The 54,282-nt window shown below is 56.5% G+C and carries 67 protein-coding genes, 1 tRNA gene and 1 rRNA gene (2 of these 69 only partly in view); 32 read left to right on the plus strand and 37 right to left on the minus strand.

Going from position 1 to position 54,282, the window contains the following annotated elements:
- The 4 genes from HXY31_RS01865 to HXY31_RS01880 form a co-directional block, all read right to left on the minus strand.
- Positions 1–488, minus strand: partial view of a ferritin-like domain-containing protein gene (locus tag HXY31_RS01865; RefSeq protein WP_292638985.1) — the 5' portion only. Its footprint begins 4 nt before the window's first position; the window shows 488 of its 492 coding nt (coding positions 1–488); the start codon lies at positions 486–488; its stop codon lies off the left edge, out of view.
- A gap of 24 nt (positions 489–512) precedes the next feature.
- Positions 513–1,415: a PfkB family carbohydrate kinase gene (locus HXY31_RS01870; protein ID WP_292638987.1), complete on the minus strand. Its 903-nt coding sequence runs from the start codon at positions 1,413–1,415 to the stop codon at positions 513–515.
- Between the two features lie 88 nt (positions 1,416–1,503).
- On the minus strand, positions 1,504–1,683 hold the full coding sequence (locus HXY31_RS01875) for a hypothetical protein (protein ID WP_292638988.1): 180 nt from the start codon (positions 1,681–1,683) through the stop codon (positions 1,504–1,506).
- A 62-nt stretch (positions 1,684–1,745) separates the two neighbouring features.
- On the minus strand, positions 1,746–2,930 hold the full coding sequence (locus HXY31_RS01880) for an SIMPL domain-containing protein (protein ID WP_292638990.1): 1,185 nt from the start codon (positions 2,928–2,930) through the stop codon (positions 1,746–1,748).
- A 164-nt stretch (positions 2,931–3,094) separates the two neighbouring features.
- On the opposite strand from HXY31_RS01880, the gene HXY31_RS01885 reads away from it, so the two are divergent.
- Both HXY31_RS01885 and HXY31_RS01890 read left to right on the plus strand, forming a co-directional pair.
- The gene (locus HXY31_RS01885) at positions 3,095–3,670 is read left to right on the plus strand and encodes a UbiX family flavin prenyltransferase (protein ID WP_292638993.1); all 576 of its coding nucleotides are present in this window, start codon (positions 3,095–3,097) and stop codon (positions 3,668–3,670) included.
- A gap of 127 nt (positions 3,671–3,797) precedes the next feature.
- Positions 3,798–4,190: an Hsp20/alpha crystallin family protein gene (locus tag HXY31_RS01890; protein ID WP_292638996.1), complete on the plus strand. Its 393-nt coding sequence runs from the start codon at positions 3,798–3,800 to the stop codon at positions 4,188–4,190.
- Here the strand turns inward: HXY31_RS01890 and HXY31_RS01895 are convergent.
- Genes HXY31_RS01895 through HXY31_RS01910 form a run of 4 tightly spaced genes read right to left on the minus strand, consistent with a single transcriptional unit; the run spans position 4,187 to position 6,709 of the window.
- Positions 4,187–4,756: a pre-rRNA-processing protein PNO1 gene (locus tag HXY31_RS01895; protein WP_292638998.1), complete on the minus strand. Its 570-nt coding sequence runs from the start codon at positions 4,754–4,756 to the stop codon at positions 4,187–4,189. The two genes, HXY31_RS01890 and HXY31_RS01895, sit on opposite strands and share 4 nt — an antisense overlap.
- Positions 4,753–5,544 carry a serine protein kinase RIO gene (locus HXY31_RS01900; protein WP_292639000.1) on the minus strand — a complete coding sequence of 264 codons (792 nt, stop codon included), beginning with the start codon at positions 5,542–5,544 and terminating at the stop codon, positions 4,753–4,755. Before HXY31_RS01900 ends, HXY31_RS01895 begins: the two co-directional genes overlap by 4 nt.
- Positions 5,545–5,549: 5 nt before the next feature.
- Complete coding sequence (locus HXY31_RS01905) at positions 5,550–5,852, minus strand: DUF424 family protein (protein ID WP_292639002.1); 303 nt, start codon at positions 5,850–5,852, stop codon at positions 5,550–5,552.
- 35 nt (positions 5,853–5,887) lie between these two features.
- Positions 5,888–6,709, minus strand: coding sequence for a ferredoxin--NADP reductase (locus HXY31_RS01910; RefSeq protein ID WP_292639004.1), 822 nt, complete (start codon positions 6,707–6,709; stop codon positions 5,888–5,890).
- Positions 6,710–6,769: 60 nt separating this feature from the next.
- On the opposite strand from HXY31_RS01910, the gene HXY31_RS01915 reads away from it, so the two are divergent.
- Positions 6,770–7,300, plus strand: coding sequence for a hypothetical protein (locus HXY31_RS01915; protein ID WP_292639006.1), 531 nt, complete (start codon positions 6,770–6,772; stop codon positions 7,298–7,300).
- Here the strand turns inward: HXY31_RS01915 and HXY31_RS01920 are convergent.
- On the minus strand, positions 7,293–8,420 hold the full coding sequence (locus HXY31_RS01920; RefSeq protein WP_292639008.1) for a hypothetical protein: 1,128 nt from the start codon (positions 8,418–8,420) through the stop codon (positions 7,293–7,295). The two genes, HXY31_RS01915 and HXY31_RS01920, sit on opposite strands and share 8 nt — an antisense overlap.
- A gap of 323 nt (positions 8,421–8,743) precedes the next feature.
- Here HXY31_RS01920 and rnhB point away from each other — a divergent pair, with 323 nt between their 5' ends.
- Positions 8,744–9,388, plus strand: a complete 645-nt coding sequence (rnhB, locus tag HXY31_RS01925) for a ribonuclease HII (RefSeq protein ID WP_292639011.1) — start codon at positions 8,744–8,746, stop codon at positions 9,386–9,388.
- On the opposite strand, the gene HXY31_RS01930 is transcribed toward rnhB, so the two are convergent.
- Positions 9,385–11,364 carry a fibrillarin-like rRNA/tRNA 2'-O-methyltransferase gene (locus HXY31_RS01930; protein ID WP_292639014.1) on the minus strand — a complete coding sequence of 660 codons (1,980 nt, stop codon included), beginning with the start codon at positions 11,362–11,364 and terminating at the stop codon, positions 9,385–9,387. The two genes, rnhB and HXY31_RS01930, sit on opposite strands and share 4 nt — an antisense overlap.
- Positions 11,365–11,515: 151 nt before the next feature.
- On the opposite strand from HXY31_RS01930, the gene HXY31_RS01935 reads away from it, so the two are divergent.
- From HXY31_RS01935 to HXY31_RS01960, 6 genes are all read left to right on the plus strand, one after another.
- Positions 11,516–11,809, plus strand: a complete 294-nt coding sequence (locus tag HXY31_RS01935) for a hypothetical protein (protein ID WP_292639016.1) — start codon at positions 11,516–11,518, stop codon at positions 11,807–11,809.
- 77 nt (positions 11,810–11,886) lie between these two features.
- Positions 11,887–12,435 carry a signal peptidase I gene (locus tag HXY31_RS01940; protein ID WP_292639018.1) on the plus strand — a complete coding sequence of 183 codons (549 nt, stop codon included), beginning with the start codon at positions 11,887–11,889 and terminating at the stop codon, positions 12,433–12,435.
- Positions 12,432–12,848, plus strand: coding sequence for a secondary thiamine-phosphate synthase enzyme YjbQ (locus HXY31_RS01945; RefSeq protein ID WP_292639020.1), 417 nt, complete (start codon positions 12,432–12,434; stop codon positions 12,846–12,848). The genes HXY31_RS01940 and HXY31_RS01945 overlap by 4 nt, the downstream gene beginning before the upstream one ends.
- A 113-nt stretch (positions 12,849–12,961) precedes the next feature.
- A complete protein-coding gene (locus HXY31_RS01950; protein WP_292639023.1) occupies positions 12,962–13,525 on the plus strand; it encodes a TATA-box-binding protein in 564 nt (187 codons plus the stop codon).
- 33 nt (positions 13,526–13,558) lie between these two features.
- Positions 13,559–14,368, plus strand: coding sequence for a YgcG family protein (locus HXY31_RS01955; protein WP_292639026.1), 810 nt, complete (start codon positions 13,559–13,561; stop codon positions 14,366–14,368).
- A 38-nt stretch (positions 14,369–14,406) separates the two neighbouring features.
- On the plus strand, positions 14,407–15,015 hold the full coding sequence (locus tag HXY31_RS01960; protein WP_292639028.1) for a LemA family protein: 609 nt from the start codon (positions 14,407–14,409) through the stop codon (positions 15,013–15,015).
- On the opposite strand, the gene pyrE is transcribed toward HXY31_RS01960, so the two are convergent.
- Positions 15,012–15,638: an orotate phosphoribosyltransferase gene (pyrE, locus tag HXY31_RS01965; RefSeq protein ID WP_292639030.1), complete on the minus strand. Its 627-nt coding sequence runs from the start codon at positions 15,636–15,638 to the stop codon at positions 15,012–15,014. The two genes, HXY31_RS01960 and pyrE, sit on opposite strands and share 4 nt — an antisense overlap.
- A 50-nt stretch (positions 15,639–15,688) precedes the next feature.
- On the opposite strand from pyrE, the gene HXY31_RS01970 reads away from it, so the two are divergent.
- Entirely contained in the window at positions 15,689–16,822 is a 1,134-nt protein-coding gene (locus HXY31_RS01970) for a hypothetical protein (RefSeq protein ID WP_292639032.1), read from the plus strand.
- Here the strand turns inward: HXY31_RS01970 and HXY31_RS01975 are convergent.
- On the minus strand, positions 16,806–17,969 hold the full coding sequence (locus HXY31_RS01975; RefSeq protein WP_292639034.1) for a site-2 protease family protein: 1,164 nt from the start codon (positions 17,967–17,969) through the stop codon (positions 16,806–16,808). The genes HXY31_RS01970 and HXY31_RS01975 overlap by 17 nt on opposite strands.
- A gap of 120 nt (positions 17,970–18,089) precedes the next feature.
- On the opposite strand from HXY31_RS01975, the gene rimI reads away from it, so the two are divergent.
- A complete protein-coding gene (rimI, locus tag HXY31_RS01980; protein WP_292639036.1) occupies positions 18,090–18,587 on the plus strand; it encodes a ribosomal protein S18-alanine N-acetyltransferase in 498 nt (165 codons plus the stop codon).
- On the opposite strand, the gene HXY31_RS01985 is transcribed toward rimI, so the two are convergent.
- Positions 18,584–20,029 carry a hypothetical protein gene (locus HXY31_RS01985; protein ID WP_292639038.1) on the minus strand — a complete coding sequence of 482 codons (1,446 nt, stop codon included), beginning with the start codon at positions 20,027–20,029 and terminating at the stop codon, positions 18,584–18,586. The genes rimI and HXY31_RS01985 overlap by 4 nt on opposite strands.
- Positions 20,030–20,138: 109 nt before the next feature.
- On the opposite strand from HXY31_RS01985, the gene HXY31_RS01990 reads away from it, so the two are divergent.
- Positions 20,139–20,348, plus strand: a complete 210-nt coding sequence (locus tag HXY31_RS01990) for a dodecin family protein (RefSeq protein WP_292639041.1) — start codon at positions 20,139–20,141, stop codon at positions 20,346–20,348.
- 34 nt (positions 20,349–20,382) lie between these two features.
- On the plus strand, positions 20,383–20,601 hold the full coding sequence (locus HXY31_RS01995) for a hypothetical protein (RefSeq protein WP_292639043.1): 219 nt from the start codon (positions 20,383–20,385) through the stop codon (positions 20,599–20,601).
- Here HXY31_RS01995 and HXY31_RS02000 read toward each other — a convergent pair.
- From HXY31_RS02000 to HXY31_RS02010, 3 genes are all read right to left on the minus strand, one after another.
- Positions 20,588–21,424: a class I SAM-dependent methyltransferase family protein gene (locus HXY31_RS02000; protein ID WP_292639046.1), complete on the minus strand. Its 837-nt coding sequence runs from the start codon at positions 21,422–21,424 to the stop codon at positions 20,588–20,590. The two genes, HXY31_RS01995 and HXY31_RS02000, sit on opposite strands and share 14 nt — an antisense overlap.
- A 10-nt stretch (positions 21,425–21,434) precedes the next feature.
- Positions 21,435–23,240 (minus strand): ribosome biogenesis/translation initiation ATPase RLI, encoded by a 1,806-nt coding sequence (locus tag HXY31_RS02005; RefSeq protein ID WP_292639048.1) that lies wholly within the window; start codon positions 23,238–23,240, stop codon positions 21,435–21,437.
- A gap of 74 nt (positions 23,241–23,314) precedes the next feature.
- Positions 23,315–24,739, minus strand: a complete 1,425-nt coding sequence (locus HXY31_RS02010) for a hypothetical protein (RefSeq protein ID WP_292639049.1) — start codon at positions 24,737–24,739, stop codon at positions 23,315–23,317.
- A 119-nt stretch (positions 24,740–24,858) separates the two neighbouring features.
- On the opposite strand from HXY31_RS02010, the gene rrf reads away from it, so the two are divergent.
- Positions 24,859–24,978: ribosomal RNA gene (rrf, locus tag HXY31_RS02015) — 5S ribosomal RNA — on the plus strand.
- Here the strand turns inward: rrf and HXY31_RS02020 are convergent.
- The 3 genes from HXY31_RS02020 to HXY31_RS02030 are packed head-to-tail and all read right to left on the minus strand — an operon-like array spanning position 24,976 to position 27,480.
- Entirely contained in the window at positions 24,976–25,542 is a 567-nt protein-coding gene (locus tag HXY31_RS02020) for a hypothetical protein (protein ID WP_292639051.1), read from the minus strand. The genes rrf and HXY31_RS02020 overlap by 3 nt on opposite strands.
- Positions 25,543–25,554: 12 nt before the next feature.
- Positions 25,555–27,051, minus strand: coding sequence for a leucyl aminopeptidase (locus tag HXY31_RS02025; protein WP_292639054.1), 1,497 nt, complete (start codon positions 27,049–27,051; stop codon positions 25,555–25,557).
- A 27-nt stretch (positions 27,052–27,078) separates the two neighbouring features.
- Positions 27,079–27,480 carry a hypothetical protein gene (locus tag HXY31_RS02030; protein ID WP_292639056.1) on the minus strand — a complete coding sequence of 134 codons (402 nt, stop codon included), beginning with the start codon at positions 27,478–27,480 and terminating at the stop codon, positions 27,079–27,081.
- Positions 27,481–27,589: 109 nt separating this feature from the next.
- Between HXY31_RS02030 and HXY31_RS02035 the strand changes: the two genes are divergently transcribed.
- Genes HXY31_RS02035 through fsa form a run of 3 tightly spaced genes read left to right on the plus strand, consistent with a single transcriptional unit; the run spans position 27,590 to position 30,856 of the window.
- Positions 27,590–29,230 carry a ribulose-phosphate 3-epimerase gene (locus HXY31_RS02035; RefSeq protein ID WP_292639946.1) on the plus strand — a complete coding sequence of 547 codons (1,641 nt, stop codon included), beginning with the start codon at positions 27,590–27,592 and terminating at the stop codon, positions 29,228–29,230.
- Complete coding sequence (locus HXY31_RS02040; RefSeq protein WP_292639059.1) at positions 29,217–30,194, plus strand: transketolase C-terminal domain-containing protein; 978 nt, start codon at positions 29,217–29,219, stop codon at positions 30,192–30,194. The genes HXY31_RS02035 and HXY31_RS02040 overlap by 14 nt, the downstream gene beginning before the upstream one ends.
- Positions 30,191–30,856: a fructose-6-phosphate aldolase gene (gene fsa, locus HXY31_RS02045; RefSeq protein ID WP_292639061.1), complete on the plus strand. Its 666-nt coding sequence runs from the start codon at positions 30,191–30,193 to the stop codon at positions 30,854–30,856. The genes HXY31_RS02040 and fsa overlap by 4 nt, the downstream gene beginning before the upstream one ends.
- Here the strand turns inward: fsa and HXY31_RS02050 are convergent.
- Entirely contained in the window at positions 30,853–32,409 is a 1,557-nt protein-coding gene (locus HXY31_RS02050) for a vWA domain-containing protein (protein WP_292639063.1), read from the minus strand. The two genes, fsa and HXY31_RS02050, sit on opposite strands and share 4 nt — an antisense overlap.
- 17 nt (positions 32,410–32,426) lie before the next feature.
- Positions 32,427–33,251, minus strand: a complete 825-nt coding sequence (locus HXY31_RS02055; protein ID WP_292639066.1) for an AAA family ATPase — start codon at positions 33,249–33,251, stop codon at positions 32,427–32,429.
- A 78-nt stretch (positions 33,252–33,329) separates the two neighbouring features.
- On the opposite strand from HXY31_RS02055, the gene HXY31_RS02060 reads away from it, so the two are divergent.
- The 5 genes from HXY31_RS02060 to HXY31_RS02080 are packed head-to-tail and all read left to right on the plus strand — an operon-like array spanning position 33,330 to position 35,707.
- A complete protein-coding gene (locus tag HXY31_RS02060) occupies positions 33,330–33,881 on the plus strand; it encodes a hemerythrin domain-containing protein (RefSeq protein WP_292639068.1) in 552 nt (183 codons plus the stop codon).
- Between the two features lie 45 nt (positions 33,882–33,926).
- Positions 33,927–34,241 carry an antibiotic biosynthesis monooxygenase gene (locus tag HXY31_RS02065; protein ID WP_292639071.1) on the plus strand — a complete coding sequence of 105 codons (315 nt, stop codon included), beginning with the start codon at positions 33,927–33,929 and terminating at the stop codon, positions 34,239–34,241.
- A complete protein-coding gene (locus HXY31_RS02070) occupies positions 34,238–34,516 on the plus strand; it encodes a hypothetical protein (RefSeq protein WP_292639073.1) in 279 nt (92 codons plus the stop codon). The genes HXY31_RS02065 and HXY31_RS02070 overlap by 4 nt, the downstream gene beginning before the upstream one ends.
- Before the next feature lie 31 nt (positions 34,517–34,547).
- A complete protein-coding gene (locus HXY31_RS02075) occupies positions 34,548–34,814 on the plus strand; it encodes a hypothetical protein (RefSeq protein ID WP_292639076.1) in 267 nt (88 codons plus the stop codon).
- 41 nt (positions 34,815–34,855) lie between these two features.
- Positions 34,856–35,707 (plus strand): class I SAM-dependent methyltransferase, encoded by an 852-nt coding sequence (locus HXY31_RS02080; protein ID WP_292639079.1) that lies wholly within the window; start codon positions 34,856–34,858, stop codon positions 35,705–35,707.
- On the opposite strand, the gene HXY31_RS02085 is transcribed toward HXY31_RS02080, so the two are convergent.
- The 7 genes from HXY31_RS02085 to HXY31_RS02115 all read right to left on the minus strand — a co-directional run bounded on the left by HXY31_RS02085 (position 35,687) and on the right by HXY31_RS02115 (position 40,172).
- A complete protein-coding gene (locus tag HXY31_RS02085) occupies positions 35,687–37,033 on the minus strand; it encodes a hypothetical protein (RefSeq protein WP_292639082.1) in 1,347 nt (448 codons plus the stop codon). The two genes, HXY31_RS02080 and HXY31_RS02085, sit on opposite strands and share 21 nt — an antisense overlap.
- A 133-nt stretch (positions 37,034–37,166) precedes the next feature.
- Positions 37,167–37,244 (minus strand) — tRNA-Gly (locus HXY31_RS02090).
- 82 nt (positions 37,245–37,326) lie between these two features.
- Positions 37,327–38,136 carry a hypothetical protein gene (locus HXY31_RS02095; RefSeq protein ID WP_292639085.1) on the minus strand — a complete coding sequence of 270 codons (810 nt, stop codon included), beginning with the start codon at positions 38,134–38,136 and terminating at the stop codon, positions 37,327–37,329.
- Positions 38,137–38,207: 71 nt separating this feature from the next.
- The gene (locus HXY31_RS02100) at positions 38,208–38,825 is read right to left on the minus strand and encodes a hypothetical protein (protein ID WP_292639087.1); all 618 of its coding nucleotides are present in this window, start codon (positions 38,823–38,825) and stop codon (positions 38,208–38,210) included.
- A gap of 75 nt (positions 38,826–38,900) precedes the next feature.
- Positions 38,901–39,305: a hypothetical protein gene (locus HXY31_RS02105; RefSeq protein ID WP_292639090.1), complete on the minus strand. Its 405-nt coding sequence runs from the start codon at positions 39,303–39,305 to the stop codon at positions 38,901–38,903.
- 43 nt (positions 39,306–39,348) lie between these two features.
- A complete protein-coding gene (locus tag HXY31_RS02110; RefSeq protein WP_292639092.1) occupies positions 39,349–39,684 on the minus strand; it encodes a nascent polypeptide-associated complex protein in 336 nt (111 codons plus the stop codon).
- An 8-nt stretch (positions 39,685–39,692) separates the two neighbouring features.
- Complete coding sequence (locus HXY31_RS02115; RefSeq protein WP_292639094.1) at positions 39,693–40,172, minus strand: PUA domain-containing protein; 480 nt, start codon at positions 40,170–40,172, stop codon at positions 39,693–39,695.
- A gap of 110 nt (positions 40,173–40,282) precedes the next feature.
- Here HXY31_RS02115 and HXY31_RS02120 point away from each other — a divergent pair, with 110 nt between their 5' ends.
- The 4 genes from HXY31_RS02120 to HXY31_RS02135 are packed head-to-tail and all read left to right on the plus strand — an operon-like array spanning position 40,283 to position 43,379.
- On the plus strand, positions 40,283–41,353 hold the full coding sequence (locus HXY31_RS02120) for a phosphate uptake regulator PhoU (RefSeq protein WP_292639095.1): 1,071 nt from the start codon (positions 40,283–40,285) through the stop codon (positions 41,351–41,353).
- A gap of 26 nt (positions 41,354–41,379) precedes the next feature.
- Entirely contained in the window at positions 41,380–41,772 is a 393-nt protein-coding gene (locus tag HXY31_RS02125; RefSeq protein WP_292639097.1) for a multiprotein-bridging factor 1 family protein, read from the plus strand.
- A gap of 1 nt (position 41,773) precedes the next feature.
- Positions 41,774–42,901, plus strand: a complete 1,128-nt coding sequence (gene hflX / locus HXY31_RS02130) for a GTPase HflX (protein WP_292639099.1) — start codon at positions 41,774–41,776, stop codon at positions 42,899–42,901.
- Positions 42,858–43,379, plus strand: a complete 522-nt coding sequence (locus HXY31_RS02135; RefSeq protein WP_292639102.1) for a tRNA (cytidine(56)-2'-O)-methyltransferase — start codon at positions 42,858–42,860, stop codon at positions 43,377–43,379. The genes hflX and HXY31_RS02135 overlap by 44 nt, the downstream gene beginning before the upstream one ends.
- Before the next feature lie 130 nt (positions 43,380–43,509).
- Here HXY31_RS02135 and HXY31_RS02140 read toward each other — a convergent pair whose 3' ends face one another.
- The 4 genes from HXY31_RS02140 to HXY31_RS02155 form a co-directional block, all read right to left on the minus strand.
- Complete coding sequence (locus HXY31_RS02140; RefSeq protein ID WP_292639104.1) at positions 43,510–44,037, minus strand: SRPBCC family protein; 528 nt, start codon at positions 44,035–44,037, stop codon at positions 43,510–43,512.
- Between the two features lie 18 nt (positions 44,038–44,055).
- Positions 44,056–44,574: an SRPBCC family protein gene (locus HXY31_RS02145; protein ID WP_292639106.1), complete on the minus strand. Its 519-nt coding sequence runs from the start codon at positions 44,572–44,574 to the stop codon at positions 44,056–44,058.
- The gene (locus HXY31_RS02150) at positions 44,571–44,888 is read right to left on the minus strand and encodes a metalloregulator ArsR/SmtB family transcription factor (RefSeq protein ID WP_292639108.1); all 318 of its coding nucleotides are present in this window, start codon (positions 44,886–44,888) and stop codon (positions 44,571–44,573) included. Before HXY31_RS02150 ends, HXY31_RS02145 begins: the two co-directional genes overlap by 4 nt.
- 69 nt (positions 44,889–44,957) lie before the next feature.
- A complete protein-coding gene (locus HXY31_RS02155) occupies positions 44,958–45,353 on the minus strand; it encodes a DUF1428 family protein (protein WP_292639111.1) in 396 nt (131 codons plus the stop codon).
- Positions 45,354–45,433: 80 nt separating this feature from the next.
- On the opposite strand from HXY31_RS02155, the gene HXY31_RS02160 reads away from it, so the two are divergent.
- Genes HXY31_RS02160 through HXY31_RS02170 form a run of 3 tightly spaced genes read left to right on the plus strand, consistent with a single transcriptional unit; the run spans position 45,434 to position 46,328 of the window.
- Positions 45,434–45,736: a winged helix-turn-helix domain-containing protein gene (locus HXY31_RS02160; RefSeq protein WP_292639113.1), complete on the plus strand. Its 303-nt coding sequence runs from the start codon at positions 45,434–45,436 to the stop codon at positions 45,734–45,736.
- Positions 45,726–45,995: an MEDS domain-containing protein gene (locus tag HXY31_RS02165; RefSeq protein WP_292639116.1), complete on the plus strand. Its 270-nt coding sequence runs from the start codon at positions 45,726–45,728 to the stop codon at positions 45,993–45,995. The genes HXY31_RS02160 and HXY31_RS02165 overlap by 11 nt, the downstream gene beginning before the upstream one ends.
- Before the next feature lie 12 nt (positions 45,996–46,007).
- Positions 46,008–46,328 carry a hypothetical protein gene (locus HXY31_RS02170; RefSeq protein WP_292639118.1) on the plus strand — a complete coding sequence of 107 codons (321 nt, stop codon included), beginning with the start codon at positions 46,008–46,010 and terminating at the stop codon, positions 46,326–46,328.
- Between the two features lies 1 nt (position 46,329).
- Here the strand turns inward: HXY31_RS02170 and HXY31_RS02175 are convergent, their stop codons facing one another.
- A complete protein-coding gene (locus HXY31_RS02175) occupies positions 46,330–46,977 on the minus strand; it encodes a hypothetical protein (RefSeq protein WP_292639120.1) in 648 nt (215 codons plus the stop codon).
- A 118-nt stretch (positions 46,978–47,095) separates the two neighbouring features.
- On the opposite strand from HXY31_RS02175, the gene HXY31_RS02180 reads away from it, so the two are divergent.
- Positions 47,096–48,967 (plus strand): AMP-binding protein, encoded by a 1,872-nt coding sequence (locus HXY31_RS02180; protein WP_292639122.1) that lies wholly within the window; start codon positions 47,096–47,098, stop codon positions 48,965–48,967.
- Between the two features lie 33 nt (positions 48,968–49,000).
- Positions 49,001–51,451, plus strand: a complete 2,451-nt coding sequence (locus HXY31_RS02185; RefSeq protein ID WP_292639124.1) for a M1 family aminopeptidase — start codon at positions 49,001–49,003, stop codon at positions 51,449–51,451.
- Here the strand turns inward: HXY31_RS02185 and HXY31_RS02190 are convergent.
- The 4 genes in view from HXY31_RS02190 to HXY31_RS02205 are tightly spaced (each overlapping or abutting the next) and all read right to left on the minus strand, a layout consistent with a single transcriptional unit that may run on beyond the window.
- Positions 51,448–52,236: an alpha/beta fold hydrolase gene (locus HXY31_RS02190; RefSeq protein WP_292639127.1), complete on the minus strand. Its 789-nt coding sequence runs from the start codon at positions 52,234–52,236 to the stop codon at positions 51,448–51,450. The two genes, HXY31_RS02185 and HXY31_RS02190, sit on opposite strands and share 4 nt — an antisense overlap.
- On the minus strand, positions 52,133–53,113 hold the full coding sequence (locus tag HXY31_RS02195; RefSeq protein ID WP_366933068.1) for a GNAT family N-acetyltransferase: 981 nt from the start codon (positions 53,111–53,113) through the stop codon (positions 52,133–52,135). The genes HXY31_RS02190 and HXY31_RS02195 overlap by 104 nt, the downstream gene beginning before the upstream one ends.
- A complete protein-coding gene (locus HXY31_RS02200) occupies positions 53,104–53,781 on the minus strand; it encodes a hypothetical protein (protein ID WP_292639129.1) in 678 nt (225 codons plus the stop codon). Before HXY31_RS02200 ends, HXY31_RS02195 begins: the two co-directional genes overlap by 10 nt.
- On the minus strand, positions 53,782–54,282 hold the 3' portion of the coding sequence (locus tag HXY31_RS02205; RefSeq protein WP_292639131.1) for a dCMP deaminase family protein. 30 nt of this gene lie beyond the right edge of the window; the window shows 501 of its 531 coding nt (coding positions 31–531); its start codon lies off the right edge, out of view; its stop codon occupies positions 53,782–53,784.

Genomic DNA, 54,282 nt, shown 5'->3' on the forward strand with positions numbered 1-54,282 from the left:
CTGACTTCCAGCGACATCAGTATGTCTTCGGTGTGCTGCTCGTCCTTGACCTCGTCCGCAAGGATCGTTGTCGCAAGGTTGTAAGTGACGTAATCGCCAAGCTCAAGCGCCTTTTTGGCAAGCGCGTTATAGTTTTCGACTGCTTTTCCCTCGAACTTTGTCGCCCGCTCCAATGCAGACCTGAGGGTGAGGTGCTTGACAGGGTCGAGCGGGCCAATGGTGCTGAGCCTCTCCCACTCTGACGGGTTGCTGGGCGCCTTGCCCCCGAGCTCGGAGATCCTGTTTGCCAAAAGCTCTGCGTGCATCAGCTCGCCGGTTGCCTGCGTCTTTAGCGCCTGCGCGTAGGTGACGAGCCCTATTCCTTCCATGTTTATGCCGACGTACCAGAAATAGTGGAATATCCGCATCTCGTCTGAATACGCCTTTTTCAGAGTCTCGATTATGACCTGCGCGTTCTTGCCAAGGATCTTTTTCTCGGTCTTGCCCATGCCTCAATGTACGCGCAGTGGTATTTAAAACTGGACGAGGTTGCGGTATTTTTCGTACCTTTCCTCGACGTCGCTCTGGGTTAGCGCAAGCAGGCGCTTGACGCCAAAGTCCTCCACGGCAAACGAGCCCATGACGTTGCCGTATATCACGGCCTCTTTCATGGTGCGGAAATCAATGCGCCCCTTGCGCGCAATGTGGCCCAGAAATCCGCCGGCAAACGAGTCGCCGGCGCCCGTCGGGTCCGTTATCTCGTCCAGGAAAAACGCGGCCGCTGGAAAAACCTGGCCCTCCCTGTCAAAGAGCACGGCGCCGTGCTCGCCTTTTTTTATTATCGCAAATTTCGGCCCCATTGCAAGGATCTTTTTCGCACACCTCGCAAGGTTGGCCTCGTCGCAGAGAAGCCTTGCCTCGCTGTCGTTTATCACCACGCCGTCGGTCCTGCCTATCATCTCTGCGACCTTTTTGGGCGCGGTCTGGATCCAGTACTCTATCGTGTCGCACACCACCAGCTTGGGATTGTCAAAGAGCTTCAAGATCTTGATGTTCTGCGCAGGATCGTTGTTGGCAAGATAGACGTACTCTGACTTGGCGTACTGTTCCGGTATGACCGGATCGAAATTTGCAATCACGTTGAGCTCTGTCTTTAGGGTCGTCCTGCTTGAAAGGTTGTAGTCAAAAGAAGAGTCGTAGTGGAAGCACTTGCCGCCCCTGACAGTCACTATGCCTTTTGTGTCGACGCCCTTTTTCTGGAGCGCCGAGATATTCTCGCCGGGCATGTCCTCGCCTATCGCCGCAACCATTGCCGTTTTCGTGAACGCGCTTGCCGCAAGCGAGGCAAATGTGGCGGCCCCTCCCAGGATCCGCTCCTCTGTGCGAAACGGCGTCCGGGTGGTGTCAAGGGCCATCGTGCCAAAGACGGTGAGCAACAGTTGCACTTTTTTCAGCGTGCAAATAAATGCTTAGCTTTCAGTCACGGCCAATGATTTTGGCAGGGAAGACGACTAGGATTTATCATCACCTAAAGCCGGCCCGAATTCCCTGCTTTCCCAGATAGTCGAGGTACGGGTCCCCGTATTCGTAATTCTTGAACTTTTTCCTTCGGTGCACTTTCATGTGGTTCTTCAGGCGCCACTCGTCTGCAAGCTCGGCGTCGCAAACCTTGCACTTGAATTTCTTTTTGTTGATATAGGTCATGGGACTTTATGAAATATAAAGTTCAGACGATTCTCGTCGTGCAAAAAAGAGTGGGGGTGAGATTAGAGCATCGATTCTCCGTCAAGGATTGCCACTGTCACCTCGCCGTCGACTATCTCTATGTGCCCGTCGTGCGACTGGCCTTCTGTGTCCATCACGCCGAACTCGAGGTGGTATTCATTTTCGCTTATCTGTGCCACCATGTCGGTATGCAGGTCAAGCTCGTCGTCTATCTCTATGCCGAGCCCTGACAGCTTGGAGAGTATGAACTCCCGTGCCGCCGCGACCGCAGCCATAGATCCGTCCTCGCCTTCGTCTGCGACACCGCCACTGATGAAGTAGGTGATGCTCACGGTGCTCGTTACCTCCTGTTCGCCCGGCAGGATCTGCGTGTCTGCCTTCAGTGCTTCTGGGGTGCTGTAGAAGATGGGGAAGTGTACGTCGTTCAGGGTCACAGAGTGTATGCCCGACACCTGCATGCCAAGCGCGTCGGCCGCTGCGTCGGCCCTTTGCCTTGCGTCGGCTATAGCGTCTGCGATGAGCCCGTCGCGGACATCTTGCTGTTTTTCAGAAGACAGGAAGAAGTACACGCCGCTGACGTTGTTTGCCCCTGCCTCAATTGCCGTGTCTATTACTTGGCCTGCGTCTACTTCACCGTCTGCGTCAAGGGTGACGCTGATGCTGCTTGAGGCCTTGTAGCCGGTTATCTCAGTCTGCTGGCACTCTGGAGGCGGCGGGTAGATCTCTATGCACACCCGGTCCGAGCTGTTACCGTACACCGGATAGACGCTGTACGAGCTAGTGCTCATCTGCTCTTCCGCGATGCCAAGCTCCTGAAGGGCCGCAATGACTGTGGCAGTCATGTTGGCGTTCTGCGAAGCCGCTTCCCGGGCGGTCTCGCCGCTGGTCTCGACTCCGACTGTCACGGTGAACCTGTCTGGCTGCGTCTTGGTCGTCGCAGAACCAGAAGTCGTCAGCGTGGCCTTGTCGCTGTCATCTATGGGCGCAGAGATGAGTTCTGCATCTTCAGCACAGTGCACCAGCGAAGGGTCGGTGGCGCAATCGACGTCGTCTGCGCTTGTAACCGGCGGCTGCGTGCTTGTCTGGTTGCCGTTGTCCTGAGCAGTCGCGCTCTGCGGGGCCATCAGCTGGCCCGTCGCAAAGACTGCCGCCAAAAGTCCCGCCGCAAGTATCCCTGCAAGCAGGATCCTCTGGTTTTTGGTTTGCGTTGTTTTGCCGTCTGACATTTTCGCAGGCGTTGTACAGGAGCACATCGTAGGAAAACCTAACATTTAGAACGCGTTCCACGCCCTGTTCTGCATTCCAGAACGCGATTTTTCACTCTAAAACCCCAAAATGGCTGTAAAATTTGCCACTATCATTAAATAACAAACAGGGCAACCGGCAAGCATTGAAGCTGGTAATCGCCATCACCGGCGCGTCGGGCGTCATATACGGCCTGAGGGCGCTTGAGGTGCTCAAGAGGCTTGGAATAGAGACGCACCTCATCCTGAGCGAGTGGGGCGAAAAGACGATCAAGATAGAGACCGACAGGGACGGCGACTATGCAAGGTCCCTTGCGACCCGGGTCTACGACGACTCGAATATGGCCGCTCCTGTTTCGTCAGGGTCGTTCAAGACAGACGGCATGGCAGTGATACCCTGCAGCATGAGGACCCTTGCCAGCATCGCAAACGGGCTTGACGACACGCTGGTGGCAAGGGCCGCCGGCGTCTGCATCAAAGAGTCCCGCAAAGTGGTGCTGGTGCCAAGGGAAGCCCCGCTATCAAGGATACACCTTGAAAACATGTACAAGCTTGCCGGCCTTCCAAACGCCGTAATCATGCCTGCGATGCCGGGGTTCTACCACCGCCCAAAGACAATGGAGGAGCTTGTAGACCACGTCGTCGGCAAAGTCTTGGACCAGTTTGGCATACAGCACGAGCTTTTCAAGAGATGGGGCGAAAAGGCCGGCACCAACTTTTGATTCTATAAGGTTTTATAATCTCGGATTTGTAATTAACTCGTGGCTGCCGAAGGGGTGAGGCGGGATAGCTAGGTACAAAAAGACCTACTCCAGCCGGTCGGTAAACTTTGTGATCCCTCTTTTAGCCATGATGCTGGTAGGCGGCATGTACGTCCTTGCTTCCCGGGGTGGCCAGGACGGCGCAAGCTTCATCATGATTACCATAGCCGCAGGGCTTGTCGTGTACTGGGTGTGGGAGCTGCGCAAGATATCAAGGCCTTCTGAGCAAAAGATGCCCCGCGAAGTAGAGCAGAAGGACTGGGTCTACGACCTGATAAAGAACAACGACGAGATGGTGTTCGTCGCAGAGGTGCCGGGCCCGGAGGACCAGATAAACGTGAGGCTTGCGGCGGGCATCCTGCGCATAAAGGGCGGCCAGAACTTTTCAAAGGACGTGCAGCTGGACCTGACGTCTGAGATGGGCATATCCGACTACAAGTACCGCAACGGCGTGCTCACGATAAAGATCCAGAAAGTCTAGAGTTCCGTGTTGTCTTCCCACAGGCGCATCTTGTCTTCCTTGTCGCGCCTGCGCGCTTCCTGCAGCATGTTGTAGACCGTCTTGTGCATGCTCCCCTTTGCAAGCTGGTCTATTGCTTCTGTCGCAAGCCTGATCTCGTGGTACGTCCCGATGAGCCCTACTGTGTGGCCGTACACAGAGATGTAGGCGCCTGTCAGCTCTTCGATGGTCCTTCGCGCTTTTCCGCCCTCGCCTATTATCCTGCCGCGTATGCGCGCAAGTGCGCTTGGCGACTTGCCGGCATAGTCGCGAAGGTCAAGTTGCTGGTAGACTTCTTCCTCCCCGAAAAGGCGCATGGCTCGCTCTGGCGAAAAACCGCGTGCGATTGCAGACACTATCTCGACAGCCTTGAACATCTCCATCTGCTCCACCGGCTTGTCGCCTTTTACCATCGCGTCGCCTGATTCGCTGTCAACCTCTATTGCGACGCCGCACTTTTTCTCGATGTCCTGCTTTACCTTGCCGCTCTTGCCTATCAGGGCGCCTATCCTCTCCCGGGGAATCTTGACGGTATGGGCAAAGCTCATGTCGATATCTTCTCTACAAGCCGGCCTGCATCGAGCACCTCGATGCCCCGCTTTGCAAAGAACCTGTTCACGTTTTGTATGTCGCGCACTAAAAACTGTTTTGAATTGGGATGGCGGACGTCAACTGCTGAGCCAAAGTCAAAAAGCATGACTTCCCCTGCCGGGCTCTTGAAGATGTTGTATTCTGACAGGTCGGCGTGAACAAGGTTGGCCTTTTGGTACAGCATCGTTACCTGCCTGACGACCTCGTCGTAGTCTGCCTGCGTCACCTCGCCGTCGCCAAGCGGGATTGCTACGTGCCCCTCCTCGTCGCCGATGTACTCCATCACAAGCACGTTCTTTTCAACCGCTATCGGGGCCGGCACCTTCACGCCGGCGTCGTGTGCCGTCTTTAAGTTCTTGAACTCTTTTTTGGCCCACGCCGCTATAAAGCTCCTCGTGTCCTTCTTTATGTCTGAAAAGCGCGGGTCGCCGGCGATGTACTGCATCCTCTTCTTGAACTCGGCGCTGACTGTCAGGTATATCTTGACCGCGACGTGCCTTCCTTCAGGCGTCTCGGCAATGTAGAGCTTTGATTCCTTGCCGGACGCAAAGTGGCTCCTGACTGATTTTAGTATGCCATCGTCTACCATCTTTGCAATCACTTTCAGGGTAGGCAGATCGAATACCCCCTCCATCACTTGGTAGTCTTCGGACCTTTTCTCCAAAAGCCGGCTTTCGCGCTCGCGCTTGTCGTAGCGCCTGTCGGCCCGCGCAGCTGCCTTGTTGTCGTCTGCCCGTTCCCTCATGAGCATCACGTTTGCTGGAACTTGAATATCATCAAAAACGGCACGCCGGATATCCGCTTTACAGAGGTCTCTTTTGCCATGCCCATCTCAAGCGCCTGTCCCACGATGCTGTTGCCCACCAGGTTTGCAATGGCGCACTTTTTGAGGAGCTCGCCGGCGTGGTCGCTCTCGATGACCTCCTGCTGGAAATATTCCTTCGTAATGTTTATCACAAGACCGTCCTGCTCAAGCCTGCTCCCCACAAGGGACAGGTCGCAGATGTCCACCATGAGCGACCCCTGGTAAGGCGTGGTCCTTGCCGCGTACAACAAGTGTCCTTGTGCGAAGAGCGTAATGAGGCTTTCTAACCGTAGGTCTCTATCTTGATGTCAAACGAGCCGTCCTTGCGCCTGTTGCGGTTGCTCACAAACCCCAGCGGCTGCAGGATTGCTATCACGCTGTCGATTGTGCCCTGGTAGCCGCAGATGTGGAAGAACGTGTTTTCAGGCGCGACCCTGTGCCCGAGCGCCTTTTCAAGCTCCGACCTGCCGCCGTTTGGCACGAGGAGCGACTCGACCCTGCCCGTGCGGCCCGTCCAGCCCTGCGACGCAGGGTCGTTTGGCCTGCTGACTGTTGGCAGGTAGACAAAATTGGGGTTTTCTTTAGCCATCTTTTCAAACATGTCACGGTAGCCAAGCTCCCGGGCGCTCCTTGCGCCGTGCAGGACTGCAACCTTTCTCTTCGAGCCGGCAGCCTTTAGGTGGAGCGCATAGCTGACAAAGGGCGCAAGCCCGGTGCCTGAAGCGACGAGCACGAGCGTCCTGTCGTCGGGCGTGCCGTCGGCCTTTTTGTCCTCCAGCGTAAAGGCGCCGGCTGGTTTTCGCCAGTACAGCCTGTCGCCGACTTTCATGTTGAAAAGCGCTGTCGTGAACTTGCCGGGCACAGGCTCCGTGGCCCACTTGATGTACAGTTCAAAGTAGCGCTTTTCCTCAGGTGGCGACGAGAGCGAGTAGGCGCGGTTTGTTACCCTGTCGTCGCCGTCAAGCTTTAGCCCGAGCGTTATGAACTGCCCGGGTTTGAAATCCGGGACCGGGCTCGAGTCGTCGGGCTGTATCCTCAATATTGCAAGGTCAGGGGTCAGGTCTTCCCTGTATGATATCCTGCCAAGCATGGGCTGCACGCTCATATACAATTGTGGCAGGGTCAGAGTATATTTTTATTTGGTGCCGTTTCACCCTACGGCGACTTGGCAAGCGCAAAAGGCATAGCCATAATGGCCGCAATCGTGGTTGGCGTGGTAGGGGCAAGCATGTTCATCTGGTTCGGGCCGCAGGGCCAGCCCAACGACGCCAGCTTTGGAGAGGACGTGACTGCAAACAACATCAACAGCTTTTTGCCCGAGTACGCGCTTGGCCTGATCTACACCAAGCACCACAACCTCGATGCGGAAGTGCAGCTTGACTATGACAAGTGGAAAGGCGGCGACCTGGACTCCTCGCGGATGCTCCGAACCATAGACGACGCAAAGGCCGATGTCGCACAGATGCGAGGGGCGTTTGACGCGGCTACGCCGCCGGAGGAGTGGAAGGAGAGCTTTGACCACTATGCTGCAGCGCTTGCGAGCTACTCGAGCTACCTTGGAGAAATGGAAGAGCTAGTCAGGGACGGAGACAAGAACGCCGACGAGACGGCGCTTGAGCAGTACCACCAAGAGTCAGATGACCATGTAGAGCTTGCCACATCGGCCTTCCCGGTCGATCCGCTCAACACTAGCTGAGCGCCTGCAGTACATGGTCTATCCTTGCGTCTGTCTTGAATCCGCCGGTATTCATGGAAGCCCTTGATGCTTTGTAGCCGGTTGCCTGCAGTTTTTCCACTATCTTGGCTACAGAGTGCGGGTTCGTGTGCATCTTTGACGAAATCTCGTCGCCCTTGAAGTAATACGGAACATCGATCTCGCCTGCCGCCGCGTCCAGTATTTTCCTGCATTTTTCGTCGCCGCCCTCGGCCATTTTTGTGACAAACGGTGCGTCCTGCAGTGGCGCAGTCCAGAGTAGCCCCGCGGTCTTCATGCTGTGCTGGCACAGCTCGCACTTGGCATTTTCGTATTCCTTTGCGGCAAGCCGGTGGCCGCAGTTGAAGCAGTGGCGTATGTAGCCGAGGTTTGAATAGACGTCGTTTGCCTCGCTCGAGCTGACGTTCACCTGCGCGTAGACGCGCAGATAGTGCATCGTGGCGTGCGCAAACACCGGCTTTATCGCAAGCTCGAGCCGGGACGCGGTGAGCGCCATGAGCGAGGTGAGGAGCCTGACTGCAGTCTCGTTGCCGTAGCCGTTGTTGAGCGGCCGGCCGTAGTAGCGCCGGAGGCAGACCTCCGGGTAGACGCCGCAAAGGACCGCGGTGTCAGTCGCGGTTATCGACACCAGCCCGCCGTCAAGGGCCGCGCGAAGCACGCAGTCGACGTGCCTTGCAGGCGTGCCAAAAGGGTCAAGGTCGACTATGCCAAAGCGCTCTTCCCTGTCGTTGCCATTTAGGAGGAACTTGCACACCTCGTTTACTGAAAACCTGCATTTTGCCGAAACGCCGTTCAGCTCGGCTGCTTTTTTGGCGGCTTTTATTGCAGACGGGTTGGCGTCGTTGCCGTACACCTGCTCTATCTCCGGCACCTCGACTGCCACGCGCAGCGCCCGGGCGCCGACGCCCGTAAAGCCGTCGGCAAGCGTCCGCTCTTTGAGCCGGGGCGCATAGGCCCGATATGCAAGCACCGAGAGATCGCGGTTGAGCTTTGCGGCAGGGTTGAAAAAGGCCGGCGTCTTTGGCGGCACCTTCTCTGTCAGCGACAAAGGAGGAACGAGCAGTTTCGTCCGCCCTTCCACTATCTCCGTGAACCCTTCCACGCAGAGGTCAGCGCGGGGGCGCTATTTATTGTCAAGCGGTTTTGTAAAAAAAAGTCCGCCTTAAAAGAACCAATTCTGCGCACGAGATTGTTTTTGCCTCTTGCCATCATGCAAAATTGTATCATTTTTTCGTGCTCAAAATGTTACATGATGTAACATTTTTTCTGCAGGTAGAAAAGGGGTCAGGACCTGTCCGGATTGGGTACAGAGTCCGACCCTGGCTTTGTAAATGTGCAGGCAGAGGCATCTAGAGGCGGCTTTTTTTACAAAGCCTTGTCAAGCGCAATCTTAATAGCTAACCGTCTTTTTCAAATACACGGCTTATGCTCATAGGCGGCGTCGACGAGGCAGGGAGGGGCTCCATTCTGGGGCCGCTTGTGGTCGCCGGCGTGTCTGTGCGCGAGTCCAAAGTCCTGAAGCTGAAGCGGATGGGCGTCAAGGACTCCAAGAAGCTGACGCCAAAGGCCCGCGAAAGGCTCTATGACGAAATAGTCAGCCTTGCAGACCATTACCACATACACACGATAAAATCCGCCGAGGTGGACAGCCACGTGCTTGAGCGAGGGCTGAACAGGCTCGAGGCGATGGCGATGGCGCACGTGATAGGCAGGATAAAGGTCGACGAGGTGTACGTCGACTGCTGCGATACAAACCCGGAGCGCTACAGGGAGCACATTGCCTGCCACCTAAAGAGCGCGCCGGCGATACACTCGCTGCACCACGCAGACAGGATAAACGTCGTCGTGTCGGCCGCGTCGATACTTGCCAAGGTCGAGCGCGACTTTGAGATCCAAAAGCTGCGCAAAAAGCACCGCAACATAGGCTCGGGCTACCCGTCTGACGAAAAGACAATGCTCTTTATCCGCAACTGGGTCGCCCGCAAAAAGAGCGCGCCTGCTTTTGCCAGAAAGTCCTGGAAGCCGATGCGGGTTTTGCTTGAGGGACTGGAGCAGAGGACGCTTGTCTAGGGCTTGAACACGCAGTATATCATGCCGTGGTCCTTGTCAAACGGCTCGAGGTTGATTATCTGCTCGACTGCAAAGCCGGCCTTTTCCAGCTTTTTCGCCTCCTGCACGACGACTGCCTTTGGGTCCATCGTCACGTCGATGCTGCGCGTCTTTACGACAAGGAGCATCACGCCGCCCGGCTTGAGGTAGGCCTGGCAGTTTGTGATTGCAATCTCTGTCTGGTCCGGCTGGGCAATATCGCAGTAGACGACGTCGACCTTGCCAAAGACCGAAAAATACGACTGCGGCCGCCTGGCGTCCTCTAGGACCGGCACGACGTTTTTGCGCTTTGATGCCACGTTCTCTATCAATTCGCGGGCGACGCGCGGCGCCGGCTCTACTGCAAATACTATCCCCGCGTTTCCAACGATGTCAGATACGTGGCTCACCGTGGTGCCTGTTGAGGCTCCGAGGTACAGCACCTTTGTGCCGTGCTTTATCGGCATGCCCTTCAACCCCTTGCGCATGGCGCCGGCAAGCTTGCTCCTGTAAGGGTCCCACAGCCGGTACTCGTCGCCGTCCTGCTTGACCAGCTTTTCGCCGTAGACGCTGTTTCCAGGCACCAGGTTCAAAGTCGCCGCGTGCTTTTCGCCTGCGACGTAGATCCACTTAATACCGTCGTTTTCCAAAGCGCTTTCGGTCCTTTCCCGGTCCGCCCCTGCTCGGGCCGCCAAATCCCCTGTCGCGGCCTCTATCGCGTCCTCCGCCGCCAAACCTGCGCCTGCCACCAAATCCGCGCCTTCCACCTTCGCGGCGCTCGTGCTCGACGTGCTTTCTCTCGCGCTCCTTTTCAGGAACGGGCTCCTTGTACTTTCGCGTATCTCCTCGAGCCGGGTGTTAAGTTTCTCGGTTATCGCGGCGTCCTTGCCCTCGTGGCGGTAATAGTCAATCCTCGCCGCTATTGCGACCTTTGAGGCTATTGCCCTTGCAATCTTGCCCCTCTGCCACTTTGGAGCAGAATGGATGAGCGGGTGCTGGAAAAGTATTCCGTGCTTTGGCGGCCGCGCGCCGGTCTTGAGCGCCCTGAAAAGCGCCTTTTCTGCGCCAAGGACCTGAATAGTGCTTGCAGGCAAAGTAGCAAGCCTAGCAAGGCTTCCTGCCTTGGCTATCAGCCTGGCGCCGACTGCAGCTGTCAAGAGCTCCTTGACGTTTGGAGCCACTGCCTCCATCGCGGCTTCGATGTGGTCTGAAAGGACGCGCCTTATGTCCGACTGCAGTATGACCTGATCTGCAAGTTTCTTCACAATCGCAAGGTTCTCCGGCGTCATGTCGCCTCCCTTGCTCCTGCCTGCCGCGTCGAGGATTATCTCCAGCTTGCGGTCCTGGAACCCGGCGCTCTCGAGGACCTCCTTGGTTATCTTGTCACGCGAGCCTGCCCTGCTTATTATCTCTGCGTGCGCCACCAGGCTCTGCACCATGTTGTCAAGCTCTGGGAAGTGCAGGCCGTACCACTCGCGCATCCTGGTGCCGACGGTGTTGATAATCTTGTCAAGCTCGTCCAGCGCGTTTATCGACTGGACAATGTGCAGGTCTAGCCGCTCTGACGCCTCTTTTACGCGCGACGACGACAGCTGGATTGCAAAGTCGCGCAGTGCCTGCATCGCGTCCTGGGCGCTTGCCGCAAACCCGGCCTTGACGATATAGTCGGGCTTGTTTGCCTGATACTCCTGCTGTTTTTCTTCGCCCATAAGGTGGGTGTTCAGGCCGGCCTGGCGCAGCATTATCTCCACGCTTGCGTCGTTTACCGCTATCGAGTCAAAAGAGCGCAGGCTGTCGACGAACGTCCTGACCTCGTCGGGCGCGCCCCCGCTTTTGAGGAGGCGGTACGAGCGCAGCGCGCTGTCAAACTTTTTTGAGGCGGCTACGTTTCCTGCGCCGTCAAAGGCTACTAGGCCCAGCTCCAGCAGGACCACGGAGCAACTGTTACTGGAAGACATTTGTCGTGTGTGCTACATTGACGCCATTAAAAAAGGTAGAGTCAAGTGAACTGCCAAGCCTTGCAAGTGTGTGGAGTTGCGTTTATTCAGGTCGGAAGGTCCGCTAGGACTTCTTGCTAGAATTTATACCCATCCCACCCAACATGCAGGCATGGGCCTGACTGCGGCTGACAGGCGCGCTCTTGAGGCGCTGATAAAGGCGGCTGCCAGGGACCCGAGGGTGCCAGTCGAGCTTGCAAGAAAGATGGTTCCGGGGCAGGGCGACATCGAAGAATTCGCGTACGGCCTCGTGTCGGGGATGGTGCTTGGCAACTTTATGGCTCTTTTCGAGTCGCGGAACGGCAGGCAGGCCGACAGGGACGAGACTGCCGACGTGCTTGCCACCGTGGGCGCCAGGATGCCTCTTTTGCGCAAGGCGATAATGAAGCACCTCGAGCTCCGCTAGCACGCAGCACGGGTCTATAAGGCAGCAGGAACTTGGTTAGAAAACGTTTATCTAACGAACTTGGGTCAGAACGTGCGTTGGAGCAAAAGAAGGCCAGGCTGCCAGTGGCAATGCGCGACGTCATAATCGTCGTGGCAGGCGTCGCCATCGTGTGGCTCGGCCTGCGCCTTGCGTTTGACACCAACAACCCCTTTTACGTCGTTTCGTCAAGCAGCATGGTCCCGACATTGCAGGTAAACGACGTGCTTGTAGTGCGCAACGGCGGCTCGTGGGACACACTGAAAGTGGGCGACATCATTGTCTTTGACAGGCCCGACGGCGAGGACAGGGTCATCGTGCACCGCGTGGTTGACATAGACGTCCAGCCGGACGGCGACAGGATAGTGAGGACCAAAGGCGACGCAAACCCGGCCTCGATACCGGGTACTGACTATCCCATCCAGGAGGACAACTACATCGGCATTGTAGTCTACGTGATGCCCGGGGCCGGCCTTGTAACCAAGGTGATAAGCCCGCCTGTCAACTATATCATAATCGCGGTAATCCTTGTTATCCTGTTCTTCAGCAAGTGGGGAAGGAAAAAGGACACCACGCCGGCGCCGCCTTCCACCGGCCCGCAGCCATGAAGTCCAGGACCGAGTACCTGACTTTTAACACGCCGGAGCGCAGGGCGTTTATCAACATCACGCCGCAGGTGCGAAAGGTGGTGGAGGCATCAGGCGTCAGGGAAGGCCTTGTGCTTGTAAACGCGATGCACATCTCTGCAAGCGTGTTCATAAACGACGACGAGAGCGGCCTGCACCAGGACTTTGACAGGTGGCTTGAAAAGCTGGCGCCCTATGCGCCTGAAAGCTATATGCACAACAGGACCGGCGAGGACAACGCCGACGCGCACCTGAAGAGGCAGGTTATGGGCCGCGAAGTTGTCGTCGCCATAACGGGCGGCAGGCTCGACTTTGGGCCCTGGGAGCAGATATTCTATGGCGAGTTTGACGGCCAGCGGCCAAAGCGCGTGCTCGTCAAGGTAATCGGCGAGTAGTGCAGTATTTGGAAAGCGGCGTTTTTGCCGGTTCAATTTTAATGCAAAAAACGCGAGGTTAATTCAAAATAATCGCAAGAGGGTATATATACGGCCCCTTTATAAAGGGGACTATGCCGCAGACCAAGCCCATAGTCAGCATCGAGAACGTGGTTGCTTCAGCCACCGTGAACCAGACGGTCAACCTCAACCTTATCACCCAGATATTCCCGGACGTCGAATATCACCCGGACCAGTTCCCGGGGCTCGTTTTCAGGCTCCGAAACCCCAAGACGGCGACTCTAATCTTCAGCTCGGGCAAGATGGTCTGCACCGGCGCCAAGTCGGAAAAGATGGCAGTGACTGCGGTCAAAAACGTGGTGACAAAGCTGAAGAAGGGCGGAATCCCGCTGCAGCACGAGCCGCAGATAGAGATACAGAACATCGTCGCTTCCGCAAGCCTCGGGGGCAAGATCCACCTAGAGCTTGCCGCAAGAGTGCTTCCAAGGAGCATGTACGAGCCCGAGCAGTTCCCGGGCCTCATCCACAGGATGCTTGACCCAAAGACCGTGATACTGCTGTTTGCGTCCGGCAAGCTGGTGTGCACCGGCGCCAAGAAGGAGAGCGAGGTCTACCGCGCGGTTCAGAACCTGCACGCCCTGCTCGAAGAAAAGAACCTCATGATCTACGAGGGCTAAACGGTTATTAGCACTCCCCGTCACAGCATGGGCGTGGCTTTGCGCCTCGCGCTTTTCTCCATCCTCTTCCTAGTCGTGGCCGCGTCCGCCTTCTCGCCGGCGTTCTCGCAGAGGGGCTCGAGGCCGGCATACATCTACGACTATGCAGGCATCATATCGTCGTCGCAAGAGGACGCCATCGACACATATTTGCGCGGGCTTGACGACGCGACCACGAACGAGATAGTGATATACACCATTCCAAGCTTTGTCGGGCACGGCATAAAGAAGGACGGAGTCGAGATCCAGGACCGGGACTTTCTTGCCAACTATATCTACAACGAGGTCACCCTGGAAGGCATAAAGGGCATCGGCAAGGCCGGCAAGGACAACGGCGTGCTCGTGCTTTTCTCGCTTGAGCGCGACGCCGGCGGGGGCTCGATGCGCATCGAGGTGGGCAGGGGGCTTGAAGGCGACATAACGGACGGGACCGCGGGCCAGATACTTGACAGCTACCTTGTCCCGGCAAGGGACGAGTACGAGCAGTCAGGTGCAACATCTCAGTTTGACGACGCGTTTCTGAACACGGTGTACGCGCTTGCAGGGCAGATGGGCTACACCGGAGAGGGTCAGCCGATTGACGGCGGCGACTTTGTCGAAGACCCCTTTGACGAGAATGACGCAATATTCATCGCAGTCATGTTTGCGATCTTTATCGGCATCGCCGTCCTCCAGCTGAAATACGGCAGGCGCCGGCGCCGCTTTTACGGCGGGTACTATGGCGGCTGGGGCGGCGGAGGAGGTGGCGGTGGTGGCTTTGGCGGCGGAGGCGGGGGATCCGGCGGTGGTGGAGCAGGGCGCTAAAAGAGTAATAAGTAGGTGGCATAAATGAAAAGCAGCGCATGGTCAGCAAGGGCATCATCATAGGCGGAGCAGTCGCAGGCGCCATCGCAATCACCTTTGCAGTTTTGTTCAGTATGTATTTCTCGGGCTTTAACGCGGCCCAGCTAAAGGACGAGAACGTCAAGAGGCTTGCCGGCGACATTGATGTTCAGCTGCAGCGCAGGTACGACCTGATACCCAACCTAGTCAACTCTGTCAGGGGCTACATGCAGTTTGAGCGCGAGGTGCTCGAGCAGGTGACGCAGCTTCGCACCGACTGGCAGCGCGCCACTAACGTGAACGAACGCGTCGAGCTTTCAAACCAGATAGAGGAGGCCCTTTCAAAGATAATACTTACCTACGAAGCGTATCCAGATCTCAAGTCTGACCAGGTTGTGGTCAGGCTGATGGACGAGCTTGCCGGGACTGAGAACAGGATAGCAGTAGCAAGGACATACTACAACGACGGAGTGCGCGACTACAACACGCACCTGCGCGTCTTCCCGAACAACGTGTTCAACGAAGGTGGATTTCTAGGACTCGGACCGTGGGGACTGGAACCGTACACGCCGTACGAGGCGACTGCAACTGCGCAGACGACTGTCCCGCAGGTGGACCTCTCGCCCTAGTCGCCTTCAAACTCGCCGCTTTCGCCAATCTGGTCCATGACTGACTGGAGCGTACTGTCGTCGACAAGGCCGGCCCCGTGCAGCGTGTTTACGATGTCGTGTATGGTCGCAACCGCGGTGAGCCTGACGCCCATTCCTTGCAGCTTTTCCTCCGCGCCTTCAAGCCTGCTGACAACTGCGACCACGTCCTCCACCACGCCGCCGTTTGCCCTAATGGCCTCGACTGCCTTGCTAACGGAAATGCCCGTAGTGGCGACGTCGTCGATGATTACTACCCTTGCGCCTGACGCAAGGTGGCCTTCGATGAGCTTGCTCGTGCCGTAGCCCTTTGACTCCTTGCGGACGTAGAGAAACGGCTTGTTCATCTCGTACGCAAGCGCCGAGCCAAATACCAGGCCGGACGTCGGCACAGACGCAAGGCAGTCAAAGCCGGCGACGCCCTTTTCCACGGTCTTTCTCAGAGCGCCTATGGTGAGGCGAAAGTGGGAGGGGAAGCTGGGGAGCATGCGCAGGTCGATGTAGTACGGGCTTGGCTTGCCCGACGCAAGCGTAAAGGCGCCGAACTTTAGTGCGTTGCTCTTGAGCAGGAACGACGCAAATTCAAGGGTAAAATCGTCTGTCACACCTTGTCTATGAAAACGTTTTATTTTATCTTTTATAACCCCAAGAGGGGATGCCAGAGATTTGGCTCAAGTACGGCAGCACAGACGTCGTGCTTGACATCAGGTTCGAGAACCTTGCAAGCCAGGTCTCGTCCAGTTTGCAGGCAATCCCGGACGAGCAGGCAAAGGCCGCACTTGACGCGGTGCCTGTCACTGACAGCATGCTCATGCTTGCGCTCTCGTCGTCAAGGGCGTCGGCAAAAGCGGTCAGCGCCATATTTGAGAATGCAAGGGCAAAGGGGTTTGCAAGCGTCGCGGTAGACGTGCCGGCACGGCTTGCAGGTTCGTTGCGGACAAACCTTGCCGCGCTCGCGCCGGACCCCCAGGCGCAGGCAATATCGATAAACCGCATAGACTACCACTCGCTTGCAGAGCGCATGTCAAAGTTCCAGAGCACCGTCATAGTGTCTCAGGTGGCGTACGACCCACTCTTTGGGTTTGCAGGCGCCCCGAGCGCGCTTGTGCGCAGCATGCTGCCGGAAAAAATGGCCGAAGCGTTCTCTGCAAGGCAGTCAAACGCTCCGGCGCCCGGCACCGAAGGCGCGCCGCTCAAAGTCGCGCTCGGCGCCGTTGAAGGTCTGCAGGCAACGTCAGTCGAGCTTGTCGCAGGCGCGTCCGGCATCGCAGGCGTGCACGCTGGAACCGTGCCCGAGGCGTTCTCAAAGGCGCTTGCGCAGTTCAAGCCCGCGACAGAAGTGCAGGTAGATTCTGTCAAGTCGGCGATAATCAGCGCATCGGGCGAATCTGGGGCGCACACGACCCTTTCAAGCGCGCTCAACTCTCTTTGGAACTCTGTCCACGCAGTCAAGGACGGCGGGAGCGCGGTGCTGCTTGCCGAGTGCAGGGAGGGCCTTGGCGGCGGGGCGCTTCAGGCCTACGTGGAGGGCAGGCTTGCGCAGGAGCAGGTTTCAAACACCCCGTACAGCGACGGCCTTGAGCACCTGCTCTACATCCAGGAGCTCAAGGAGAAAAAAGAGCTTGCGCTCGTGTCGACTCTTCCGCACTATTACGCCACAAAGCTTGGCTTTACCACCTTTGGCGGCGCGCGCGACGCGCTTGAAGGCATGCTTGCAAAGCACGGCAGGGGCCACAAGGCGCTGGTCGTCGCCGACGCGGACATCACTTTGCTCAAAACAGCGGCCTGAACGGCTCCTGCGGGATGGGTACGCACAGCACTGCCAGCGCCATCGCGACCCAGAAGAGCATCTTGCGCTTCTTTGAGAGCGGCGAGACATCGTCAAGCGGCGTGCTCTCCGGCGCCCTCGACGCGATGAAAAGCACCAGAATTGCCATGACTACGTATCCCAGGCCGGCCAGAACCCCTATGCTGCTGTACGTCAGTATGCGGTGCCACCTGACGCCGAGCGTAGACCTCACTATATGTCCACCGTCAAGCTGCGCTGCAGGCATCAGGTTTAGGAATGTGACGAAAAACCCCACCCATGCCGCAAAGAGCACTGGCGACATTATTAGCACGTCGTCGCCGTTTGCTCCCTCGTTCCCGACAAGATAGTTGGTAGCAGACATCAGGATACTGGTGTTAAGTTTGAGCAGCTGGACATCTCCAAGGAGTTCCTCCACTTGGTCAGCGGGTATCAGAACCGACGTGTACGAGCCGTAAACGGAAACGATGATTGTCACTATCAGCCCCGCTACCGGGCCGGAGATTCCGACGTCAAAGAGCACGTTCCTGTTCGTCATGTTGGCCCTGCTCACTATTACGGCGCCCAGCGTCGGGATGAAAGCTCCGGGGTAGAGCGGTATGAAATGCGGCCACGACGTCTTGATGCCGTGCCACCTGTTGGCTATCATGTGTCCCATCTCGTGCACGCCGAGGATGCCCATCAGGGACATGGTGTAGACCGATGCTATGAGTAACGGATCCCGGATGAAAGCCTGCGCAAACACGTCGTTTGCCCTGATCATGCCGTCGAGGAAAACTACGGTGAGTGTGACTGCAAAGAGTATGGCAGGGAGATAGACGAGGTACTTGCGCGGCTTCGTGCTTGCCATCTTGGATATTGTTATCACGATGCCGTTTTCTGCGGTGATAGACGAGGACGAGAGCGTTGGCATCAGCCTCGACTCGTATTTGGATCTCTTTGCGGTGGCTATCATGCCCACCTTGGCAAGCTCCTTCAAGAGCTTGGGAAACGTTTCCTGTATTGTAGTCTCTGAAATCAAGAACCTGATGGCCTCCTCGCTTGGGTGCTTTTGCGTGTCGACTATGGTGTAAAATGAGGAGACTATGGGCGCGGCCCTTGAAAAGTCGCCATTGAGAAACGTGGCCACCGAAGAATCTATACTGCATCTGGATTAAAGCCTTGTCCTGAAAAGTTCCATCGCGCTTGAAAATTACTGGAAGCAAACCTGTTAAGGTTAAATAGTGTCTTTCTTGCTCTAAATTTTGGTTTGCAGACAGCCCTGCGCAAGGTAGGAGACTATGTCATCCGCCGGTGCGAGGAACAGGACCTTCCGGCCGTCATCGACATAAACATGGCCGCGCTCCCCGAGCACTACTCGGACTACTTTTTCGAGTCAATCCTGAGGGAGTTGCCCGAGGCGTTCATAGTGGCAGAGCTTGACGGCAAGATAGTGGGCTACATCATGTGCAAGATAGAGTTTGGCTTCTCCAACTTCCGCAAGCTGGGATTTGTGAAAAAAGGCCACGTGGTTTCAGTAGCGGTGCTTGAAGAGCACAGGGACAAGGGCATAGGAAAGGCCCTGATGCTTGAAGGCATAAACGGCGTGCTCCAGAGAAAGGCCGACGAGATCTACCTCGAAGTCAGGGTGAGCAACACGGGTGCCGTCAGGATGTACGAGAGGCTGCGCTTTGAGACAAAGTCGAGGCTGCGGTCCTACTACCGCGACGGCGAGGACGCCTACCTCATGGCGCTAGAACTTGTCTAGTCGATGAACGTGTTTGATATGTTGCTCACGGCCTCTATCATGCGGGGCTCGTGCGCCTTCTTGTTAATTAGCACTACCACGCTTGCGTCCTCGTAGGTCGAGACCACGCCTGCAAGCCTGCGCAAGAGCGAGAACACCCTGTCAAACCCGAGTGTGTATATCAGCTCAGTCGCGTTGTCCAGAAGCACGGTGGATGCAGGGTTTTCCCTCACCAGGTCCTCGACTGCCTGGGCCAGATCTGCCTCGTCGTCGGAAGGCACGACTCGCTCGTCTGCCTTTCTGCCGTTCTGCGCAGGGTCTCCAAGCACGCAGACCGCGTACTTGCCCTGGGCCTGGTGGTAAAAGTTGCTTCCCCGCCGGGTCAAAAGCACCAGCTTGGGCGACTCGAACAGCTGGTTCATCGTCCATGTGACCCTCGGGCTTGCACGGGAGTTGCCGCCGTAGTTTATCATGACAAGCTTGCCCTTGAGCTCCTGGCCGGCTGCCGCAAGTGGCTCATAGTCTTCCACGAACGCCTTGGTGCCGGTCTGCGTTGCCGGCTGCTCTTTCTTGGCGCCGCCTATCACGATGTCGGCCTGCGAGGGCACGACTGCGGTGGTGATGTCGGCCTGCTGCACGACCGGCTGCTCCTCGCTCATCTGGCTCTTCACCATTGCAAGCAGTGCATCGGCGCCCCCACCTATGAGGTCGCGAAGCGTAGTCTCGACAAGCTCCAGTTTTGTCATCCTGACAAGGTCGCCCAGGACGACCCTCTTTGACACAAGGATAGCCGCGGCAGTAGCAGACGCGGCAGATATCGCAGACGCAAAGCCGCCATAGATGAACGCAAGCTGCATGGTCTGCAATGATCGTTCTCTGAGCGCGTCGCCTATCTGCACGTTGACTGTATATAGCGAGTCGTAAGAGGCGATGAGCCTGTCTGCCTGCGTCATGAGCTGGCTGGCCTCGGCGTTTGCCTGCGCGCTAAACGACGGGTCGGATGCAAGTATCGACAGGTCTTCTACGCGCGTGCTGTAGCTGTCCCACTGCTGGTTGACGTCGGCCACAAGGAGCGTCTCGTCTGACGCCAGCTTGGAGACGTTAAAGCTGTCTACGGGAAAGACAAAGCCGAAAGGCTGATCAAACGCCTTTGGCAGGTCCTCTATGCGCTTGTACTCGTCCATGCTGCCGTCGATGCCCGATTTCAGCTCCAGCATGTGCGACATGCGCGCGCTTTTTTGCGGTTCGCTCGTAGCCGTGAACTGGACGAGATCCGACCTGATGCCTGCAAGGTCTGCCTTGTTCTTTGAGAGTATTCCGAGGTTAGGGACAAACCCTTGGTACACGATTGACATCTCCTCTCGGAATTTTATGACCGTGAACGAGAAGACGGCTGAGAGGGCCGCAACGGGGATGATTGCGATAAGGATGAAAAACAGGATCATCCTGTTCTTATAATCCAATTCGGGGAAACGTTGGTCGTATCCCGTATGTAAGGATTTTTAGTACCGCCCCTCAATGGGCCTCCCCGACGAACGGTGGGTTTAAAAACTCTGTACATCCTATACGCGCATGGTCTTCAAGTACATAGACATCCTGGGGGAATCCACCGAGGGCTTTGACGACGCTGTCAGGAACGCCATATCAGAGACGGCACAGACCGTCAAGGACATCAGGACCGCCGAGGTGGTGAGGCTCAACGTCATAGTCAGCGACGACAAGATAGTTGAATACCAGGCGTACATGCGGGTTGCGTTCAAGGTAAAGCGCAAAGAAGGATAAAGGTTGATAAGATGCGCCGGACGCCAACAACTGCATGAACGCAAAGCGCGGCAACAGGGGCGCAGGTGCAGCCTTGCTTGCGGTTGCCATAGCGGCGTTTCTTATCTACGCGTATTTTCTGCTTGGCACAGACTACAGCACGGTCATCATCCAGTTCACGGTCCTTGGCGCCGTCGGCGTGCTCCTGGCGGTGCTTGGCTGGATAGGCTACACGATGCTGACCGCGCCAAAGGAAGACGCTACGCCTTCGTGACTGTCACGTCTGCAACTATCTGGTAAACCCGCGGCCCGACTTCTCTGACGACTGTGGTTTCTGTCACATCATGTTCATAGTCTTTGAATGCCTCGTGCGCGTCCTTTTCCCCAAGCTCCTTGGCGTGTTTTTTGCTGTCGGCCCGCACGTGCGCAAAATAGTGCACCACGCCCTTTTCTTTGAGCGCCGCAACGGCTGGCGCGATAAACTCTTTTGCGCGCTCGGGAAGCGGCATCAGCACCCTGTCGGCCACGCCCGTCAATTGGTCGCGGATTGCTGAAGTCGCGTCGGCGCAGACAGGGATCACGCGATCAGAGACCTTGTTCAGCCTGGCGTTTTCTATGCAGAGCTCATTAGCAACGGGGTTTGAGTCGATGCTGTAGACTCTGCAGGTCTTGTTTGCCTTGGCGATTATTATCGAATACGTCCCGACGCCGGCAAACATGTTCACGATTGTTTCGCCCTCGCCGACAAGGCTCGCTATCCTCTGTCTCTCAGTCGACAGCCGTGGCGAAAAATAAGCCCTAGCCACGTCGACTTTGAACCTGCACCCGTGCTCCTTGTACTCCGTTACTGTCCTGTTCTCGCCGGCAAGAAACTCCAAGTCGCGCACCCTAAAGTCGCCCCTTACTGCAGATGCCTGCGCAAACACGGCCTTTGCAGTCTTGACATTTGCAAGTATTGCCTGCGCTATCACCGTCTTTTTGCCGGCAAGGCCGTCGGGTATCTTTATGACGACTATGTCTCCGACCTGGTCAAAAGCGGAATACACCTGCGCCGCTTCCTCGGCGTCAAGCACGCCTGCAAGCACGTTCTTGAGCATGTGGGGCATGTCACTGCTTGACGTAGTAATAGTTGCCCGAGTCTTTCTGCTCCCTGTCCAGCCTGCCCCCCTCCTTGTTCACCCGGGGCCGGCCGGTGGTCTCGTCGCGCCTGTAGGTTATCGAAAGAGCTTTTAGGAACCTGTTCATGCCGTCCTCCTTGCGCATGGGCGCGGTCGCCGTGCCCCTCAGGCCCGGCTCGCCTTCGAATATTACAAGCGTGTCTGACACCAGGTCGATGAGCTGCATGTCGTGGTCGATTATAATCGCGGACTTGCCCTGAGCCTTTACAAACCTCTGTAGGAACTTTGCAACGGCTATCCTGTCCTCTGCGTCCAGAAAAGCCGACGGCTCGTCCAGCGCGTAAATGTCTGCCGGGCGCAAAAGCGACGCGGCGACTGCGACCTTCTGCAGTTCCCCGCCGCTCAGGTTTTTGACGCTTTTTTCGTACAACTTTTTGGCGCCAAGCGGTATGATTATCTGCTCCTCCGCCGGCGAGCCCTCTATAGGCCCCTGGTACGCAGTATACATGAGCGAGCGCACGTCGCCGTCGTATTCCTGGCTGAGGTACTGCGGCTTGTACGAGATCTTGGCGCCGACCTCTATCTTGCCAGAATCCGGCTTGTCCACGCCGGCGAGCATGCGCATGAACGTGGTCTTGCCAAGCGCGTTTGCGCCCACGATGCCGACGACTTCACCCTTGCGTATCTTGCCCGCAGATACATGGAGCTCAAACAACGGGAACTTTTTGGAAATGTCAGAGTAGCTTGCGACAGGCACGTCGAGCACTACCGAGTCTTCGGAAGTCGCGATGTCGAATCGGAACGCCTTGTCACGGAACCGCACGTTCTCTGCTGGAAGGAAGCCTTCAAGGAAGCTGTTGATGCCCACCTTCGTGCCCTGCAACGAAGAGACGATGCCGTAGGCGCCTGGCTCGCCGTATATGATGTGGACATAGTCTGACAGGTAGTCAAGGAGCGTCATGTCGTGCTCTACCACCATCACGCTCTTGCCGGCGTCGGCCAGGTCCTTCATCACCCTTGCGACTGCGAGGCGCTGGTAGACGTCGTTGTAAGAGGAAGGCTCGTCAAAGAAATAATACTCGGCGTCCTTTGCCGCCGCGACTGCGACTGCGAGCCTCTGAAGCTCGCCTCCGCTCAGAGTCGCAAGGTCCCGGTCAAGGATGTTCTGCAGTCCGAGCTGCGATATCAGCTTGTCTGCCACCTTGCGCTCGTCGTATTTCTTCAAAAGCTCTTTTGGCGTTCCTTTGAACGCCTTTGGTATCATGTAGACCAGCTGCGGCTTTATAGAAGCGCGCATCTGGTTGTTTGCTATCTTTTCAAAGTGCGACTTCAGCTCAGTCCCCTGGAAGTATTTCAGGACGGCGTCCCAGGACGTCTCGCCCTCGAAGTTGCCAAGGTTTGGCTTCATGCTGCCTGACAGGATGTTCACTATCGTGGACTTGCCCATGCCGTTTCTTCCCACAAGGCCGACGACTGCGCCCTTTTTCGGGGTCGGGAGCCGGTAAAAGCGGAACGAGTTGACGCCGTACTGGTGGATTTTCTCCTCCGACAGCTCCTTTGCAAGGTTGACGATGACAATCGCGTCAAAGGGGCACTTCTTTATGCAGATGCCGCAGCCCGTGCACAGCTCCTCGGATATCAGCGCTTTTCCGTCCTCCTCCCGCTGGATGATGCACTGGCCGCCTGTCTTGTTCACCGGGCAGTAGACTATGCACTCTAGCCCGCACTTGCGGGGCTGGCACAGCTCGTAGTCCATGACTGCGACCCTGTGGGTAGAGGAAGGATCGTCTCCCATTTGCAGCTGATTTTCGACGTGAATGCGTTATATAGCTATTCCCAGAAATTGAGAAAGAAAAGAGGGGAGGGCCACTAGTACGTCCTGTTCCAGTAGGGCGTGATTGTCGCCTGCGTGGGCTTTTCCTTCTTGATGAAGTTGACCGTCTCTTTCATCACCTGCTCTGCCCATTTCTTGAACTCCTTCTCTCCCAGCGGCAGCGGATCCGGCGCGCGCACAAAGTCTATGCTCTCTGCCGTCAGGGCGCCTGCCACCATCTCGTAGCCGCTCCCGCTTCCTGTCGCCGGCATAAGGACGACCCGGGTCGCGCCGGTCTGCGCCATCGCGGCCTCTATCTTGTCTACCGCGCTCTGCACCGCTGCAGGCGACAGCGTTGGCCAGTCCTCCCGTGCAGTCACACCAAACGCGTCTGCAAACTTCATCTTCTTCTTGGCAAACATGGCAGCGTTGGTGAGCTCCTGTTTCTGGGCCATGTCGTTTGCATCCGACTTGGCACCGTGGCCAACCAGAACGAGCACTTCCTTCTTGGCGTTTTCGCTCACGGCCTTGGCCTGCTTGACAAATATGTCCCTCAGCTCTGGGTGGTCCGGCCTCGCCGGCTCGGCAAACACCAGGACTGTCTGGCCGTTTGTCGGCTCTAGGCTCGTTATCTGACCCATGTACATGCACGAGTCTCCCATCGGCACGCCGGGGCAGTAGTCGTATTCTGGAATTCCGCCAAAGACGCCGCGGGTGACGTTGTGTATCACAGTCGAGTTGGGCCCGAACATGTCGGTGTACATGAACACTGCGTACTTGACGTCGCTGTCAAGCGACAAGAGTCCGTCGTCCCAGTTGTATGGCATGTGGTATACGACTTCGACCGGGGTCTTGCCCTCGTTTTCGATTGCGCTCTCCATCAGCAGCATCCTTTCCACGTTTGGCGTTCCGTGGTGGTTCATCATGTCGCCGTGCGTGTATAGGAGGGCGCCGATGTCGTTCTTTGGCCCCTTGGATTTTTTGGCCTGGTCAAACGTCTTGGTTATGCACGTGCCTGCGTCTGTTTCTGAGAGCTCCAGTGTCATGACCTTTGACACCGAAGTGGCGCCGGTCTCAAGCACCGTGACCCGGTTTGTGGCCATCTCCGCCTCGCCGTCCTCGGTCATCGAAGAGACGCATTTGTCGTCAAACACGACCTTGTGGGCGTGCCACTCAAGCTCGTCGTGCTCCTCGCCAGGTGTGTCGTCGCCCATGTGCGACGTCACGGCGTAGGTGCCGGCGTCGGTGACAAACGCATACGCGAATATTTCTCCCTCTTCGTGTGGCATCTCTGCTCCGGCCGTGCCTTTCACTGTAAGGTAGGGGTTCCCGTTCTTGTCCATCCCGAAGCTCTGTATCTTGAAGCTCTTGCCGTGCGCCGGGCCATCGTCGTCGTGCCCGTGCGCAAAGCTGGGTGCGACTGCAGTCGGTGTCAAAAGGGCAAACACGAGTATGCCCGCAAGAATAATGCTTCTTATCATCGGGCAGATACGCCGGAAATCGTTATTTATTCAGCCAAGGCCATTTTCGTTCTCTGCTCTCGTTATCTGGAACGAAAAAGGTTGGCATAAGATTAAATTGAACCTCCCTGAAAAAGAGGTAAGCCGGTCATAGCGGCAGGGTGCGACCCGGTCCCATTCCGAACCCGGAAGTCAAACCTGTCGTCGCTGCTGTGTTACTGATCTGCGTGAGCGGTCGGGAAGCAGCAGTGCTGGCATTATCTATCCACATACTCTCCAAAGTGCACCTGCTTTAGCAATTGTCGCGTGTGCGTCGCCATCATGTCTATTATTGGAAACACGGCCGCAAGGCCGGCGGGGTCCCACACGCCGGTTTCTATTATGCAGCAATAGTCGTGCGCCTTGACTTTCAGGCGCTTTACCTCCTCCCTTGTAATGCTCTGTGAAAGGGCCTGCGTCAGCCCGGCGTCCTTGGCAAGGTAGGTAGAGAGCACGCCTCCGCTCCACCCTAGGTTCGTGGCCTTGCCGTTTTTTAGCTTGTAGTAGGGGCTTGCGTCGAGCAGGTTGTGCGCGTTGTCGTCGTTGTCTGCCACAAAGTCGTTTGCCACCATGCAGTGGACGTCAAAGAACGGGCCCATCCTTACGACCTCCTCTATGCCGATATAGTCGATATTGCCACTTTGCATGGTCACAAAGCCGTCGCGGTTGGCAAGCCAGCGCTCAAAGTAAGGACGCCGCTCGGGCATGACGTCGGCCATGCTGCCTGCCTTGCACCGGTAGCCCTGCTCCGAAAGCAGGCGGACAAGCGAGGAGAGGTCAAACACCGGCAAGGGCGATCACGCAGGTGGCTTTTCCTCTTCCGACAGCTGTTTTACCAGCGTCCTTATGCCAAAGCCGGTCGCGCCCTTGGGGTTGTAGCTCCTCTCGTATGTGCCGTCCTGCGTCCACGCGGTGCCTGCGATGTCCATGTGGACCCACGGCGCCGAGCCGACAAAGTTTGAGAGAAACGCTGCCGCCGTTATGGCGCCTCCGGGCCGGCCGCCGATGTTCTTGATGTCGGCGTGCGTGCTCTTTATCTGCTCGTGGAACTCGTCGTACAGCGGGAGGTCCCACATGCGCTCGCCGGTCTTTTCTGCCATCCTGCGCACCCTGTCAGTCAGCTGCTTGTTGTTGCCAACAAGCGCCGCGACATTGGCGCCAAGCGCGATTATCGCGGCGCCTGTCAGCGTCGCCATGTCTATCACCGCCTTTGGGCTGTAGGTGGCAATGCCGTAGGCAAGCGCGTCTGCAAGTATCATCCTGCCTTCCGCGTCCGTGTTCAAAACTTCGACGGTCTTGCCGTTGTACATCTTGACGATGTCGCCGGGCCTGTACGCGGTGCTTGACGGCATGTTCTCTACAGAAGGCACGATGCCGACGACGTTTACTGCCAGCTTCATCGACGCGACTGCGCGAAGAAGTGCAAGCACGTTGCACCCGCCGCACTTGTCAAACTTCATCTCGTCCATCTTGTCCCCCGGCTTGAGTGATATCCCGCCCGTGTCAAAGGTGACTGCCTTTCCGACGAGCAGGTAGGGCTTGGCGTCGCCGGCCCCGTTGTACTCGAGGATTATCAGTTTCGGTGGGTTGTTGCTCCCCTTGCCCACTGCCACTATGCCGCCAAGGCCCATGGTCTCCATTTCGTAGCGCTCCACCACCCGCGCCTTCATGCCGTACTCGGACGCAAGCGATAGCGCCACCGAGGCAAGGTGCGCCGGCGGGCAGTCGTTTGGAGGCAGGTTGCCAAGGTCCCGGGCAAAGTTGACTGCCTCTGCCACGTGGCCTGCCTTCTCTGCTATCATCTGAAAGCGCGGCGAGTCCGAGTTTATCAGAATCGTGACCTCTTCCACCTTGACAGACTCGGGGTCGGGCGCCTTGTATTTGTCAAAGGAATAGAGGGCAAGGGCGATGCCTTCGGTCATGGCCTCGACCAGCCCCTCGTCGAGGTTTGAGAACTGCAGTATGGAAAACTCCTTCGTGCCAAGCTCCTTTGCCCGGAGGACCGCCTTGCCTGCCGCTATGCGTGCCATCTCGTCTGTGAACTGCTTGCGCTTTCCAAGGCCCAGCAGCAGTATCTTTTTCATGGGCCCCTTGCCCAGCGTGTAGACTATCATGCTTGAGCCGAAATTGCCGCGAAAGTCCTTGTCGTCAAGCGTTTCTTTTATGTACGTCAGGACGGAAGGGTCCAGCTCCTTTGACTGCGAAAAGTTCTGCTCGTTTTCAAAAACGCCGATTATCAGAAGCGAGGTCTGTTTCTGGTCTATCTTTGCCTTCTCAACCTTGATCTGGGCCATGCCAAGAGTTGGACGTGCCTCGTTATTTTAAGATGATCGAAAGTAAAAGCTTTCGCCGTGCGACAGCATCTTTGCCAGTCGCTCAAGCGTGCTGTCAGGGCTGCTGCACGCCGGGTTTATCGACGACAAAAACGCGTCGTCGTTTTTCCCGCCCTTGAACCAGCCTGCGATTATTTCGCGCACAAGGGGCACGAGCCCTGACCTTGCGCCAAACGCGCCGCGCCTGTTTATGAGCCAGAACATTCTAGTCGCGTCGTAGCCCTGCGGGAAAACAGCGGCCTTGGCCTTTATCGCCTCCTGCGAGCCGTGGCCGGCAGTCCTTATCCAGCCTCTGGAAAGATTGCTTGCCGCCCTTGCAAACCCCGTGCAGGGGCCGCACGAGTCGTCGTATATGAGAAGCGGCCTTGCAAAGAGCGACGAAAGTGACACAGCATGATTTCGCCTGTTTGGCTATTAAGTCTTGCAGGTGGTGGAGCTATCTTTTTATTTTCCTCAAAGTCAGTTTGAGCTGCAGTGGAATTATTCTCCGGTGAAAGATATGGGCCTTGACCTGCGCTACCTCGAGCTGAAAAGGAAGATCCGCGAAGTCCGCATGTGGGCTATTCAGGGCATAGCCGAGGCCGGCTCGGGCCACCCCGGCGCCTCGTTTTCTGCAGCCGAAATAATGGGCACGCTTTACTTCCGCAGGATGAGGCACGACCCGAAAAACCCTTCATGGGACGAGCGGGACTACTTCATCAACTCAAAGGCGCACTCGGCGCCCGGATATTACTCGACACTTGCTGTAGCAGGCTACTTCCCGCCCGAAGAGATAAAGACCCTGCGCAAGCTGGGCTCGCGCCTGCAGGGCCACCCTGTGAGGTATTCCGATCACCAGAAGCACCACAGCGTGCCGGGCATCGAGTATTCCGGCGGCTCGGAGGGCATCGGGCTTTCAGTCGGCGTCGGCATCGCGCTTGCAAGCCGGCTTGACGGCAAGAAAAACCGCGTCTACGTCATGATAGGGGACGGCGAGTCAAACGAGGGCCAGATATGGGAAGCGTCCATGGCGGCTGCAAAGTTCAAGCTAGACAACCTTGTAGCGGTGCTTGACAGAAACCGCATTCAGCAGGACGGCTTTACCGAGGACATCATGCCGCTTGACCCCACCAAGAACAAGTGGGAGGCTTTCAACTGGCAGGTCTTTGAAGTCGACGGTCACAGGGTTGAGCAGCTGATGGACGCGTTCAGCAGGGCTGCGCTGATAAAAGACAAGCCTGTCATGATAATCGCAAACACGGTCAAGGGGAACGGCGTCAGGCACATGGCAAACAGCCCCCAGTGGCACGGCAAGGCGCCTTCGAAAAAGCACACGCCGGTCCTGCTTGAAGAGCTTGAAAGCGAGTTTCTCATAGCGCCTTCCATCATAGCTGGCGAGAAGGAGAACTACGAGGACAAGATCAAAAAGGCCGAGCGCGAGGGCGTGGAGCTGATACACCTCGACGTGATGGACGGCAGGTTCGTTCCAAACAGCACGTTTTTGGCAGACACGATAAAGAAGCTCAGGCCGGTGACGACGCTTCCCTTTGACGCCCACCTGATGATAGAAAAACCAATCGACCATATCGACGAGTACATCGACGCAAGGTGCGACATCATAACGGTGCACGCAGAAGCCTGCACGGAAAAAGAGTTTGCGGTAATTCAGGAAAGATGCCTTGCGGCAGGAATCAGCCCGGGCATTGCGATAAACCCTAAAACAGACGTGCCAAAGTGGCTCTACCCGTATCTTCCCGACCTTGACATCGTAATAGTGATGTCGGTGAACCCCGGCTTTGCAGGGCAGAAGTTCATACCCGAGACCCTGCCCAAGATGGTCGCAGTCAACAAAGAATTAAGAGAGCACGGCTTCAAAGGCTACATAGAGGCCGACGGCGGCATCGACGCCACGACCCTGCAGCCAGTCTACGACGCCGGCGCCCGCATATTTGTCGCAGGAAGCGCCGTGTATGGCAACTCGGACATACACTCTGCAGTCATACACCTGCGCCACAAGGCCGCTGTAACGCTTGAGAAGAGGCTCCTTGAGCACTCGACAAAACTTGGCATAAGGGCCGACTGGATGAAGGCGCGGAAGAATATATTGATCCCTTACGCATCTGAACTTGCCATAGAGGAAGAGCTCAATGCTATTAAGTAGCGAGAAAAAGACTGCCGACATGAGGGGCGCCTACGGCGACGCCCTCGTGGAGCTGGGCAAGTCAGACCCGCGCGTGGTGTGCGTCGGGGGCGACACGACTGACTCGCTCAAGACCAAGAAATTCGGCGACAAGTTCCCCGAGCGCATGTTCAACGTCGGCATTGCAGAGGCAAACCTCGTGTCGATTGCCGCCGGCCTTGCGATTGCAGGCAAGGTCTCGTTTGCAAGCACCTACGCGGCATTCATCCCGGGCAGGGCCGTTGACCAGATCCGCAACACGATATGCTATCCTGCTCTGAACGTCAAGCTTGTTGTATCGCACGGCGGCCTCACGGTGGGGCCTGACGGTGCGTCGCACCAGCAGATTGAAGACCTGAGCACCACGCGGGCGATGCCCAACATGCGCGTGATTGTCCCGTCAGACGCAGTGGCAGTCAGGCACCTGATAAAGACGATAGCGAACACGCCGGGACCGTTTTACATGCGCCTTGCAAGGCCGACGACGGAGCTCGTGTATTCCGAGTCGACGCCGGCTGAGCAGTTTACAGTCGGCAGGGGCAACGTGCTTGTCGACGGCTCTGACGCCACGATAATAGCGTGCGGTCTGATGGTCGGAAAGGCACTTGAGGCCGCGGCCGCGCTAAAGCGCGAGCAGGGGCTGGCTGTCCGGGTGGTGGACATGTTCACGATAAAGCCCATTGACACCGGGCTTGTAGCCAAGTGTGCCAGAGAAACCGGCGCGATTGCGACTGCCGAGGAGCACAACATCATAGGCGGGCTTGGCTCTGCGGTGTCAGAGGCCGCAGGCGAGACCTATCCGGTCCCGATAAAGCGCGTCGGCGTGAAAGACACTTTTGGCGAGTCTGCAAGGGACGAGGAGGTTGACACTCTCCTGGAGCAGTACGGGCTGACCGCAACAGAAATAGCAAAGGCAGTGGTGGAAGCAAGGAGTAGGGCCAGATGAAGATATTCCTAGACACGGCAAACCTCGACTCGATAAGAAAGTACAACGACATGGGGCTCGTCGACGGCGTGACAACAAACCCGACGCTCCTCTCAAAGGAGAAGGGCAACCCTGCAGAGATAATGCGCGAGATTGTAAAGATAATCACCGGCCCAGTCAGCCTGGAAGTGGTCTCAACTGACTATAACGGCATGATGGAAGAGGCCCACAGGCTGAAAAAGTACGGCAAGAACGTGGTGGTCAAGATCCCCATGATACCGGAGGGCCTGAAGGCCGTGAAAAAGCTAAAGGAAGAAGGCATACAAACAAACGTGACGCTCGTGTTCTCTGCAAACCAGGCGGTCCTGGCCGCAAAGGCCGGCGCGGCGTACGTCAGCCCGTTCATAGGCAGGCTGGACGATGCGGGCCAAAATGGTATGACACTAATCGAGGAGATAGTCAAGATATTCAAAAACTATAACTTCAAGACAGAAGTGCTCGTCGCAAGCGTGAGGCACCCGATGCACGTGGTAGAAGCCGGCAAGATAGGCGCGCACGTAGTGACGCTGCCTCCCGATATCCTAGGCAAGATGACGTCGCACCCGCTCACCGACAAGGGACTTGCCGCTTTCTTGGCGGACTGGGAAAAGGTCAAGAAGGAAAACCCGAAACTGTCAATCTAGTAGCGCAAAAGCTTTATCACTTTTTTCGGCATGTCCTGCAGCCTGCTGACTGCCAGTATCTTTTCATAGTTCAGGTACTTCAGGTTGTGGCCGATGCCGACGGCGTCGTTCAGGTGCCTGCCTACACCTATTGCGACCATCCTTATTCCTGTCTTTCTGTACGAGAGCACCATCGCCCTCACAGCGTCAAAGTCCGACGGCTCGCCGTCAGTCAGCGTCACGAAGATGTCGGGCCGGAACGACTTTATCGCCGGCTGCAACAATCCATAGACTTCTGCAAGGGGCGTGCCGCCGACTGCCTTTATCTGCGCAAGGCGCCTGGCAGAGGCTGTCGACCACTTTACATTTGGCGGTTTTACAACCCAGCACTTTACCTGGCGGTTTTCAGTCGAAAACGCATAGACTGCAAATTTCACCCCGAGGTACGCCAGGGCCTCGCACAGCGCTACTGTCGCCTGCTTGTATTCAAGCTCGACGTCGGCTATGCTGCTTGAATGATCCAGCAAAAGCACTATCTTTGTCTTTATCGACAGCTTCATGTCAGCCAGGAAGGGCTTTGGCAGGGCCTCGGTGAAGGTCTCGATGTCAAGCTCCTCGCCGGTCTCGTCGTGCCTCTCTATCCAGCCGGTCTTCCAGTCCCTAAATGCAGCCTTGACTTTCTGTATCAGGTCAAGGTCGTATATCCTGCTCTCGTCCACGTCCATCCTGCTTGGAACCGAGAGCCCGAAATTCTCGAGGCTGTCGTAGCCCTTGTTCTCTGTCTTTTTGCTCTCCTTGACAAGCGTCTCGAACTCTTGCAGGACGTCGCTTCCTTCGTAGATCTCTTTTGCCTTTTCCTCCGCGTCTTTCTCCTTCTTCTTTGTGCGAACAATCTTTTCTATCTGCTTCAAGACGTCGCTCTGCGTCAGCGACGCTCCCATCCTTGTGCGCGGAGCTAGCACCGGTATTGAAACAAGCGGGTCGAGCTCCAGCATCTTTATCAGCTTTGGTATGTGCTGCTCCACCCACTCCGTGCCGTGGCTGTTTTCAATCGCTTCTTTTACTACCTCGTTGGCAAATTCGGTTGCCTTTTGCACCTTTTCCTGCTCGCCCCCGAACAGCTCGCCCTTGACGTAGCCTGTGAGGAAGAACTGGGAAAACGCCTCGGCTATCTTGTACCGGCCGTATATCGTGTTCAAGAGCTGCCGGGACATCCACGATATGCCTTCGTTGAATATCAGCTCGTCTGCCATGCCCTCCCAGTCCCGCAGGCCGAGTATCTCCACGCGCTTTGTCTCAAGCGTGTTCAGCAGAAAACCGAACGCGTGCTCGTTTGAAAGTACCTTTGACGAGTGCTTCATGCGCATCGACTCGTACCAGAGCGCGACGCGCCACTGTCGGTATCTCTGAAAGTCAGAGCCCACGTAGTACTGCAGCGCCGGAAGCGAGATCTGGTTCTTGTCAGGCTTTGCAGCCGCCTGCCTGTCCGGCACCAGCACCACGGTGACGCTGTTGTTTCCGGACCACCTGCGTGAAAGGAACGTGGCGATGTCGAGGAGGACGTCGTTTCTCATCGTGGCAGCTGCTGACATTACCTGTCGCCAAAAATAGAAGTTATCATGTCCATGACCTTCTGGAACTCGACCTGGCCCCACTGGTCGTACACGTTGGCGTAGACCACCTCCGCGGCCTGCCTCCCGGTAAGGCCGGCTCCGAGCATCTTGGCAAAAGCTATAGTCTCGCGCAAAGACGGGCTGTAGTACAGCTCCTCTACCGCCGCCGCGTCTCGCAGGTTCCTTGCAAGCTGTATTGCGTGCTTGACGTCGCGGGTCTTTTGCTCGTCCAGGTTGACGTGGCGCTTTACTATTTCAAGCTCCAGCTCCTCCGGCGGGTAGTCAAGCTTCATGCGCACCGGGAACCTGCTCAAGAGCTGCGGCGGGAGCTCCTTTGTCCCGACGTGCGAAAGCGGGTTTATGGTCGCTATCACGAACCAGCCCGGCGCGGCCCTCACTACCTGGCCCTCGGCCTCCTTGAGGACCAGCTGGCGCCTGTCGTCCAGCGCTTCATCAAGCCTGAGGAGCACGTCGGCCTCGGCCGCGTTCAGCTCGTCAAGGTAGAGCATGCTTCCTTCCTTCATCGACTTTACCAGCACACCTTCTGCAAAGTTGATCTGGCCGTGTTCCACGGTGCGGGTCCCCACCAGGTGCGACTCTCTGGTGCGCAGCGAAAAGTTCACAGAGTGCAGCGGCTTTTTCATCTTGGCCGCAAACTTGCGCACAAGCGTGGTCTTGCCCGTGCCCTTTGGGCCGATGATTAGCACGAACAGGCCTGAGCTGTAGGCCTTGTCCAAAACGTCGAGGGCGTTGTTCCAGTCAAGGTAAACTATCTCCTGACTGTCAAGTTCTGTCGCTGACATCTGCGCATAATTGCTTTTCAAGGTATTTGAGCGTTTAACGTCGCTCGGCTATTATATGGCCGGCCGGCATCAATGCACGTGAGCACGCAGGACCTCAAGCAGGACCACGTTACAGTGCGCAGGATCCGCGACATTGCGCAGCGATGCTCCGACAGGTTGTACGAGGGCGCAAACATCCCGCTTGAAGATATTGATGTCATATCAGTAGTCATCGAAGAGTTCGTCGACGCGTTCCACCACGGCAAGGAGGAAAAGGCGTACTTTCCGTCCACGGAAATCAAGAATGATGCGTACGCGGAGGACGTGCGCAAGTTCAAGATAGAGCACGAGTTCGGGCGCAGGGTCGCGCAGATGATGCGCCGGCACCTGAAAGAATGGAAGAGCGGCGTCGACGGCCGCGAGCCTGTGGCACGGTTCTTGAAGACCTACGCCATCTACGTCACCGACCACACAGGAAAGGAGGACAGGTTCTTTGACATGATTGAAGAAATGAAAAGCCTTTCAGACAAAGAGGACCGGCAGATACTGGAGCACTATGAAATGTGCAAAAACGATGCCGGCGGGAGCGCAAGGATAGAGGAGCTATTGAGGCTCATCGCGTGGCTTGAAGGGCGCGACTGGATGAAATGAGAATCAAGTTTTGTTTTAAATAACGGACTGCCACAGATTGACCGCATGGAACTTCCAGTTGTCAGCGAGAAGGGCAAGTTTGTCGTGATATCTGACATCGAGCTGAAAAAAGAGTCGATGCAGGAATTCAAGAAGTGGTTTGTCGAGTCAAACAAGGTGATATCAAAATTTGACGGCTTTGTCGCAAGGAGGCTTTTAGAGTCGCAGGACGGGAAGCACAGGATAATGGTCGTGTTTGCCGACCGCGACTCGTTTGCAAGGATGCACCAGACGCAGGAGCACGCCGCCGTCCACGCGCAGGCCGTCAGGTTCATGGCACGGCCCCCGATGCCGGCGTTCTACAGCGTGGTGGCAGAATGACAGAGCTTTCAGAGGCGCAGGCCTGGGAAATACTCAAGCCCGTGTGCCGCGAGCTGTTCGAGCTTGTAAATGAGAAGATGCTGACGTTCGTGTCGGCAAGCGAGAGCAGCGGCGCGTTTTCAATACACCTGAAGTCAAGCAGGCTGCACTTTGCGTCAAGGGGCTTCAAGGACAGCATAGGCGACGTCGAGTACGGCGACGGCAGGTTGCGTATAGGGCTTCGCGCAGGCGGAAGGCCGGGCAACGTATTTGTCGACCTTGCCGGGCAGCCTTAAAAGCAACAATTTGCATACTATAGCAAGCCTCATGCAAGCAGTCGAGGGCAAGGAGCTGTCAGAGTACATAAAAGGCGTCATCGACGCGGTGAAGGAAGGGACCAGGGGCACGGGCTACGCAGTCGACGGCGAGATATCGCTCGAGCTTGCAGTGGTCAACGCAAAAAAGTCAAAGGACGGCATAAAGATTCTGGTCGTGGATTCAAAGGGCAGGCGCGGCAAGGGCGCGGTCTCGACGATAAAGCTGTCGTTGAGGGTTGACGAGAGCGTGTCAGGCGTGCTTATGCCAAGCGACTAGCCGCAGTTTATAACTGCATTTGCGCCGAAAGTAATCGGCTCTTGGTTTCCATAAGCCCGCTCCAGGCAATCATGTGGACCTTCCGGCGCAGCGAGCGGGACGTCGTAAACCTGTACAACTCGCTCTCGCCGGTGATGCAGCTGGCGACAGGCGGCGATATGCTGAACTTTGGCTACTGGGAGGGCGCGCGTGATCCTATCGATGCGCAGCGCAGGCTCTGCTCGCTTGTAGGCGACATAGCCGGGCTTGCATCTGCAAAGATGCTCGTCGATGTCGGAAGCGGGCTTGGTGCTCCGGCGGCAGAGTGGAGAGCAGCGCACGGCTCAGAGATCGTCTGCGTGAACATCAACAAAGAGCAGCTATTGCTTTCTGCAAAGCCTGACGGCATATCCTTTGTGAACGCGACTTCCACCGCCCTCCCCTTTTCTGACAGGTCTGCCGACAGGATAGTGGCGCTCGAGTCCGCCCAGCATTTCAGGCCCCTTGAGCGGTTCATAGCGGAGTCGAGAAGGATCCTGAAAGACGACGGCATTTTGGTGATGGCACTTCCTGTGATGAAAAAAGGCGACGGGCACATGAAGGCAGTAACCGGGCTTGGCATACTTTCGTTCACCTGGTCGTCGGAACACTACGGGCTGGAGTACGTCAAGTCGGCGGTTGCTGGTGGCGGATTTGCTATAGACGACATCAGGCACATTGGGCACCAGGTGTACGAGCCTCTGACAGACTATTACGTCAAAAACAGGCAGGCGCTCAGGGAGAACATCTTGAAGGAGTACTCCTCTTTTATCGAGGGCGTGCTTTACAGGTCGCTTTTGAAAATGAAGGACGCCTCTGAAAAATGCATAATCGATTATGTCATAATAAAGGCACTACGTCTTGAACCACTTTGAGGTGCTCTCTATGGTTGAAAAGTTGTCGCCATAGACTTGGATGTGCAGTCTTGTATCCTTGCCCCGCGGCGGCGACAGCGTGATCTCCCAGTAGTATGTCCCGCCTGCCTCTAGGTCAATCGGGTCGGTAGTTATCTGCTTCCAGACCTTGCCTGCCTGCTGCGCGTCAAACGCGGTCCATGTCTTCAAGTTCTTGGCCGCAGCCGAGCCTTCGTTGTTTATCGTGATCAGGATCTTGTACGTTGCGTACGAATTACTATAATTTACAAGCTCGGATTCCCATCTGAAAGTTATGGTCGGCTTGGCGGTCAGTGGGTAAAGGTCGGCTGTTGTGCCCCTGTACTCTTCTGGCAGTTCTCCAATCTGCCAGTTTTCGCCGGTCGTTTCCACGTAAAAGTAGTCCCTCCCTTCAAACTCGTAGTAGCTGCCGTCGCAGCTTGTGCAGTACACGCCGACAGCCATGTGCTCCGGTGGATTTATCAGTATGGCGCCATACCCCAGTTTTTGGATGAGGTCGGCGGCAAGGATTGAGGTGTCTTCGCAGTCGCCCCCGTTGTCCACCAGGGTCTCTATTGGATAGCGCGGGTATTCATCAAAAGCAGTTGTCACGCTGTCAGACGTGTAGGGTAGGCTCTGGACGAAGCTTATCACGAAATTAATTGTCTGCCACTCGGTCCAGCCTCTTTCCTTGGCAACCTCTCTTATGCTGTCAACGAGGCTTGAGATCATCTTGTCGTCGTAGGTGTCCGTGACGTAGACGGAGTAGTCGGTAGGTGGCCGGTCTTTGTACCTGTAATAGTCGTACAGGGCCTTTGAAAATGCAGGATCCCACGTCCACTCCTCGCCTTCAAACGTCCACTTGTAATTCCTCTTGATTGTGGCAGACGACCAGTTGATGTTGGTGTCCTTGACGCCCCAGTCGGTGTAGGCGCCGTCCGTGCTTTTGACAACCCACCTGAAGAAAAAGATAGGCGCAGGCGAGCTTATCTCAAACGTGGCCGAGGTGCCGGGGCGCATTGCCTTTGTTGAAAATGAGACTGTGCCATCACGGGTTTTGGCCATCCAGCCTGACGGAGCTTTGTACTTGGTAATGTCCTGTTTTGAAAGCGATATTTCTATGGACTGGAGAGAGTAGCCGCTGTCCCTCGGGTTTGAGAACTTGGCTTTCAGAGTGTACAAGCCGTTGGAAGTAACGCCTTTGCTGACGGTGATTTTTACAGGCGTTTGGGCGTGGGCGACGGTTTGAAAACTGGCTAGAATGACAGATGAGATCAGGATGGATGCAAGTATGATGGCCAGCACGCAGGGGTTGGCCATGGATCGCATGGAAGGAGATGGACCGGGATTCATATAACATTATTCCATTGAAATATCCTGTATTTCATTAACAGAAAAGGTATGTTGTGATATAAGATGGTCGCATTACACTAGTGTGCACTGCATTCCAAGTTTAGATATATGGTGCGAAGTGCGGGATTTGAACCCGCGATCCCGAGCTTGGGAAGCTCGTACCTTAACCGGGCTGGGCTAACTTCGCGCAAAATTTTTCGACTGCATTGAAGATAAAAGCCTTGTCATTTTGTCTGCAAGAAAAATGCGATAAAAAAAGAGGGAGGCGCCTAGTCGTTGCGCTCTCTCTTTGTCAGGTCTGCCGTGTCGTATACCTGCACCACCAGCGCGATGCACGTCGTGCCTGGTGGCGGGTTGTCCGGGTCGTCCACCTGCAGCTGGAGCCGGACAGTCGCGGCGGAAGTGATCTTCTTTGCGTCTATCCCCTCCACGCCCTTCTTGCTCTTTACCTTCATGTCCTCGAATATCGCGCGCTTGCCTTTCATCATCGCATGCGTGACCTGGTCGACCTCGTTGAGGCAGGTGGCGTCCACTTCAGGGGTCGCAGGGTTGTCAGTCAGGTGCACCCGGTGCCCGTGCCATGCCGATCCCGTGCCGGTGTCGCCGTGCTGGATTTCATGCGAGTCAACCGCCCAGGTCTGCTCCTCGCCGCTTCTTGTGATTATGTTAAGGACGTATCCTATTGCCTCGTCATGCTCGCCAAGCGTCCCGCCTGCAGTGCCATACACTTCGACGTATGCGTCCTTGCCCTTGAACCCATAGTCCTTTATGTCAAGGTCCAGGAAAGGGCTGTCGCCCTTGGGGTCGACCTTTGGCTTTTTGTCCTTGTCCTTTTCCTTGTCTTTATTCTTGCCAAATAACCTTGAAAACTCTTTTTTCTTCTCCTTGTCATCGTCGTCGTCATCGTTGTCGCGCTCTTTGTCATTGTTCTTGCCATTGCTGCGCTCCTTGTCATCATCGTCTGAATCTGCCTGCGCGGCGCCCAGCAGTCCAGGTGATGGGATCGCAAATACGGCCAGAAGCAAAACCGATGCCAGCAGGGCCGCTATCAAGAGATTGGCGTCATGCTTTTCCGCCATTTGGACTCTTAGAGTCCGCCTTCCTATTAAGAATTGTTATGTAACAATCTTCTATACCTCGCGAGACGCTCTCATCTTGACAGCAGAAACGCCCTGCCTTCCCTGAAGGCTATGGTCCTTGCCGACGAGCGGTCCCGCATCCCCCGCCTGTGCACGTCTGCGGTCTGCGAGGTGCCGTGTTCGTCCACTATCTCTACGTGCAAATAGTCGCCAAACCTCTTCTTCAGTGCCCATGCCATCTGCCTTGCCATCGTGATGTTGCCGTCGCCTATCCTGACGATTTTCTTGTGCGAGCTTATACCTCCGACAAGGGCCGCCACCTGCTCGACTGCGCGCTGGGGCGACGACTCGAGCATGCTTGCTATCTCTTCGTGCAGGTAGATTACAGAGATGCCTATCCTGGTGCCAGGGTCGATGCCTATTATCAGCTGGTCGTCTGCAGCCGTTCCAATCACGGTCTTCAGGATCTTTGCCTTGGCGATTGCAGGATACTTTTCAAGCTCGGTGTCAAGCAGGACTGTCTTGTTGCTTCCTGCAAAGGCGCCGGCTTCCTCGCGCGTCGTTATTATCACCTTGGCGCCGGAAAGCGAGGCTTCCTCCGGCGACATCGAGTCGTATTTTACCCCAATTGACTTTAGCGCACGCACAATCTCGTAATAAGAGCGGCCGCGCACCGTGGCTACGGTCACCCGGGTTTGCAAAAGCTCCTTTGTCAGGGGCGCTTCATCGACAGCTAGAGTTGACAGAAAAGCGCTTTTAAGTTTTTAGTTTTCAGACTTTTTCCGGCTCTTTTTCGCCTTGGGTGCTTCCTGCTCCACGCCAAGTACGGTCTGGACGATGTTCTCGACTGCCTTGCCAAACGACGAGTCGATGTTCTTTTTTATGGCGACAAGGTTCTTCTCGGCCTCGGCGGCAATGACCTTGGACTCGGCTTCGGCTTCGGCCCTTGCGATGTCGACTATCTTCTTGGCCTCGGCGTTTGCCATGGAGATGAGCTCCTGCTTCAGCTTTTCCACCTGCTCGTTGGAGCGAGCCATCAGGCGCTTCTTCATCTCGTCTACGCGTGCGTTCATCCCGTCGATCTCCTTTTCAAGCTCGCCGAGCGCGCTCACTATCGACTCGACTTCAGAATGTGCGGTGGAAACGGTCTCTGTCTTTTCGTGGCCCAAGTCACCAGAAATGCGCAATGAGGGTTATTTAAAAGTAGAGAGCCTAGGTGGTCAGGCTCAGGATTGCCTGCGCCATGTCGCCCTTTGACTCGGTGAGCGCGACTATCGCCTTTTCCCTCGACACGTTTGCCTGCTGCATCACAAGCACGATGTCCTCCTCCTTGAAGGTGGGCACCTCGCGCTGCTTTTCCTCGATGTCGGTAGCCACCACCTGGAAGATGGTGCTGTCCTTGCTTTTCATCTCTATCACCTGCGGCTTTATCACGTAGAACTCTTTGGTGTCCGTCTTTATGATGACCTCTTCCACGTTTGGCATCTCCTTCATGTCGAGGCCCATCTTGTCCAGCATGCGCCTCATCTCGCGGTTGCCGCGCATCATGCCCCTTGCTAGGCCGTTCTACCTTTTATTCCTTCTCGCACCTTGACCGCCACGCCGCGGCTGTACCTGTTCATGAGCGACGAGTTCAGAACCGCTATCCCTACGGCAATCACGCCGTCGTCGTCAAGGACAGCGACGTCAGAGCCTGCGCGCACGTTCTGGCCGGACCACTGCACGTGCCTGCAGAAAAGCGAGCGGCCCTCGCTGACAAACGGCACGGCCTCTTCAACAGGGACTATGCAGTTTTGCCGAAACTGCTTGCTGTTTTGCACAAAGTGCCGCGCGCCCTCTATGGTGAGCGCAAGTCCGCCGTCGGTGCGGAGCGTCGCCAAGAGCCTGCCGTCCAGGCTGAAGTTCTTTATCCTGCCGGTCCTCCGGGAAAACTCGAACTGCAGCGTGTCAGGCAGGGCTTCTGACACGCCTGCGCCAAATATCGCGTCGACGTGCCTCGATACTTTTACCAGCGGGTCGACCGGCAGCGGGTTCAATTCGCAGCATGTTAAATGTACCCCAATAAATACGGTACAACCATGCGATGTTTCTGCATCTATATAGTAAAAGCTACACATATATAGAATCGAGGAAAAATATGCTTTTGATGGAAAGCATTGAGAACGGGAACGGCAAGTCCGCGCACGGCGAGGAAACGAGGAAGCTGCAGTATACGGGCGGCTCGTCGTACATCGTGTCGCTGCCAAAGAAATGGATCCAGGAACTCGGCCTCAAGCAGGGCGACCACGTCGTCATTTTGAGGCAGGGCAACTCGAGCCTGCAGATAGCCCCGGCATCAAGGCGCGTCGCAAAGGAGCAGAAGGAGGCCACTATCGAGGTCGCAAAGGACAACAACCCGTACTTTATTGCGAGAAAGCTGATTGCGCTTTACTTTCTTGGCTACAACATCATCAACATAGTGCCAAAGGACGGCAGGCTGCAGGTGGAGCAGCGCGAAGTCATCAAGAACATTGCCCGGCGCGTGCTCATGGGAACCGAGATAATTGCTGATTCTGCAGGAGGCATAACACTCCAGGTGCTCATCAACCTGCTCGACCTCTCCGTTGACGCCGCTTTCAAGAGGATGCTCCTCATCTCAAAGTCGATGTACCGCGACGTGCTTGCCGCGCTGCGTGAGAACAACAGCGAGCTTGCAGAAGAGGTGATAAAATCCGACGACGAGGTGGACCGGTTCAGCTTCTATATAGTCAGGCAGCTGAAAATAGCGATAAAGAACGAGCACCTGCTCAAGGAGATAGGACTCGAAGAAGCCAGAAACTGCCTTGGCTACAGACTGATAGCAAAGTCGGTTGAGCGCGTCGCCGACCACGCCGCGATAATCGCAAAGGACATCATCGACATGAAGCAGCCGATAAACAAGGACGTGGTGGAGAAGATAGACGCGATGTGCACCTTTGCACTCGAGGTCCTGGACGACGCGTGCCTGTCTATGTTCAAGCGCGACTACGAGGCCGCTGACAGGGCGATTGAAAAGGCGCGCAGGATAGAAGACATGGAAAAGGCCATCCTGCGCTCGGTCACAAAGCCAAAAGACGTGAACGAGACTTACAGGATAAAGCTGATAACAGAGAACATCAGGCGCGTCGCCGAATACGCAAGCGACATAGCCGAGATAGTGCTCAACATGACGGTGCAGCAGACGGTAAGGAAAGGATAAATCGCTCTTTCACAGGTGTTCCGGCAGTGTCATACTGCGAGCTGTGCGGCAAGTCTGCACCGGAGCGAAAGCGCGTGATTGTGGACGGCACAGTGTTCAACGTCTGCATGTCCTGCTCAAGGCACGGCAAGCCCTACGAGCCGGCGCCGGTGCCAAAGAAAAAGAAGGTCGTCGCCCCAGCGACAAAAAAGATAACGCTTGCAGACGACCTTGTGCTGGACCCTGAATTCCCGCGCATAATCAGGGAGGCGCGCATGAAGCGCGGGCTTTCGCACGAGCAGCTCGGGATGCAGATGAGTGAAAAGTCCAACCTGCTCAGGAGGTTTGAGACAGGCGCGCTCAAGCCCGACGAGCTGATGGCAAAAAAGCTCGAGCGCCACCTTGGGATAAAGCTATACGTTAGCGCAGAAGGCGAGTGATTTGACGCAGGAAAGGCGCGCCATACTCATAACATACCCCGTCGAGCAGGCCATAGAGGAGGCGGTAGCCCTTGCCGGCGCCGCAGGCTACAAGATTGAAAAGATAGTGACGCAGAAAAACCTGACGAGGTCGCGCTACGGCGTAGGCCGGGGCAAGGCAGAGGAGGTAAAAGCCATAGCCGACGAGATAAAGCCGGACAACATACTTTTCGACGAGGTCCTGAAGCCGAGCCAGACGTACAACCTCGCAAGCGTAGTCAAGGTGGAAGTCATCGACAGGGAGCGCCTGATACTAGAGATATTTGAGCGCAGGGCCAGCACGACAGAGTCAAAGACTCAGATAAAGCTGGCGCAGCTGCGCTACGACATGACACGGGCCCGGGAAGCTGTGCGGCTTTCAAGGGCCGGCGAGCAGCCGGGTTTCTACGGCCTTGGCAAGTACGAGGCAGACGCGTACCTGCTTGACATAAAGAGGAGGGCGTCGGCGCTCAAGAAAAAGCTTGAAAAAGAGGTCACGAGGCGCGAGCTCCACAGGAGCCAGCGCGCAAAGGAGGGCCTGATGTCGATATCGCTTGCAGGGTACACCTCCGCCGGCAAGACCACGCTTTTCAACGCCCTGGCGGGCGAGGGCAAGACCACCGCGGCAAGCGTGTTCACCACGCTTTCTACGACGACTCGAGCGATCGACCTGCAGGGAGACAAGGTGCTGCTGTCAGACACCGTTGGTTTCATAAGCAAGCTCCCGGCGTACATGATAGACGCGTTCAAGTCCACCCTTGAAGAGCTATCCTATGCGGATCTCGTTCTGCTTGTCATAGACGCGAGCGAGGAGGTGCGCGAAGTCAGGTACAAGCTTGCAAGCTCGCTTGACGTGATAAGGGAGTTCAAGGTCCCGGAATCAAGGATCGTGTACGTGCTGAACAAGGTGGACAGGACGGGCGTGGAGGACGCCTTTGAAAAGGCGGGGCAATTAGGGATTCTTGCGTCAAGGCGCGCAATTCCTGTCTCTGCAAAGACAGGCTTTAACCTGGTACAGCTTAAAGACCTCGCAAGGTCGCTTCTGTTTGAAACGGAGAAGACAAAGGATGAGAGTGCAGGTTCTCAGGATAGGGCACAGACTGGTCCGTGACGACAGGGTGACCACGCACGCGGCGCTGGTCTCCCGGGCGTTTGGGGCTGAAAAGATCTACATGACAGGCATCGACCAGTCTGTTAAAGAAACGGTTGACGCCGTCGGAAAAAGGTGGGGCGGCAGGTTCGAGCTTGAAATAATCGACGACTGGAAAAAGGTCGCAAGGGCCTGGAAGAAAGACGGCGGGAAAATAGCGCACCTGACCATGTACGGCGTAAACGTCAACGACGCCATTTCAAAGATAAGAAAAGAAAAAGACCTGCTCGTGATAATAGGCGCCGAAAAGGTGCCAAGGGAGGCGTACGACCTTGCGGACTACAACGTCGCAGTCGGCAGCCAGCCGCACTCGGAGATAGCCGCGCTTGCGGTGTTTCTGGACAGGCTCTCAGGCGGCAGGCAGCTTGAAAAAGCATTTGAGGGCGGCAGGCTGCGCGTCGTGCCGTCTGAGCGTGGCAAGAGGGTCGAGGAAAGGTAAGCCTTTAATCGCTCTGCATTTCAAGCGATGCCAGTGATGACACTAACCTGCGCCGACCGCCCATTCAGCGGGATGAGGAAATGCACCTCGACTGACACACCGTGTCCATAGGTGCACATCACTTTTCTTTTCAGCGCTGCCAGGAAGGGTAGGACCCCTTGACGGCGTCATAGCGCTCCTGCCAGTCTGGAAGCTTTTCGCGATTCAGGTGGGCAGACAGGCGGTCTAGGAATGCGTGCATGCCCGGCGCAAAGCCAAGGCCCGTGGGTTTGGTAAGGCGGCTGTGTGTCACCGTGAGGATTGTGGCTGAATCGCCGTCACGTACGAGTTCCCACCGTATGACGGATTCTGTTTCGCCGTTTGGAAGGTGCGGATGTGAGTCCATGTGCCATTCATGTTCAAAGACGCGCGGCGGGTCCCAGACCAGAATGCGCCCTGTAGTGTGGAACCCTGCCGGCGCGCTTACAAAGTCTATTGTGCCGCCGTTGCGTCCGTCAATGACTGCTTTGGTATTGAACCACGCTGCCAGCTCTTTTGGATCGGTGATTGCTTTCCACACCACTTCTCGCGGATGGGGAAGCCGCCGCTCGTAGCGCAGGGTAGCGTAGCCTCCTTCGATTGTCACCGTCCCGGTTTTCGCGTTATTGCCTGCGTTCATTTTCGATCTTCTCCAGCGCTATTGCGCAAGATAGAGCCCCCTGACTGCAGCTGTCCTCTCGGCCCAGTCCGGCAGCGCCGCGTGTTCGAGGTGGGCTTCAAGGCGATCTAGGTAGGCATGGGTGCCGGGAGCGAAGCGAAGGCCCGTGGGTTTGGTAAGGCCGGTGAAAGTCACAGTAAGGATTGTGAAGTCGCCGTCTCGCTCAAGGCTCCAGCGGATGGCGCCTTTGGGCTCGCCATTTGGCAATTGTGGATTTGGCGCTATGTGCCATTCATGCCCAAAAGCGCGCGGCGGATCCCACACAGTAATGCGGCCCGTGGTGTGGAATCCTGACGCCGTATTGACATAATCTATGGTTCCGCCGGGGTGCGCATCTATCTTTGCCTTGGCGTTGAACCACACAGCCAGCTCATTGGGGTCCGTGATGGCCTTCCATACAACTTCAATCGGGTGTCGCAGGCGGCGCTCGTACCTGAGAGTCACGTAGCCGCCTTTTATCGTGACGATTCCGTTTTTTATTTCATTTTTTGTGCTCATTTTTCGATCTCTTCCTTTTTGGACAGGTGCCTCTCCAGTGCGTCGAGGCGCTCTGACCAGAAGACCTTGTACTTGGCTATCCAGGCGTCAAGCTCGGTCAGGGCCTTTGGCTGGAGGCTGTAAATCCTCTGCTGGGCGTGGACTCGCACGCTTACAAGCCCGGCGTTTCGGAGCACGCGCAGATGCTTTGACACAGCCGGCTGACTGATAGCGGGGAAAGCCGCTACTAGGTCGCCTGCCGGACGCTCGCCTTTCACGAGAAGATCCAGCATGGCTCTGCGCGTCGGGTCGGCCACGGCAGTGAACGTGTCCATGCAGTGTATATAACCTGACGGTTATATAAGGTTATGCGAAGGTTGGCAATTGCTTTCGATTGTCACCGGCTACCTTAGCCGGTTGAAACTTCCTGTGACGAGGCTCGATCCCCTGGTTATGAGGCCAAAGAACTCGTTTCCGAGCGGCTCGAGGCTCTTGTCCTGCATCATTTTTGTAAACGTGTCGTCGCGGTGTCTGCTGTCCCTGTAGTACTGCAGCTCCACCCAGACTTCCTCGTCTTCGCCTGCTGAAAGCGCCTTGTCTAGGCCCTGCATCGACATGCCTTCCATGAGCTTGCTTTCAGCGAACTGGAAGTAATCTATCCTTACGCCGGCCCTTTCAAACCAAGGTACAAACTTTTTCAGGTTTGCCGCAATCGCGTCGTGGTTCTTTTTCGGTGCCCTATAGAAAAAGACTTCAAGGTGGTTGCCGATTTCTTTTGTAGCGGATTCAGTTTTATTCATAGGCATATTTTCGCAGATTACATAAAAGGCGTTGCTCCCCAAGGGGAGGCTTATTAATTACAAAGGTAAACTGATCTTATTTGCCGAAACCGAAGCGAAACAGGATGGAGATATACAACGACATCCTAAGCGCAATCGCGCAGGAACTTACAAACGGTGAGGCAAAGCCTACCAGGGTTCAGGCGCTCAGCAACCTTGCCTACGACAAACTGGTCAGGTACCTGAACGAACTGGAAGGCAAGAAGATGGTCATGCAAAACCCGCTAGGGCTGACCGAGAAGGGCCGGGACTTTCTGCAGGACTACAACCGCATCAAGGACTTTGTGGCCGAAATGGGAGTGAAGTACCTGGACGTCTCTGGGAGGGAGGTCTATGGAAGCTAGGGACTACCGCCCGGTGAAGCTGCTCGACCGGCTGGAAGGGAATAACCACATCGTGCTCCTGTACGACAGGCAAGAGTACGCGGACCTGATAATTGCCCGCTATTTCAAAAACGGCCTTGAAAAGGGCGAGTCGTGCATATTCTTTACAGCCGACGAGCCCGGGACAGTCGAAAGAAGGCTCGCCGCAAGCGGCATCGACGTTGAGCGGTACGGGAAAAAGAACATGCTGCGCATCTTCCACATCGAAAGGTCCGACTAGGGCAAGCGCGACGTGCTTGCCACCCTCAAGACGATAAGAGAGGAGGCCACCAGGGGCATGAAGGGGCCTTTCAGGTTTGCAGGCAGGACGATAACTGACACGAAATCAATAGAGGGGATGAACCTCGGGATGGTCGTGGAAAGGACGGGCCACCAGCATTTTGCAGAGTTTGACAACTCGCAGCTGTGCTACTACGACATCTCGGGGCTCGAGAAATCCAGAAGGGACGAATGGGTGGCAGGGCTCCTCAGGAACCACCACTATGTCATCTATGCCGCAGAGCCTGAAAAGGCAGTCGCGTTTGACACCACGCTTCTTGAAAAAGAGGAGTAGATTACTGCGACATTACTGCCACTATCGCCTTTGCGGCTTCCGAGTCGCCAAACAGGAGCTCGGCTTTCTTCTTCCTTTTTGCAGGGTTCAGCTCTATTATGTTGAGCCGGCCATCAACAAGGAATTCAAGGTGAAGCGAAGTCCTTATCAGCCCTGCGTTGCGGATGCCAAACCTCCTGCCTGCGAGGCTGTTCGGGCTTGACTCGTCCATGTACGACAGCCTGCACACGGCGTCCACGAACTGGTCGAGCAGCGCAAACAGCGGGTCGGGCTTTTCGCCGACTCCCCAGCGCACCTTGCTCTGCGAAGCAGACGCAAGGGTGTCAAAGCTTTTCACAAACTCGCCAAACATTGACTCCATGGTCACGTCTATGACGTGGCCGGTCCTGACAAACGTCGTCGTCACCTTCTGGTCGGTAAATGCCATCCCGCTGTACTTGACATAGAGGAGCGGCTGGCCGTACTTGACAAGTGTGGTCTCGCACTCCTCCATCTGCGAGACCAGCTTCTCAAAGTATTCCCTTGACGCCTTGTTCCTAGCAGGCGAGTTCATCTTGGATATTATCATCAGCTTGACAAGGTCGCGTACAAAGTCGTCTGCATACTTTTGGTGCTCTTCAAAATCGTACCGGACCTCCTCTACGACCAAGTCACCGGGTATGGCCGGGCATCTGCATTTAATTTTTCGTGCCAGTAACGGGCCGGCTTGAGCCTTCAACACTGCCGGTTAGGAAAGTAAAATAGGCATCAAGCGCGCCAAAGCCGGGTTGGAAGGCTTTGCGCACGTGCCACAAGAGCCCCACCTTTCGGGCAGCAACGTAGCACGCTTCATGAAAAGGCACGGAATTTCCGACTACAAAGAGCTTGTCAGGCGCGCAAACAGCGACATTGCGTGGTACTGGGACGCAGTCAACGACGACCTCGGGCTTGCGTGGCAGCGCAAGTATGACAGGGTTTTAGACTCCTCTGCAGGCCTGCCGTGGACAAAATGGTTCGTAGGTGGCAAGTGCAACATCATCTCAAACGCGATCGACAGGCATGCAAGGTCGCAGCCTGACAAGACGGCCTACATATTTGCCGGCGAGAACGGCTTAAGGAAGGTCACATACGGCCAGCTCGACTTTGAGGTGGGCAGGCTTGCCTCTGCCCTGAAGCAGGCAGGCGTAGGCAGGGGCGACGTCGTGGGCATCTACCTGCCCATGGTGCCTGAAGCGTTCTATGCCGCCTTTGCGTGCTCAAAGATAGGCGCCGTGCACGCCACAGTGTTTTCAGGCTTTAGCGCGCCTGCGCTCAAAGAGAGGCTTGCAGACTCGGGCGCCAAGATGCTCATAACTGCAGACACCGCAAGGAGGCGTGGCAAGGACATCGACCTGAAGGGCCAGTGGTCAAAGGCAGTCGATGGCACCAGGGTCTCCAAGGTGGTGTCAGTTGGCGGGAGCAAAAACAATTACGATGATTTCGTGCATGGGCACGGCAGGTGCGAGACCGAGGTGATGGACGCTGAGGATCCGCTTTTCATACTCTACACCTCAGGCACGACCGGCCGGCCGAAGGGGACGCTGCAGGTGCACGGCGGCTTTATGGCAGTAGCAGCCCAGCAGGCGTCGTACCTTGTCGACATGAAGCCTGATGATGTGCTTTTCTGGTACGCCGACATCGGCTGGATAACGGGCCAGGTCTGGGTCGTGTACGGGAGCCCGATAGTAGGCGGCACGTCGCTTGTCTACGAAGACGCGCTCGACTACCCGGACGCGGCGGCATGGTCAAGGCTTGTCGAGCAGCACAAAGTGAGCATCTTTGGAGCCGCGCCCACCGCAATCAGGATGTTCATGAAGGCAGGAATGCCGGAGGCAGGCCTGTCGTCGCTGCGAATCCTTGCGTGCACGGGCGAGCCGATAAACAGCGAGGCGTGGAACTGGTTCTACGATAAAGTCGGCGGAAAGAGGTGCCCCGTGATAAACCTCTCGGGAGGAACAGAAATCGGCGGCGCCATCCTGAGCGCCCTTCCGGTAATGCCTTTAAAAGAGTGCACTGTGGGCGTGCCCATCCCGGGCTTTGACGCGGACGTTTTCGACGACGAAGGCAGGCCGGCAAAAGAGGGCTACCTTGTCATAAAAAAGCCGTGGCCGTCCATGACACGGGGCATACTGAACGACCCGGACAGGTTCATCGCCACCTACTGGTCAAAATACAGAGGCGTCTGGTACCACGGCGACATTGTTCTGGTGGATGCCGACGGCCTGTGGTACATGCGCGGAAGGGCCGACGACGTCATCAAGGTGGCAGGGCACAGGATAGGCACGGCAGAGGTAGAAGCTGCCGCGTCGTCGCACCCGGCAGTCGCAGAGGCAGTCGCAGTCGGCAAACCTGACGAGCTGAAGGGCGAGGTGATAGTGGTCTGCGCCATCGCAAGGGCGGGCTTTGACCGCGATAGCCTCAAGGCCGAGATAGCCAGGAAAGTGGAGGAGGCGATAGGCAGGTTCGCCCGGCCCGACGAGGTAAGGATTGTTCCAGACCTGCCGAGGACCAGGACGGGCAAGCTCGTGAGGCGGCTTGTGAGGGCAAAGGTGGCCGGCGAGGGCATGTCTGGGCAGGACCTTTCTACAGTCGAGAACCCCGCCTCGCTTGAAGGCATTTAGCACTCATATAGGGTGGCGCCCATAGCACCGGCCATGCAGGAGGACAGCAAGAAAAAGTTCGAGCTTCCAGGGAGCAGGGCCCACTACGCCCCGTCGCTTTCAGTCACGGTCACACACATGCGCCTAGAGATAGAGCCCGACCTCGAGAAACAGGCCATATCCTGCAGGCAGGAACTTGAAATTGCTGTCGTCCAGAAAACCGACGTTGTAGAGCTTGACGCGGCCGAGCTAGATGTCAAGTCCGTCACCTTGTCAAACAAAAAACTGCCGTTCAGGGCGGTGGGCGACAGGCTCTCCATAAAGCTGGGCAAGAGCCTTGAAGAGGGCGCAAGGGCAAAGATAGCCATCGCCTACACGGCAAGGCCCAGAAAGGGCTTGTACTTTGTCGCCCCAGACAAGCACTACCCGGACAAGCGCTTGGAGGCCTGGACGCAGGGCGAGACGACTGAAGCAAAGTACTGGTTCCCGTGCATTGACCACCCGCAGGTGAAATTTTCAAGCGAGATAACCGTGGTCGCGCCAGCAGGCTACACCGCGATATCAAACGGCCGGCTCGTAAAGGTGGAGAAGGGCAAGAAGTGGAAATATTCCTGGCACGAGGACAACCCGCACCCGTCCTACCTTGCATCTGTAGTGGTCGGCAAGTACGTCGAGATAAACGAAGGCAATCTGTATCACTACGTGCCGGCCGAGCAGGCGCACGACGCCAAGAGGACGTTTGACAGGACGTCTGAAATGGTCGAGTTCTTTGAAGACTACCTTGGAACAAAGTACCCGTTTGCGAAATACTCGCAGGTGTGCGTCCAGGACTTTGTCTACGGTGGCATGGAAAACTCCAGCTGCACAACCCTGACGCAGGACACGCTACACGACAAGAAGGCGCACGCAGACTTTTCAAGCGACTACCTTGTGTCGCACGAGCTTGCCCACCAGTGGTTCGGCGACCTTGTGACCTGCCGGGACTGGCAGCACGTCTGGCTCAACGAGGGGTTTGCCACGTACTGCGAGGCGCTGTACTGGGAAAAGAGCAGGGGCACCGACGAGTTCCTGTACTACGTCATGCAGACTGCCGACGACTATTTTGAAGAAGCCGCAAACAGGTATATGCGGCCAATTGTCACCAAGGTGTACAAGCACCCTGATGAACTCTTTGACAGGCACACTTACGAAAAGGCCGGCTGCGTGCTTCACATGCTGCGCCACGCGGTGGGCGACGGCTATTTCCGGCGCGCGCTCAAGACATACCTGCAGAGGTTTGCAAACGGCAACGCAGAGACCGAGGACCTGCGAAGGGTGTTCGAGCTTGAAACGGGGAAGAGCCTGCAAGAGTTCTTTGACCAGTGGCTGTACCGCGCAGGCCACCCGGACCTGAAGGTCGAGTTTTCATTAGAGGGCAAGGTCGCAAGGATAAAGGTCGAACAGGCACAGGAGGGCGAGCCTTTCTCGTTCCCGCTTGAAGTAAGGCTTGTGTTTTCCAAGGGCGAGAAGGTGATGACCTTTGACGTTTCTGAAAAAGAGAGTGTGTTTCAGGTCCCGGTTGACAGGGAAATCGAATGGTTCTCAATCGACCCGGATTTCAAGGTGCTAAAGACTGTATCGATAAAGGCGCCAAAGGAGATGCTGATAAAGCAGCTGCAGAAAGGCAGGACAGTCGCTGAAAGGGCCGCCGCGGCGCACGCCCTTGCAGGCCACGGCTCTGACGCCGCCATCGACGCTCTGCAGAAGGCAGTCATGTCTGACTTTTGGGGCGTTGCAGCAGAAGCTGCAAAGTCGCTTGGCTCCATAAGGACAGACAGGGCGTTTGAAGCGCTGAAAAAGTGCCTTAAAGTGGCGCACCCAAAGGCAAGGCGCGCAGTCGTGCGGGCAATAGGCGAGTTCAGGCGCGAAGAGGCCGTCAGCCTGCTAAAGTCTCACCTGCACGAGGAGAGCTACTTTGTCGAGTCCGAGGCGGCAACGGCCATTGGCAAGACAAAGAGCATGGATGCGATGCCGCTTTTGAAAAAGGCCCTTGAAACGCAGACATTCCAGAACGTGGTAGCGCAGGGCGCGATAGCGGGCCTGAAAGAGTTTGCCGACGAGAAGGAGGTGGCGTCTATTCTTGTTGAAAAGAGCAGGTACGGCAACCACCACAGGGTAAGGGAGGCAGCCACGTTTGCGCTTGGCAGGTTCGTGGACGGCAACAACACCGTAGTCGACCACCTGAAAATGCTTCTTTCCGACAAGTGGTTCCGCGTCAGGATAAACGCATGCAGGGCTTTTGCCGATGCCGGCTATGCAAAGGCGCTTCCAGACCTTACCAGGGTTGCAGAGACCGACCTTGACCACAGGGTAAGGCGCATTGCAGAGGAGTGCATCAACCTGATAAAGGAGGCGACGAGGAAGCCCAGGGAGATAGCGCAGCTGCGCGAGGAGCTTGACAAGGCCCGGGCAAGGTCGCTTGAGATGATGCAAAGGATGGACCGTCTCGAGCGTGACATGCGCTAGGCTTCAAGCGCAAATCCAGATACAAGGCTGTTGAAAAGCTCCGGCCGGTCGCGGTGCACGCGGTGCCCGCATTTTTCCAAAAGCACCACGCGGCTTTTCTTCATCTGTATGAACGGCTGCGCGTACTGCACCGGTATCATGATGTCGTCCTTGCCCCAGAGCACGAGCGCGGGCATCTGCAGTCTGTCAAGCCGGCTGTTAAGCCGCGGAGCTTTTGCACTGCCGGCAAGTGCAGACAGGAACGCGTCGCGGGCGCCCGGCATCGACATCTTTTCAAAAGCCGACCTTGCGTAGGCGTCGTCGACGGGCTTGTTGTCAACAGCTGCAAGCGCTTCCTTTGTCTCCTTCACGCTTGTCGCTTTAAGCACCTTTGAGTAGCGCCAGAGCGCCGGCGAGCCCTTGAACGACCTCGGGAGCGCGCCCGGGGGGCAGACCAGCACCAGCCTCGATACGAGGTCCGGCCGGTGGAGCGCAAGCTCTGCAGCTACATGGCCGCCAAGCGACGAGCCGCAGACTGCTACCGGCGCTATTTTGAGCGACTCGACGAACCTTGCCACAAAGCCGTAGTAGAACTTTATAGAATAGTTTATCCGGGGCTTGTCGCTCAGCCCGAATCCCGGAAGATCCAGCGCGACGACACGCAGTCGCCTTGAAAGCGGCCCGATGTTGTTCTCCCAGCTGTCAGTCGAGCCTCCAAGCCCGTGTATCAAAAGTATCGTCTTTTTGCCCCTGCCTGCTTCCACGTAATGGGCGCGGATCTTGCCTATCTTGACGAATTTGTCCAACAGGGCGCAGAGCCTTTCTTGGCGTAAAAACTTTCTTGCTGTAGAGCAAAAACACCTCCGACTCGTCCATCCCGGATTTTTCCACCATTGGTGTCATTTCCGGGCTGTTGTGGCACAGGACGTGCAGGGTGGAATATCCCTGCGAGTGGAGGTTTGAGGCAAAGGCGATGATGTCCTGCAGCGGTTTTGCGCCGGAAGCGTCAAGGTAGGAAACCTGCAGTATGTCCGGCCTGTCCCAGTAGCCTGTCTTGTTGAGGACCGCAAGTCCGCTTACAGGCCTGCCTGTCACGACCACGCGCTTTGCCAGCACAAGCTGGCGCAGGGCCTTTCTGTCAAGCGGGTACCACTTCCACGAGCTGACGTAGCGCCCGGCCGACCTTTGGTATATGTGCGAGCCCTGCAGGAACTGCCATGCTTTTTCGATGTCCTGCTTTGTCGCAAGCCGGGCGGATGTTGCGCGCTTGTTCATTTTCTTCTCTGTGCCGTAGTATATCCACGCAGATACCATGGAAAAGCCGTTTTTCTCTAGCATGCGCTGCGAAGGCACGTTTTCCTGCGAGACTATTGCAGACGCCTCTTTTGCGCCGTGCCTTGCCGCCCAGCCTGCCATCCTCTCTAGGAGCGCGGTCGCGACTTTTGCACGCCTGAAGTCCGGGTGCACCCTCACTCCTTCAAGCCATGCGATGTTGCCGGGGCACATGCTCACGCGCGCAAGGGCCATCTTTTTCCCGGCAGACTCGCCGACAAGGAGCCGGCCTTTTGTGTCGGCGAGCCACCTGTCCCAGACGCGGTCTATATAGTCGCCCCAAGAAAATGTGTCTTTGCAAAACGAGAGTATCTCCTCCCTGTCGGATTCCCTTGCAGTCCTTATGCGGATGCCCGCTCCATCTCCTGCATCATTGTGGAGACAAACTGCCTGACGCCGGCTATGGACTTGAGCGCAAGAGCAAGCGAGGCAGTCTCGTTAAAGATGGTCACCACGTACGAGCTTTCGTTGAACTGGCTCACGCGAATGTCGCTCCAGTCGCTCTGCGAAAGCTCGCCCCCTGTCTTTGTGACAAGCTGAATTGCGTCCATCGGGTTCTTGTGCGCCACGAACCGGCCTGCAAGCGACGGGATGCCGTCTATCGCGGTTATCTTGGAAAGCACGCGGTGAACATGCGGGCTGCCACTCACTATCGAGTGCGACACCACCCGGACAGCATAGACGTCCCCCTCGAGGTCTATTTTCAGGTGCTCCTGCAGCCGGCCGGCCACAAAGCGCAGGCAGGCAAGCGTCTCCGCGTCCGGCTCTGCAAGAACGTTTGGGTAGCTCATCACCTGCAGTATGCGGAACGGAAGCACGTTTGACTGGACAGGCGATATGCGAAACCCCTCGCGGGAAAACGCGGTCGTCCCCTGCATCGGGTGGTCGCCATAGTCCTGCAGGATTGGGCTTGAAGAAAAGCCGTCGGCGCCTGTGAAGGCGTCTTTTAGCCGCTCGCTGTCAAGCACGGGCCTTTTGAAATAGAGCTGGACGTTGAACTGCGTTATGTGGACCTGCATCTACTTGCTTACAGCTCTTGCGGAAGTTTCGGGGTCTTTTGGAATTATTGTTATCCACGGCGTGAGTTTTTCCGGGTTTATTTTAACAAGTTCCACTCCGGCGTCGCGCAAGAGCTGCGTCCCGTCCTCGGGGTAGTCTGCAAGCACCACAATGCGCTTTATGCCGACTGTTATTGCCATCTTGCTGCACTCTATGCAGGGCGCAAAAGTGGAATACAGGGTCGCGCCGCGGGTGCTTCCGGCGTTGCCAAACAGCGCGCACTGCATTATGGCGTTTGCCTCCGCATGGGTGCACAGACAGCGATCAAGGCCCTCGCCGGACTTGACCTCGCCCCTCACGCGCGCCGCGCACCTGGGGCAGCCACCCTCAAAGCAGTTTGTGACTCCCGGCGGCGTGCCGTTGTATCCGGTGGCTATCTGCCTGTTGTCCTTGACTATGACTGCGCCGATGTGCCGGGTAAGGCAGTTTGAGCGAAGTTTTGCTATCTCGGCCTGAAGCAT

This window comes from Nitrososphaera sp., from assembly GCF_013388945.1.
Classification (GTDB): domain Archaea; phylum Thermoproteota; class Nitrososphaeria; order Nitrososphaerales; family Nitrososphaeraceae; genus Nitrososphaera.

Coding starts and splice junctions, on each gene's coding strand:
- HXY31_RS01875 (WP_292638988.1), bottom strand. CDS start 1,683: ATGACCTATATCAACAAAAAGAAATTCAAGTGCAAGGTTTGCGACGCC.
- HXY31_RS01880 (WP_292638990.1), bottom strand. CDS start 2,930: ATGTCAGACGGCAAAACAACGCAAACCAAAAACCAGAGGATCCTGCTT.
- HXY31_RS01890 (WP_292638996.1), top strand. CDS start 3,798: ATGATGCTGGTAGGCGGCATGTACGTCCTTGCTTCCCGGGGTGGCCAG.
- HXY31_RS01895 (WP_292638998.1), bottom strand. CDS start 4,756: ATGAGCTTTGCCCATACCGTCAAGATTCCCCGGGAGAGGATAGGCGCC.
- HXY31_RS01900 (WP_292639000.1), bottom strand. CDS start 5,544: ATGAGGGAACGGGCAGACGACAACAAGGCAGCTGCGCGGGCCGACAGG.
- HXY31_RS01910 (WP_292639004.1), bottom strand. CDS start 6,709: ATGAGCGTGCAGCCCATGCTTGGCAGGATATCATACAGGGAAGACCTG.
- rnhB (WP_292639011.1), top strand. CDS start 8,744: ATGCTCATAGGCGGCGTCGACGAGGCAGGGAGGGGCTCCATTCTGGGG.
- HXY31_RS01930 (WP_292639014.1), bottom strand. CDS start 11,364: ATGTCTTCCAGTAACAGTTGCTCCGTGGTCCTGCTGGAGCTGGGCCTA.
- HXY31_RS01935 (WP_292639016.1), top strand. CDS start 11,516: ATGGGCCTGACTGCGGCTGACAGGCGCGCTCTTGAGGCGCTGATAAAG.
- HXY31_RS01945 (WP_292639020.1), top strand. CDS start 12,432: ATGAAGTCCAGGACCGAGTACCTGACTTTTAACACGCCGGAGCGCAGG.
- HXY31_RS01950 (WP_292639023.1), top strand. CDS start 12,962: ATGCCGCAGACCAAGCCCATAGTCAGCATCGAGAACGTGGTTGCTTCA.
- HXY31_RS01960 (WP_292639028.1), top strand. CDS start 14,407: ATGGTCAGCAAGGGCATCATCATAGGCGGAGCAGTCGCAGGCGCCATC.
- HXY31_RS01970 (WP_292639032.1), top strand. CDS start 15,689: ATGCCAGAGATTTGGCTCAAGTACGGCAGCACAGACGTCGTGCTTGAC.
- HXY31_RS01990 (WP_292639041.1), top strand. CDS start 20,139: ATGGTCTTCAAGTACATAGACATCCTGGGGGAATCCACCGAGGGCTTT.
- HXY31_RS01995 (WP_292639043.1), top strand. CDS start 20,383: ATGAACGCAAAGCGCGGCAACAGGGGCGCAGGTGCAGCCTTGCTTGCG.
- HXY31_RS02000 (WP_292639046.1), bottom strand. CDS start 21,424: ATGCTCAAGAACGTGCTTGCAGGCGTGCTTGACGCCGAGGAAGCGGCG.
- HXY31_RS02005 (WP_292639048.1), bottom strand. CDS start 23,240: ATGGGAGACGATCCTTCCTCTACCCACAGGGTCGCAGTCATGGACTAC.
- HXY31_RS02010 (WP_292639049.1), bottom strand. CDS start 24,739: ATGATAAGAAGCATTATTCTTGCGGGCATACTCGTGTTTGCCCTTTTG.
- HXY31_RS02025 (WP_292639054.1), bottom strand. CDS start 27,051: ATGGCCCAGATCAAGGTTGAGAAGGCAAAGATAGACCAGAAACAGACC.
- HXY31_RS02035 (WP_292639946.1), top strand. CDS start 27,590: ATGGGCCTTGACCTGCGCTACCTCGAGCTGAAAAGGAAGATCCGCGAA.
- HXY31_RS02040 (WP_292639059.1), top strand. CDS start 29,217: ATGCTATTAAGTAGCGAGAAAAAGACTGCCGACATGAGGGGCGCCTAC.
- fsa (WP_292639061.1), top strand. CDS start 30,191: ATGAAGATATTCCTAGACACGGCAAACCTCGACTCGATAAGAAAGTAC.
- HXY31_RS02050 (WP_292639063.1), bottom strand. CDS start 32,409: ATGAGAAACGACGTCCTCCTCGACATCGCCACGTTCCTTTCACGCAGG.
- HXY31_RS02055 (WP_292639066.1), bottom strand. CDS start 33,251: ATGTCAGCGACAGAACTTGACAGTCAGGAGATAGTTTACCTTGACTGG.
- HXY31_RS02065 (WP_292639071.1), top strand. CDS start 33,927: ATGGAACTTCCAGTTGTCAGCGAGAAGGGCAAGTTTGTCGTGATATCT.
- HXY31_RS02070 (WP_292639073.1), top strand. CDS start 34,238: ATGACAGAGCTTTCAGAGGCGCAGGCCTGGGAAATACTCAAGCCCGTG.
- HXY31_RS02075 (WP_292639076.1), top strand. CDS start 34,548: ATGCAAGCAGTCGAGGGCAAGGAGCTGTCAGAGTACATAAAAGGCGTC.
- HXY31_RS02085 (WP_292639082.1), bottom strand. CDS start 37,033: ATGCGATCCATGGCCAACCCCTGCGTGCTGGCCATCATACTTGCATCC.
- HXY31_RS02095 (WP_292639085.1), bottom strand. CDS start 38,136: ATGGCGGAAAAGCATGACGCCAATCTCTTGATAGCGGCCCTGCTGGCA.
- HXY31_RS02110 (WP_292639092.1), bottom strand. CDS start 39,684: ATGATGCGCGGCAACCGCGAGATGAGGCGCATGCTGGACAAGATGGGC.
- HXY31_RS02120 (WP_292639095.1), top strand. CDS start 40,283: ATGGAAAGCATTGAGAACGGGAACGGCAAGTCCGCGCACGGCGAGGAA.
- HXY31_RS02135 (WP_292639102.1), top strand. CDS start 42,858: ATGAGAGTGCAGGTTCTCAGGATAGGGCACAGACTGGTCCGTGACGAC.
- HXY31_RS02140 (WP_292639104.1), bottom strand. CDS start 44,037: ATGAACGCAGGCAATAACGCGAAAACCGGGACGGTGACAATCGAAGGA.
- HXY31_RS02145 (WP_292639106.1), bottom strand. CDS start 44,574: ATGAGCACAAAAAATGAAATAAAAAACGGAATCGTCACGATAAAAGGC.
- HXY31_RS02150 (WP_292639108.1), bottom strand. CDS start 44,888: ATGGACACGTTCACTGCCGTGGCCGACCCGACGCGCAGAGCCATGCTG.
- HXY31_RS02155 (WP_292639111.1), bottom strand. CDS start 45,353: ATGAATAAAACTGAATCCGCTACAAAAGAAATCGGCAACCACCTTGAA.
- HXY31_RS02165 (WP_292639116.1), top strand. CDS start 45,726: ATGGAAGCTAGGGACTACCGCCCGGTGAAGCTGCTCGACCGGCTGGAA.
- HXY31_RS02185 (WP_292639124.1), top strand. CDS start 49,001: ATGCAGGAGGACAGCAAGAAAAAGTTCGAGCTTCCAGGGAGCAGGGCC.
- HXY31_RS02200 (WP_292639129.1), bottom strand. CDS start 53,781: ATGCAGGTCCACATAACGCAGTTCAACGTCCAGCTCTATTTCAAAAGG.